Origin of the sequence: Pantoea sp. R102 (genome assembly GCF_004916815.1) — a bacterium.
In the GTDB taxonomy this organism is placed as follows: domain Bacteria; phylum Pseudomonadota; class Gammaproteobacteria; order Enterobacterales; family Enterobacteriaceae; genus Pantoea; species Pantoea dispersa.
Window position 1 is genome coordinate 1 of the sequence record NZ_SDFT01000095.1, and the last position, 55,061, is coordinate 55,061.

Annotated in this window: 48 protein-coding genes, 1 pseudogene and 1 other annotated feature; of the genes and pseudogenes, 29 read left to right on the forward strand and 20 right to left on the reverse strand. The window is 57.2% G+C overall.

From position 1 onward, the window contains the following. Positions 1-177 precede the first annotated feature (177 nt). Positions 178-282: a sequence feature (Trp leader region), on the reverse strand. 155 nt (positions 283-437) lie between these two features. Both ERD80_RS11030 and ERD80_RS11035 read left to right on the forward strand, forming a co-directional pair. Next, positions 438-1,322, forward strand: a complete 885-nt coding sequence (locus ERD80_RS11030; protein WP_088517175.1) for a PHP domain-containing protein — start codon at positions 438-440, stop codon at positions 1,320-1,322. Positions 1,323-1,334: 12 nt separating this feature from the next. Then, a complete protein-coding gene (locus ERD80_RS11035; RefSeq protein WP_021510107.1) occupies positions 1,335-1,955 on the forward strand; it encodes an L-threonylcarbamoyladenylate synthase in 621 nt (206 codons plus the stop codon). Here the strand turns inward: ERD80_RS11035 and ERD80_RS11040 are convergent, their stop codons facing one another. Beyond that, positions 1,956-2,612, reverse strand: coding sequence for a serine protease (locus tag ERD80_RS11040; protein ID WP_211145584.1), 657 nt, complete (start codon positions 2,610-2,612; stop codon positions 1,956-1,958). It abuts the gene before it with no gap. 818 nt (positions 2,613-3,430) lie between these two features. Here ERD80_RS11040 and rluB point away from each other — a divergent pair. Further along, entirely contained in the window at positions 3,431-4,309 is an 879-nt protein-coding gene (gene rluB / locus ERD80_RS11045; RefSeq protein WP_021510110.1) for a 23S rRNA pseudouridine(2605) synthase RluB, read from the forward strand. 33 nt (positions 4,310-4,342) lie between these two features. Here the strand turns inward: rluB and cobO are convergent, their stop codons facing one another. After that, positions 4,343-4,930: a cob(I)yrinic acid a,c-diamide adenosyltransferase gene (gene cobO, locus ERD80_RS11050; RefSeq protein ID WP_136546921.1), complete on the reverse strand. Its 588-nt coding sequence runs from the start codon at positions 4,928-4,930 to the stop codon at positions 4,343-4,345. Continuing rightward, complete coding sequence (locus tag ERD80_RS11055) at positions 4,927-5,691, reverse strand: YciK family oxidoreductase (protein ID WP_136546923.1); 765 nt, start codon at positions 5,689-5,691, stop codon at positions 4,927-4,929. The genes cobO and ERD80_RS11055 overlap by 4 nt, the downstream gene beginning before the upstream one ends. A 174-nt stretch (positions 5,692-5,865) precedes the next feature. On the opposite strand from ERD80_RS11055, the gene sohB reads away from it, so the two are divergent. Further along, a complete protein-coding gene (sohB, locus tag ERD80_RS11060; RefSeq protein ID WP_058758624.1) occupies positions 5,866-6,912 on the forward strand; it encodes a protease SohB in 1,047 nt (348 codons plus the stop codon). A 27-nt stretch (positions 6,913-6,939) separates the two neighbouring features. Here sohB and ERD80_RS11065 read toward each other — a convergent pair whose 3' ends face one another. Continuing rightward, positions 6,940-7,188, reverse strand: coding sequence for a YciN family protein (locus tag ERD80_RS11065; RefSeq protein WP_136546925.1), 249 nt, complete (start codon positions 7,186-7,188; stop codon positions 6,940-6,942). Positions 7,189-7,558: 370 nt separating this feature from the next. On the opposite strand from ERD80_RS11065, the gene topA reads away from it, so the two are divergent. The 5 genes from topA (at position 7,559) to acnA (ending at position 15,272) form a co-directional block, all read left to right on the forward strand. Then, positions 7,559-10,156 (forward strand): type I DNA topoisomerase, encoded by a 2,598-nt coding sequence (gene topA, locus ERD80_RS11070; RefSeq protein ID WP_136546927.1) that lies wholly within the window; start codon positions 7,559-7,561, stop codon positions 10,154-10,156. A 192-nt stretch (positions 10,157-10,348) separates the two neighbouring features. Continuing rightward, positions 10,349-11,323 (forward strand): HTH-type transcriptional regulator CysB, encoded by a 975-nt coding sequence (gene cysB / locus ERD80_RS11075; RefSeq protein WP_021510116.1) that lies wholly within the window; start codon positions 10,349-10,351, stop codon positions 11,321-11,323. 492 nt (positions 11,324-11,815) lie between these two features. After that, complete coding sequence (locus ERD80_RS11080; RefSeq protein ID WP_136546929.1) at positions 11,816-11,974, forward strand: YmiA family putative membrane protein; 159 nt, start codon at positions 11,816-11,818, stop codon at positions 11,972-11,974. A 3-nt stretch (positions 11,975-11,977) separates the two neighbouring features. Continuing rightward, on the forward strand, positions 11,978-12,154 hold the full coding sequence (locus ERD80_RS22480; protein WP_021314644.1) for a hypothetical protein: 177 nt from the start codon (positions 11,978-11,980) through the stop codon (positions 12,152-12,154). 436 nt (positions 12,155-12,590) lie between these two features. Further along, entirely contained in the window at positions 12,591-15,272 is a 2,682-nt protein-coding gene (gene acnA / locus ERD80_RS11085) for an aconitate hydratase AcnA (RefSeq protein WP_058774628.1), read from the forward strand. A gap of 71 nt (positions 15,273-15,343) precedes the next feature. Here acnA and ribA read toward each other — a convergent pair whose 3' ends face one another. Then, positions 15,344-15,937: a GTP cyclohydrolase II gene (gene ribA / locus ERD80_RS11090; protein ID WP_136546931.1), complete on the reverse strand. Its 594-nt coding sequence runs from the start codon at positions 15,935-15,937 to the stop codon at positions 15,344-15,346. A 230-nt stretch (positions 15,938-16,167) separates the two neighbouring features. On the opposite strand from ribA, the gene pgpB reads away from it, so the two are divergent. The 5 genes from pgpB (at position 16,168) to yciH (ending at position 19,776) form a co-directional block, all read left to right on the forward strand. After that, the gene (gene pgpB / locus ERD80_RS11095; RefSeq protein WP_021505947.1) at positions 16,168-16,932 is read left to right on the forward strand and encodes a phosphatidylglycerophosphatase B; all 765 of its coding nucleotides are present in this window, start codon (positions 16,168-16,170) and stop codon (positions 16,930-16,932) included. Positions 16,933-17,058: 126 nt separating this feature from the next. After that, the gene (locus tag ERD80_RS11100; protein WP_136546933.1) at positions 17,059-17,364 is read left to right on the forward strand and encodes a LapA family protein; all 306 of its coding nucleotides are present in this window, start codon (positions 17,059-17,061) and stop codon (positions 17,362-17,364) included. Positions 17,365-17,370: 6 nt separating this feature from the next. Next, positions 17,371-18,540: a lipopolysaccharide assembly protein LapB gene (gene lapB / locus ERD80_RS11105; RefSeq protein ID WP_058758617.1), complete on the forward strand. Its 1,170-nt coding sequence runs from the start codon at positions 17,371-17,373 to the stop codon at positions 18,538-18,540. Positions 18,541-18,745: 205 nt separating this feature from the next. After that, positions 18,746-19,453 (forward strand): orotidine-5'-phosphate decarboxylase, encoded by a 708-nt coding sequence (gene pyrF, locus ERD80_RS11110; protein WP_136546934.1) that lies wholly within the window; start codon positions 18,746-18,748, stop codon positions 19,451-19,453. Then, positions 19,453-19,776: a stress response translation initiation inhibitor YciH gene (gene yciH, locus ERD80_RS11115; RefSeq protein WP_104092986.1), complete on the forward strand. Its 324-nt coding sequence runs from the start codon at positions 19,453-19,455 to the stop codon at positions 19,774-19,776. Before pyrF ends, yciH begins: the two co-directional genes overlap by 1 nt. A gap of 69 nt (positions 19,777-19,845) precedes the next feature. Here yciH and osmB read toward each other — a convergent pair whose 3' ends face one another. Then, positions 19,846-20,061, reverse strand: coding sequence for an osmotically-inducible lipoprotein OsmB (gene osmB / locus ERD80_RS11120; protein WP_031279061.1), 216 nt, complete (start codon positions 20,059-20,061; stop codon positions 19,846-19,848). A 383-nt stretch (positions 20,062-20,444) separates the two neighbouring features. Between osmB and araD the strand changes: the two genes are divergently transcribed. Then, the gene (gene araD / locus ERD80_RS11125) at positions 20,445-21,143 is read left to right on the forward strand and encodes an L-ribulose-5-phosphate 4-epimerase (RefSeq protein WP_021505953.1); all 699 of its coding nucleotides are present in this window, start codon (positions 20,445-20,447) and stop codon (positions 21,141-21,143) included. Between the two features lie 293 nt (positions 21,144-21,436). Further along, positions 21,437-22,303, forward strand: a complete 867-nt coding sequence (locus tag ERD80_RS11130) for a crotonase/enoyl-CoA hydratase family protein (RefSeq protein WP_021505954.1) — start codon at positions 21,437-21,439, stop codon at positions 22,301-22,303. Between the two features lie 15 nt (positions 22,304-22,318). Here the strand turns inward: ERD80_RS11130 and pdeR are convergent, their stop codons facing one another. From pdeR to ERD80_RS11155, 5 genes are all read right to left on the reverse strand, one after another. Then, positions 22,319-24,304, reverse strand: a complete 1,986-nt coding sequence (pdeR, locus tag ERD80_RS11135) for a cyclic di-GMP phosphodiesterase (RefSeq protein ID WP_058758614.1) — start codon at positions 24,302-24,304, stop codon at positions 22,319-22,321. Between the two features lie 153 nt (positions 24,305-24,457). Next, positions 24,458-24,754, reverse strand: coding sequence for a CstA-like transporter-associated (seleno)protein (locus tag ERD80_RS11140; protein WP_021505956.1), 297 nt, complete (start codon positions 24,752-24,754; stop codon positions 24,458-24,460). Then, the gene (locus ERD80_RS11145) at positions 24,747-26,813 is read right to left on the reverse strand and encodes a carbon starvation CstA family protein (RefSeq protein WP_136546936.1); all 2,067 of its coding nucleotides are present in this window, start codon (positions 26,811-26,813) and stop codon (positions 24,747-24,749) included. The genes ERD80_RS11140 and ERD80_RS11145 overlap by 8 nt, the downstream gene beginning before the upstream one ends. Before the next feature lie 184 nt (positions 26,814-26,997). Beyond that, a complete protein-coding gene (locus ERD80_RS11150; protein ID WP_136546938.1) occupies positions 26,998-28,932 on the reverse strand; it encodes an exoribonuclease II in 1,935 nt (644 codons plus the stop codon). Between the two features lie 126 nt (positions 28,933-29,058). Further along, positions 29,059-31,368, reverse strand: a complete 2,310-nt coding sequence (locus ERD80_RS11155) for an FdhF/YdeP family oxidoreductase (protein WP_136546940.1) — start codon at positions 31,366-31,368, stop codon at positions 29,059-29,061. Between the two features lie 247 nt (positions 31,369-31,615). Here ERD80_RS11155 and ERD80_RS11160 point away from each other — a divergent pair, with 247 nt between their 5' ends. Further along, positions 31,616-33,205: a PTS transporter subunit EIIC gene (locus ERD80_RS11160; protein ID WP_021505960.1), complete on the forward strand. Its 1,590-nt coding sequence runs from the start codon at positions 31,616-31,618 to the stop codon at positions 33,203-33,205. A gap of 188 nt (positions 33,206-33,393) precedes the next feature. Next, positions 33,394-34,290, forward strand: a complete 897-nt coding sequence (locus ERD80_RS11165; RefSeq protein WP_136546955.1) for a LysR family transcriptional regulator — start codon at positions 33,394-33,396, stop codon at positions 34,288-34,290. On the opposite strand, the gene ERD80_RS11170 is transcribed toward ERD80_RS11165, so the two are convergent. The 5 genes from ERD80_RS11170 to sapC form a co-directional block, all read right to left on the reverse strand. Continuing rightward, on the reverse strand, positions 34,287-35,417 hold the full coding sequence (locus ERD80_RS11170) for an oxidoreductase (RefSeq protein WP_136546942.1): 1,131 nt from the start codon (positions 35,415-35,417) through the stop codon (positions 34,287-34,289). The genes ERD80_RS11165 and ERD80_RS11170 overlap by 4 nt on opposite strands. 195 nt (positions 35,418-35,612) lie before the next feature. Next, entirely contained in the window at positions 35,613-36,401 is a 789-nt protein-coding gene (fabI, locus tag ERD80_RS11175; RefSeq protein WP_021505963.1) for an enoyl-ACP reductase FabI, read from the reverse strand. Between the two features lie 141 nt (positions 36,402-36,542). Then, positions 36,543-37,346 (reverse strand): putrescine export ABC transporter ATP-binding protein SapF, encoded by an 804-nt coding sequence (gene sapF / locus ERD80_RS11180; RefSeq protein ID WP_058758607.1) that lies wholly within the window; start codon positions 37,344-37,346, stop codon positions 36,543-36,545. Further along, positions 37,346-38,341 (reverse strand): putrescine export ABC transporter ATP-binding protein SapD, encoded by a 996-nt coding sequence (gene sapD / locus ERD80_RS11185; RefSeq protein WP_021505966.1) that lies wholly within the window; start codon positions 38,339-38,341, stop codon positions 37,346-37,348. Before sapD ends, sapF begins: the two co-directional genes overlap by 1 nt. Beyond that, entirely contained in the window at positions 38,341-39,231 is an 891-nt protein-coding gene (gene sapC / locus ERD80_RS11190) for a putrescine export ABC transporter permease SapC (RefSeq protein WP_021505967.1), read from the reverse strand. The genes sapD and sapC overlap by 1 nt, the downstream gene beginning before the upstream one ends. Before the next feature lie 65 nt (positions 39,232-39,296). On the opposite strand from sapC, the pseudogene ERD80_RS22995 reads away from it, so the two are divergent. Then, positions 39,297-39,446: pseudogene (locus ERD80_RS22995) on the forward strand (Arm DNA-binding domain-containing protein); the annotation flags it as partial. 276 nt (positions 39,447-39,722) lie between these two features. Here the strand turns inward: ERD80_RS22995 and ERD80_RS11205 are convergent. The 4 genes from ERD80_RS11205 to sapA all read right to left on the reverse strand — a co-directional run bounded on the left by ERD80_RS11205 (position 39,723) and on the right by sapA (position 44,960). Beyond that, positions 39,723-40,112: a hypothetical protein gene (locus tag ERD80_RS11205; RefSeq protein WP_136546944.1), complete on the reverse strand. Its 390-nt coding sequence runs from the start codon at positions 40,110-40,112 to the stop codon at positions 39,723-39,725. A gap of 836 nt (positions 40,113-40,948) precedes the next feature. Beyond that, positions 40,949-41,959, reverse strand: a complete 1,011-nt coding sequence (locus ERD80_RS11220) for a hypothetical protein (RefSeq protein ID WP_136546947.1) — start codon at positions 41,957-41,959, stop codon at positions 40,949-40,951. A 410-nt stretch (positions 41,960-42,369) separates the two neighbouring features. After that, on the reverse strand, positions 42,370-43,335 hold the full coding sequence (gene sapB / locus ERD80_RS11225; RefSeq protein ID WP_021505968.1) for a putrescine export ABC transporter permease SapB: 966 nt from the start codon (positions 43,333-43,335) through the stop codon (positions 42,370-42,372). A 2-nt stretch (positions 43,336-43,337) separates the two neighbouring features. After that, positions 43,338-44,960 (reverse strand): ABC transporter substrate-binding protein SapA, encoded by a 1,623-nt coding sequence (gene sapA, locus ERD80_RS11230; protein ID WP_058758605.1) that lies wholly within the window; start codon positions 44,958-44,960, stop codon positions 43,338-43,340. 399 nt (positions 44,961-45,359) lie between these two features. On the opposite strand from sapA, the gene ERD80_RS11235 reads away from it, so the two are divergent. The 10 genes from ERD80_RS11235 to ERD80_RS11280 form a co-directional block, all read left to right on the forward strand. Then, positions 45,360-46,289 carry an ABC transporter substrate-binding protein gene (locus ERD80_RS11235; RefSeq protein ID WP_136546948.1) on the forward strand — a complete coding sequence of 310 codons (930 nt, stop codon included), beginning with the start codon at positions 45,360-45,362 and terminating at the stop codon, positions 46,287-46,289. A gap of 83 nt (positions 46,290-46,372) precedes the next feature. Next, positions 46,373-47,392 carry a dipeptidase gene (locus ERD80_RS11240; RefSeq protein WP_248295854.1) on the forward strand — a complete coding sequence of 340 codons (1,020 nt, stop codon included), beginning with the start codon at positions 46,373-46,375 and terminating at the stop codon, positions 47,390-47,392. A 149-nt stretch (positions 47,393-47,541) separates the two neighbouring features. Further along, on the forward strand, positions 47,542-47,613 hold the full coding sequence (gene pqqA, locus ERD80_RS11245) for a pyrroloquinoline quinone precursor peptide PqqA (protein ID WP_010617686.1): 72 nt from the start codon (positions 47,542-47,544) through the stop codon (positions 47,611-47,613). Between the two features lie 55 nt (positions 47,614-47,668). Next, positions 47,669-48,595 carry a pyrroloquinoline quinone biosynthesis protein PqqB gene (gene pqqB / locus ERD80_RS11250; protein ID WP_059012290.1) on the forward strand — a complete coding sequence of 309 codons (927 nt, stop codon included), beginning with the start codon at positions 47,669-47,671 and terminating at the stop codon, positions 48,593-48,595. After that, positions 48,592-49,347, forward strand: coding sequence for a pyrroloquinoline-quinone synthase PqqC (pqqC, locus tag ERD80_RS11255; protein ID WP_058774642.1), 756 nt, complete (start codon positions 48,592-48,594; stop codon positions 49,345-49,347). Before pqqB ends, pqqC begins: the two co-directional genes overlap by 4 nt. A gap of 4 nt (positions 49,348-49,351) precedes the next feature. After that, on the forward strand, positions 49,352-49,630 hold the full coding sequence (pqqD, locus tag ERD80_RS11260) for a pyrroloquinoline quinone biosynthesis peptide chaperone PqqD (protein WP_021505975.1): 279 nt from the start codon (positions 49,352-49,354) through the stop codon (positions 49,628-49,630). After that, on the forward strand, positions 49,617-50,759 hold the full coding sequence (gene pqqE, locus ERD80_RS11265; protein WP_058758602.1) for a pyrroloquinoline quinone biosynthesis protein PqqE: 1,143 nt from the start codon (positions 49,617-49,619) through the stop codon (positions 50,757-50,759). The genes pqqD and pqqE overlap by 14 nt, the downstream gene beginning before the upstream one ends. Next, entirely contained in the window at positions 50,759-53,083 is a 2,325-nt protein-coding gene (gene pqqF / locus ERD80_RS11270) for a pyrroloquinoline quinone biosynthesis protein PqqF (RefSeq protein WP_136546952.1), read from the forward strand. Before pqqE ends, pqqF begins: the two co-directional genes overlap by 1 nt. Before the next feature lie 120 nt (positions 53,084-53,203). Beyond that, positions 53,204-53,554: a hypothetical protein gene (locus tag ERD80_RS11275; RefSeq protein ID WP_058758599.1), complete on the forward strand. Its 351-nt coding sequence runs from the start codon at positions 53,204-53,206 to the stop codon at positions 53,552-53,554. 49 nt (positions 53,555-53,603) lie between these two features. Next, positions 53,604-55,061 (forward strand): protein-disulfide reductase DsbD domain-containing protein (locus ERD80_RS11280; RefSeq protein WP_136546953.1); only part of this gene is annotated, 1,458 nt, incomplete at its 3' end.

Here is a 55,061-nt window from a genome sequence, read left to right on the forward strand (position 1 = left end):
GGCTTTTCAGGTTCTGCTTGCTGTCGATATCGGCAGATTCAAGCAGCAGAGTTGCCGGACGTGCGCCGCATAATTGATGAAACACTGCGGCCGGATCTTCGCGGTAGGGCGCGGTACCGGTAATCAACTTCAATGTAGGTTTCGCATTAGCCATAATGGATTCTCTGAATTTCGCTCAAAAAAAAGCCCGCTCGGTGGCGGGCTCAGGTATCTGCACTGCGGTTACGCAAAATGTGCATGACGACGTCGCCCGTGAAAGGGATCATCGCGCCACCAACCATTAACATGCGTACCGATAAGAGCCATGATTAAATACCCGTTACGTGTGAACTTGTGTACTAGTTAACTGGTTCGGGTGAAAAAAGTCAATACCCTTTTTCAGTTACGGGCAAAATCGTTATCATGCCAGCCGGTTTAATGCAGTCGCTGGAGTGACCTTGTCAGATATCGCCCGTTTTCCACTTTATGATTTACACAGCCATACCCAGGCTTCTGACGGTTTGCTGACGCCGACCGCGCTGGTGCAGCGCGCCGTTGAGATGCACGTCGGCGTGCTGGCGATTACCGATCACGACAGCGTGGCGGGCGTTGCTGAAGCGCAGGCGGCGGTGCAGCAGCTTCAGCTACCGCTACGGGTACTGGCCGGTGTGGAAGCGTCGACGCTGTGGGAAAACCACGAAATTCATATTGTCGGGCTCAACGTTGATACGCAGCATCCGGCGTTAACCGCTTTTCTGGCGCAGCAGCACCAGTGCCGTATGGCACGTGCAGAGTTGATTGCTGAACGGCTGGAGCGCGCGCGCATTCCTGACGCGCTGGCCGGCGCTCAGCGTCTGGCGCAGGGCGGGGTGATCACCCGCGGGCATTTTGCCCGCTATCTGGTAGAGCTGGGCAAAGCCGATAACATGGCGCAGGTATTTAAAAACTATCTGGCGCGCGGCAAAACCGGCTACGTGCCACCACAATGGTGTACAATTAAACAAGCCATTGATGCTATTCATCATTCTGGTGGCGTGGCGGTGCTGGCCCATCCTGCGCGCTACGGACTGTCGGCCAAATGGCTGAAGCGACTGATTGCGCATTTTGCCGCAGAAGGCGGCGATGCGATGGAAGTGGCGCAGTGTCAGCAGGCACCGAATGAACGTACCCAGCTGGCGAGCTATGCGCGCGATAATCAGCTGGCGGCTTCGCAGGGGTCCGATTTTCACCAACCCTGTCCGTGGATTGAACTGGGGCGCAAGCTATGGCTGCCGGGCGGCGTGGAGCCGGTCTGGGAGCGTTTTCCCGCTTTAGCGCCGGTCAGATCGCACGTTGATGGGTGATATGAGGTTTTTATGAGTCAACTTTTTCACATTCATCCGGAAAATCCGCAGCCGCGTCTGGTTAATCAGGCGGTGGATTATCTCAATAAAGGCAGCGTTATTGTCTATCCGACCGATTCCGGCTACGCGCTGGGATGCCGTCTGGAAGAGAAGAATGCCATGGAACGCATCTGCCGCATTCGTCAGCTCGATGGTAACCATAACTTTACCCTGATGTGCCGCGATCTTTCTGAGCTGTCGACCTATTCGCAGGTGGATAACAGCGCGTTTCGCATTCTGAAAAACAATACGCCAGGCAATTACACCTTCATTCTGAAGGCCACTAAAGAAGTGCCGCGTCGCCTGATGAACGATAAACGTAAAACCATCGGCCTGCGCGTCCCGTCAAACCCGGTGGCGCTGGCGCTGCTGGAACGCCTCAATGAGCCGATGATGTCGACCTCACTGATGCTGCCAGGCAATGATTTCACTGAATCCGATCCGGAAGAGATCCAGCACAGCATCGGCAAGCTGGTGGATTTAATTATCGATGGCGGCACGCTGGGCCAGCAGCCAACCACCGTGATCGATCTCACCAGCGATGCGCCCGTCATCGTGCGTGAAGGGGCAGGCGATACCCGCCCGTTCCTGTGATTACGCCGGGCCGGGCGCTGTTTGTGGCGTCTGGCCGATATTGGCTTCCAGCCAGCGTTTGAAATCGCCGTACGGAATGTACAGTGAGACATCTTTTAAGATGACTTTTTTGCTGCGTACGTTAGCAATTTCATGGCTGTAACCCACAATCACTCCGCTGATTGTCTGGTCGGCATTATAGACAGCTCCACCCGACATCCCCTGAACGACACCGGCATCGGAAGCCATTGCCATGCAGGGCTTTTTATTCCAGCGATTATTAATGGCGGTGCGCGCCAGATTAACGCCGCTCGACTCCACCGGCATCGCGGAAATAAAACTGTAGCCATACATTTTAATTGGCTCGCCCACCGCGCTGCTGCGGAATTTCGCCAGCGTACCCGGGCTGTTTTTATGATAAATAATCGCGACGTCGCAATAGGGATGATAAGCCTTCACGCGCTGCACGGCGGTTTTGGCGACGTGCGCGGCAGTCAGACTGTATTCCGGCGTTAACGGAATGGTTGTACCGAGGATGCCCAGACCCAGTACCGTCGGGATGCCGGTCACGCTCATATCCACGTGCTGCAGCGCCGTACGACTGTACTCAGTATGGCCCACGGAACAGCCGCTCAGTGCCAGCGCTGCAAGCGCCGGCCAAAGCAGGGAGGTTCTCATGATGGCGGTCTTCATTTAATGTCTGTCAGCAAAATCCCTGGTGAAGACTTTCGACAGACAAATTAAATTCAATCCGTGAAACGATTAGCGCGCCATTTCCCGAGCGCGCCGGATTATATTATCAGGCCAGCTGTACCATTATTTGTTAATGGCTTGTTGTTTGAAAGCTTATAAAAAGTAATTAAAATAATTTCTGATACTGCTTAGCCGAATTCAGGATTAAATTTTACACAGTTTTCGCGGCAGAACAATTCATCATATTTAATCTTTATCAAATAAAAACGAAAATACAGACTTAATCCAACCTGCAGCGCCAATCCGCTGTAGGGCTGGTGCTGCTGGCTGTAATTAGCTTTACTAACACCATTATTAAGTTCTTTGTGCTGATTTTGGTGTTTTGTGCCGATTTTCTGTTTGCACAACTGCAGCCTGGCCGGGAACGCTGCGGGTAACAGACTGGTGAGCCTCTTTAATCTATTGCGGCACTAATCAGCGCAACATTAAATAAATATACGGCCTCAGGCAAAACGACGTAATTTCAGCGGGTTGCGCAGGCTATCCTGACGCTCGTTACGCAAATCAATCAGAAATCTGAATCAATGACCTTACTGCCCGCTTCAGCCTCCGGATCACAGGCGCTTTATTATCGGCAGAAAAGGAAAAGGTGTTAACGAAACTGTAGCTGGTGTAAAATCTCCGGCCGTCCGCGCTGGCACCTGGCGCGAAGCGGTCACAGATTCTGATACGGGACCTGGTAACGCCGGTATCTTACCTCTTCATTACCACGACGCCTGGGAAGGCGACAACGAGGCAGCTCCATGAGCGAGAAATTACAAAAAGTATTAGCGCGCGCCGGACACGGTTCGCGCCGTGAAATCGAAGCAATGATTTCAGCCGGACGCATCAGCGTCGATGGCAAACTGGCGACGCTGGGCGATCGCATCGAAAATGACAAAACCCTGAAAATCCGTATTGATGGCCATCTGGTATCGATTGCTGAATCGGCCACCGAGGTGTGTCGCGTACTGGCGTATTACAAACCGGAAGGTGAGCTGTGCACGCGCAACGATCCGGAAGGGCGCCCAACAGTATTTGATCGTCTGCCGCGCCTGCGCGGTTCACGCTGGATTGCCGTCGGCCGTCTGGACGTGAACACCTGCGGTCTGATGTTGTTCACCACTGACGGTGAGCTGGCCAACCGCCTGATGCACCCAAGCCGCGAAGTTGAGCGTGAATACGCGGTGCGCGTATTTGGTGAAGTGGATGACGAAAAAGTGCGTCAGCTGAGCAAGGGCGTGCAGCTGGAAGACGGTCCGGCAGCGTTCAAAACCATCAAATTCGCCGGCGGCGAAGGCATTAACCAGTGGTACAACGTCACCCTGACGGAAGGGCGTAACCGTGAGGTGCGTCGTCTGTGGGAAGCGGTTGGCGTGCAGGTTAGCCGTCTGATGCGCGTGCGCTACGGCGATATTCAGCTGCCAAAAGGTCTGCCGCGCGGCGGCTGGATGGAGATGGAACTGCCGGCGGTCAACTACCTGCGTAAGCTGGTGGGACTGCCGGAAGAGACCGTGACCAAAGTGGCGGTCGAGAAAGATCGTCGCCGCACCAAAGCGAACCAAATCCGCCGGGCGGTGAAACGCCATAGCGCGGTAAGCAATAACAGCCCGCGTCGCAACAACACCAAACGCGGTGCCTGATGCTCCCCGACGCCGCGCCTGCGGCGTCAGTTTTTACCAGTCGATTCCCTGCTGTGCCTGAATGCCGGCATCAAACGCGTGTTTGACCGGACGCATCTCGCTGACGGTATCCGCCAGTTCCAGTAGCGTGCGGTGACAGCCGCGCCCGGTAATGATCACACTTTGCTGCGGCGGACGCTGCTTCAATGCAGCAATCAGCTCATCCAGATCGAGATAATCCATACTCACCATGTAGGTGATTTCATCGAGGATCACCAGATCCAGCGACGCGTCTTGCAGCATGCGTCTGGCGTGTTGCCACACCTGCTGGCAGGCGGCCGTATCGCTGGCACGGTTTTGCGTCTCCCAGGTAAAACCGGTGGCCATCACCTGAAACTCCACGCCGTGCTGCGCCAGCAGATTACGTTCACCATTGGGCCATTCGCCCTTAATAAACTGCACGGCAGCCACGTTTTTACCGTGGCCGCAGGCGCGCAGCGCGGTGCCAAAAGCGGCGGTGGTTTTACCTTTGCCGTTGCCGGTGAACACCATCAGGATGCCGCGCGTTTCGGTGGCGGCGGCGATGCGGGCGTCAACCTGCTCTTTCAGCCGCTGCTGGCGTTGCTGGTGACGATCGCTCATGCGCTGGCCGGTCCCGGCTTGCGCCCCGGTTGTGCGTCGTAGCTGATGCCGGTTTTACGGCGGCTGTCATCGCCCATCAGATAGAGGTAGAGCGGCATCAGGTCGGCCGGGGTTTTCAGCAGGCTGGCATTCTCTTCCGGGAAGGCGCTGGCGCGCATTTTGGTGCGCGTGCCGCCGGGATTGATGCAGTTCACCCGCAGATGGCGGTTTTTATACTCATCGGCCAGCACCTGCATCATGCCCTCGGTGGCGAATTTCGACACGGCATAGGCGCCCCAGCCCGCGCGGCCGATGCGGCCCACGCTGGAAGTGGTGAACACCAGCGAACCGGCGTCGGATTTCAGCAGCAGCGGCAGCAGCGCCTGCGTTAAATAGAAGGTGGCGTCGAGGTTGATTTGCATCACCTGCTGCCAGACCGCCGGATCGAGTTCCGCCAGCGGCACGATCTCACCGAGAATGCCAGCGTTATGCAGCACGCCATCCAGCCGCGGCACCAGCGCGGCAACCTGTTGCGCCAGCTGCTGGCAGCTTTCCGGTGTGGCGTGCGCCAGATCCAGCAGCAGCGTAGCGGCGGGCTGTTTATTGAGCTGATTAATCGCCTCAGCGGTTTGCTGCAGCGTGGTGGCGTTGCGGCCGAGCAGAATCACGCGCGCACCGTAGCGCGCATAGGTCAGGGCGGCTTCGCGGCCGATGCCGTCGGAAGCGCCGGTCACGAGAATGATGCGATTGTCCAGCAGGTCGCTTTTCGGTTGATAATGCACAGCGATGTCCTTTGCAGGTCAGAGGGTTTTTGGGCTTTATGCCTCAATTTGGCGCAAGGTGCAATCGCCGCAACGCGCATTCTGTGCCGCCTGCCGGCATTTCAGGCGACGAACGGCATCAAAGCGGGTAAACTCAGGGTTTGACTGTAATTCACTGTTTAATAAGGCGGCAGAATGGATTTACTCTCCAGCTATGGATTATTTCTGGCCAAGGCCGTCACCGTCGTGGTGGCGATCGCAGCTATTGTACTGATTGTGCTCAATGCCGCGCTGCGTAAACGTCACAGCGGCGGTCAGCTGCGCTTAACCCACCTCGACGAAGCCTATCGCGAGATGAAAGAGGACCTGCAGCTGGCGAAGATGAAGCCGCAGGCGCAAAAAGTGTGGCTGAAGCAGCATAAGAAAGAAGAGAAACAGAAAGCTAAAGCCGAAAAGCGCAATGCCAAAGCCGGTGTGACTGAAGCGGCGAAGCCGACTCTCTATGTGCTGGAGTTCAAAGGCAGTATGGACGCCGGTGAAGTCAGCTCGCTGCGCGAAGAGATCTCCGCCGTGCTGGCGGTGGCGCAGCCGGGTGATGAAGTGCTGCTGCGGCTGGAAAGCCCCGGTGGCGTGGTGCACGGTTATGGCCTGGCCGCGTCGCAGCTACAACGTCTGCGTGATGCGGGGCTGCAGCTGACCGCGGTAGTGGATAAAGTTGCCGCCAGCGGTGGCTACATGATGGCCTGCGTTGCGGATCGCATCGTGGCGGCGCCGTTCTCCATCATTGGTTCCATCGGCGTGGTGGCGCAAATCCCTAACTTTAACCGGCTGCTGAAGCGTAACGACATTGATGTGGAGCTGCACACTGCCGGCCAGTACAAGCGTACGCTGACGCTGTTTGGTGAGAATACCGAGGAAGGGCGGGAGAAGTTTCAGGAGGACCTGAATGAAACCCATCAGCTGTTTAAAGATTTTGTGCATCAGATGCGTCCGGCGCTGGATCTGGACAAAGTGGCGACGGGCGAACACTGGTATGGCCGTCAGGCGCTGGATCTGGGGCTGATTGATGAGATTGGTACCAGCGATGCGCTGATCATTGCGCGCATGGACCGTTTTAGCGTGCTGGGCGTGCACTTCGCGCGCAAGAAAAAAATGATTGATCGCGTGACCCACAGTGCCAGCGTGGCAGCCGAGCGGCTGATTCTGAAAATCTGGCAGCGCGGTGATAAACCGCTGTTGTGAACCAACCCGGCGCAGGCCGGGTTTTTTTTATGCCAGGTGATACTGCGCGGAGAGCACCACGGCAAGGTGCTTAAACACGTTAAACACCGCCGTTGTTTTGGCGGTCGGCAACCCTTCATCGTCGAGGAACCACGGGCCGCGAAACACCAGAACCTCGCCCTGCTGAATCACCTCAGTGGCTTCCATCCCGGCAAAATATTCATCGTGCTGCTGAATGAGCTGATTAGCGATTTCCAGTAGCGCCTGGTGTGAAATGGATTCCGTTTCTGCTGACATTTTTCACCTCTTTTTTGACAGCGAATTTTCTCCTTCTATATTACTTGCCTGTCGGTGCGTTCAGCAAATCAGCGTTCGGTCAGAAAACTGGCGAGAAATTAAACAGAATGCTAATTAAGTTGCGTAACAGATTTTATCAGGTAGAGTGTGGGCGATTCAGCTTTCAGGGAGATCACACCAGGATGTGTGATACCGTCAGACGGAAAACTCGCTCTTAATCATCAAGTTGCAAATGCCGATGCAATCTGACCAGAGATTGTCCCCGCTGGCTTGAAAAGCAAAAAGTCAGCAGCAATATTGAACCCATTGGGTTTTGGGGCTGCCAATCCTCTCCCGTTTATCAGGACGTTTCAATTAGGTAAAGGTACATATGGGTAAAGCACTCGTCATCGTTGAGTCCCCGGCAAAGGCCAAAACAATCAATAAATACCTCGGTAATGACTACGTGGTGAAATCCAGCGTCGGTCATATCCGTGATTTGCCGACCAGTGGTTCAACGGCCCGTAAAAGTGCCGACGGGGAAAAGGCGAAAACCGGCAAGAAAGTAAAGAAAGATGAAAAGGCTGCGCTGGTTAATCGCATGGGCGTTGACCCGTGGCACGGCTGGGAAGCGGACTATCAGATTCTGCCCGGCAAGGAAAAAGTCGTCTCCGAACTGAAGAACCTGGCTGCCGATGCCGACCACATCTATCTCGCAACCGACCTTGACCGCGAAGGGGAAGCCATTGCCTGGCACCTGCGGGAAGTGATCGGTGGCGATGACAAACGCTTCAGCCGCGTGGTGTTTAACGAAATCACCAAAAATGCGATTCGTCAGGCGTTCGAGAAGCCGGGCGAACTGAATATTGAGCGCGTCAATGCGCAGCAGGCGCGTCGTTTTATGGACCGCGTGGTGGGCTATATGGTGTCGCCGCTGCTGTGGAAAAAAATTGCCCGTGGCCTGTCGGCCGGACGCGTACAGTCGGTTGCCGTGCGCCTGGTGGTGGAGCGCGAGCGAGAAATCAAAGCCTTCGTACCGGAAGAGTACTGGGAAATTGACGCCGATCTGTCGACGCCGAAAGGCGATGCGCTGGCGGTCAGGGTGACGCATCAGGGCGACAAAGCGTTCCGCCCGGTGAACCGCGAGCAAACCGAAGCGGCCGTGGCCATCTTGGAAAAGGCGCGTTACGCCGTTCTGGATCGTGAAGACAAGCCGACCAGCAGCAAACCGTCGGCGCCGTTTATTACCTCGACGCTGCAGCAGGCGGCGAGCACCCGCCTTGGTTTTGGCGTGAAGAAAACCATGATGATGGCGCAGCGTCTGTATGAAGCCGGTCACATCACCTATATGCGTACCGATTCCACCAACCTGAGTCAGGATGCGGTGGCGATGGCGCGTGGCTACGTGGAGAAAAAATTCGGTAAGAACTACCTGCCGGATGCGCCCAACACCTACGCCAGCAAAGAGAATTCACAGGAAGCGCACGAAGCGATTCGTCCTTCTGATGTCAACGTTGCCGCCGAGCAGCTGAAGGATATGGAAGCGGATGCGCAGAAGCTGTATCAGCTGATCTGGCGCCAGTTCGTGGCCTGCCAGATGGTGCCCGCGCAATATGATTCCACCACGCTGACCGTCGGCGCGGCAGATTTCAAACTGAAAGCGAAAGGGCGTACGCTGCGTTTCGACGGCTGGACCAAAGTGATGCCGGCGCTGCGTAAAAATGATGAAGATTTGACGCTGCCGCCAGTGAACGTGGGCGACACGCTGGATCTGCAATCCCTGCTGCCGGGCCAGCACTTTACCAAGCCGCCGGCGCGCTTCAGCGAAGCTTCGCTGGTACGCGAGCTGGAGAAGCGTGGCATTGGCCGTCCGTCTACCTATGCTTCGATCATTTCCACCATTCAGGATCGTGGTTACGTGCGGGTGGAAAACCGCCGTTTCTACGCCGAGAAGATGGGTGAGATTGTTACCGATCGTCTGGAAGAGAACTTCCGTGAGCTGATGAATTATGATTTCACCGCGCACATGGAAGACAGTCTCGACCAGGTCGCGAATAACGAAGCGCAATGGAAAGCGGTGCTGGATTCATTCTTCAGTGATTTCAGCCAGCAGCTGGAGCAGGCGGAGAAAGATCCGGAAGAGGGCGGCATGCAGCCGAACCAGATGGTGCTGACCTCCATCGACTGCCCAACCTGCGGACGCAAAATGGGGATTCGCACCGCCAGTACCGGCGTGTTCCTGGGCTGTTCCGGTTATGCACTGCCGCCGAAAGAGCGCTGCAAGCAGACCATTAACCTGATCCCGGAAAACGAAGTGCTTAACGTGCTGGAAGGCGATGATGCCGAAACCAACGCGCTGCGCGCCCGTCGTCGCTGCCAGAAGTGCGGCACCGCGATGGACAGCTACCTGATCGACAACGGCCGTAAACTGCACGTCTGTGGTAATAACCCGGAGTGTGACGGTTATGAAATCGAGCAGGGTGAATTCCGTATTAAAGGTTATGACGGTCCGATTGTTGAGTGCGAAAAATGTGGCTCTGAAATGCACCTGAAGATGGGGCGTTTTGGTAAGTACATGGCCTGTACCAACGACGAGTGTAAAAATACCCGTAAGATTCTGCGTAACGGCGAAGTCGCGCCGCCGAAAGAAGATCCGGTACCGCTGCCGGAGCTGCCGTGCGAGAAATCGGATGCGTATTTTGTGCTGCGTGACGGAGCTGCGGGCGTGTTCCTGGCCGCTAACACCTTCCCAAAATCGCGTGAAACCCGTGCGCCGCTGGTGGAAGAGCTGCAGCGCTTTGCTGACCGTCTGCCGGAGAAACTGAAATATCTGGCCGAAGCGCCGGCAGTGGATCCGGAAGGCAATAAAACGCTGGTGCGTTTTAGCCGTAAGACTAAACAGCAGTATGTTGCCTCAGAAAAAGAGGGCAAAGCGACCGGCTGGTCAGTTTTCTATATCGACGGTAAGTGGCAGGAAGCGAAGAAGTAATCCCCCTGGAGGCCAGCGTTCGCTGGCCTTTTTCCCATCCTTATAGCTAATCGTTCTACATTCTTACGTTAACTGATATAGTAGTTATAGCTTATTGCTTTTTGCTGACTCGCTTTCCCTCATTATTACGCCATCAGGGCGGATACACGCCTGCAGGGAATGCACCTCTGTCGCTATCGGGAAGATATAACTATGAAATTGCAGCAGTTGCGTTACATCGTTGAAGTCGTTAACCACAACCTCAATGTCTCCTCCACGGCAGAGGGGCTGTATACCTCGCAACCGGGCATCAGTAAGCAGGTGCGCATGCTGGAAGATGAGCTGGGCGTGCAGATTTTTGCCCGCAGCGGCAAACATCTGACGCAGGTGACGCCAGCGGGTGAAGAGATTATCCGTATTGCCCGCGAAGTTTTGTCCAAAGTGGATGCGATCAAATCGGTTGCCGGTGAACACACCTGGCCAGATAAAGGATCGCTGTACGTGGCCACGACCCACACTCAGGCGCGTTATGCACTGCCTGGCGTAATCAAAGGTTTTATCGAACGCTATCCGCGCGTTTCCCTGCATATGCATCAGGGCTCGCCCACACAAATTGCTGAGGCGGTCTCCAAAGGCAACGCCGATTTCGCCATTGCCACCGAAGCGCTGCACCTGTACGACGACTTAATTATGCTGCCGTGCTATCACTGGAACCGCGCCATTGTGGTCACACCGGATCATCCGCTGGCGGGGAAATCCAATGTGTCGATTGAGGAGCTGGCTGATTTCCCGCTGGTAACTTACACCTTCGGTTTTACCGGCCGCTCAGAACTGGATACTGCCTTTAACCGTGCCGGTTTAACGCCGCGTATTGTTTTTACCGCAACCGATGCCGACGTTATCAAAACCTATGTGCGTTTAGGCCTGGGGGTTGGGGTGATTGCCAGCATGGCGGTGGACCCGGTTTCCGATCCGGATTTGGTGCGCATCGAAGCTTCAGAAATCTTCACCAATAGCACTACCAAGATTGGTTTCCGGCGCAGCACCTTCCTGCGCAGCTATATGTATGATTTCATTCAGCGCTTCGCACCGCATCTGACGCGAGACGTGGTGGACGCCGCTGTGGCGCTGCGCTCAAACGAAGATATCGAAGCGATGTTCCGCGATATCAAGCTTCCTTTCAGGTAATCACCTAACTCATTATTTTTGCGGGAAGTCCAGCGACTTCCCGCACACTTCCCGCCGCTTAGCACCAGCAGAACCTCAAAAAATTCCATTATTTTTTTGTAAATGAAACATGCGTCACATGTTTTTTCATTGTTATTTATTAAATGCGAATCAGTACACAATTTTTACTTTGCCGCTTTGCGGACGGCCAGGAATATTCCCATACTCCAGTTAAGAGCTGATGAGAAAGGGCTTTTTAACTGGCTCGTTAAATTAAACTCAAATTTAGAGTGGATCTAATTTTGGTTTAAGCCAAATTTACAATGTAACTATTAAATTAATAGTTTGCAGCGTGCTTAAATTTATCTCATCAATTTTGGCGGTTTTGATAAATAGCGTTAATCGTTGTGCTCAATAAAAATAACTGGATTTTTGGACTTAACAAGTTTAGGATTCGTCCTAAATCTTCATCGTTGTTATCAATCGTTTTATTGAGAGTGATTATCAAAAACTATGACTACGAGATTAACTGTACAACCGGACTTCCGGGCTAAAAGCACCAAGGTAGAGCGTTCAGGTAACATCCGTCGCAAAGCCTGGTTGACTGTCTTCGCTGCTTCAGCACTGTTCTGGGTAGTGGTGGCGTTAATGGTTTGGCGTATGTGGGGTTAAGCCATGTGGGCAAATACACTCAGTCGTAAATATCCGGTCGCTGCACGTCAGCCTAAAGCACCGGTGTGCAAAGCCAAAGAAGCGCCTGCTGAACCGCAAGTGGCAATCCCGGCTTCCTGGGAACTGAGTGAGCAGCAGCGCAGCTTTATTGAATCATTCATGGATCCGAAGTCTAAATAACGCAGTCTGCGTCCAATTCTTATTAAGACATACTGTCGCGCATTTTACCGGACTCTCCGGTGGGCACGTTAAAAGCCCGTCCTTTAACACTCAGCATCTAAAAAAACGGTGTCATCAGTACAACGCTGAAGACGATGGCTTTTTGTTGCCCGCGATCCGGGAGGAGTGACAGATGAATACCACAACTTTTTCATGGCTCAGCGTTTATGCCTTCTCAATGGCCTTTTGGGCTGCGGCCGTCTGGGCCGTCCTGTAATTCGCTAATCCTGCCAGTTAACGCTTTCTGAATGCCCTGACATTAGTCAGGGCATTTTTCGTTGCGGTTTTGTGTGTCAATTCGTGTTGTTATCAAAACGTTAACGAAAATGTGGTCTATCTTTAAGCTAAACCTTGCACTCTCTGAGGTTTAGCAGAAGAGCCCATAAAAGGAGGAGTTATGTCGTTAACGTTACGTGAGCAGAGTCAGGATGCGCTGGAAGTAGGGGCAAAAAAATATCATTACTACAGCTTGCCGAAAGCCGCTCAGCAGGTCGGTGACATCGATCGCTTACCAAAATCCCTCAAGGTTCTGCTGGAAAACCTGCTGCGCTGGCAGGATGAAGATTCCGTAACGGCAGCAGATATTCAGGCGCTGGTGGCGTGGCAGCAAACTGCACATGCCGATCGCGAAATTGCTTATCGTCCGGCGCGCGTATTAATGCAGGATTTCACCGGTGTACCGGCCGTGGTTGACCTTGCGGCGATGCGTGAAGCCGTTAAGCGGCTGGGCGGTGATGTGGCGAAAGTTAACCCGCTGTCACCGGTCGATCTGGTGATTGACCACTCGGTCACGGTCGACCATTTTGGCGATGACGATGCATTTGAAGAAAACGTGCGCCTGGAGATGGAACGCAACCACGAACGCTATGTTTTCCTGCGCTGGGGGCAAAAAGCCTTTAACCGTTTCCGCGTCGTGCCGCCGGGCACCGGTATCTGTCATCAGGTCAATCTGGAGTACCTTGGTAAAGCCATCTGGCATGAAACGCTGGACGGCAAAGAAGTGGCTTATCCGGATACGCTGGTCGGCACCGATTCCCATACCACCATGATCAACGCCCTGGGTGTGCTTGGCTGGGGCGTAGGCGGCATTGAAGCTGAAGCCGCCATGCTGGGCCAGCCGGTTTCAATGCTGATTCCCGATGTGGTGGGTTTCAAGCTGACCGGCAAACTGCGCCCCGGTATCACCGCCACCGACCTGGTATTAACTGTGACGCAGATGCTGCGCAAGCACGGAGTGGTCGGTAAGTTTGTCGAATTCTACGGTGATGGACTGGCCGATCTGCCGCTGGCGGATCGCGCAACCATCGCCAACATGGCGCCGGAATATGGTGCAACCTGCGGTTTCTTCCCGATTGATGAAGTAACGCTCAGCTACATGACGCTCACCGGGCGCGATGCGCAGCAGGTTGAGCTGGTGGAAGCCTATGCAAAACAGCAGGGGCTGTGGCGTAAACCGGGCGATGAGCCCATCTTCACCAGCACGCTGGCGCTGGATATGGCCGAGGTCGAATCCAGCCTGGCCGGTCCGAAACGTCCGCAGGACCGCGTATCACTTGGTGATGTGCCGGCGGCGTTTGATGCCAGCAACGAGCTGGAAGTGAATCACGCGCAGAAGCCGCACAAAACCGTCAGCTATCGGGACAGCGAAACCGGCGACTCAATTCAGCTGGATGATGGGGCAGTAGTGATTTCGGCGATTACGTCCTGTACCAACACCTCCAACCCCAGCGTGCTGATGGCGGCTGGCCTGCTGGCGAAAAAAGCCGTTGAGCGTGGATTGATGCGCAAGCCCTGGGTTAAAGCCTCGCTGGCACCAGGATCAAAAGTGGTGTCAGATTATCTCGCCGTGGCGCAGCTGACACCGTACCTCGATGAGCTGGGCTTTAACCTCGTGGGTTACGGCTGCACCACCTGCATCGGTAACTCCGGCCCGCTGCCGGATGAGATCGAAAGCGCGATCAAAGAGGGCGATCTGACGGTGGGTGCCGTGTTGTCCGGCAACCGTAACTTTGAAGGGCGCATCCATCCGCTGGTGAAAACCAACTGGCTGGCGTCTCCGCCGCTGGTGGTGGCGTATGCGCTGGCGGGTAATATGAAGATCAACCTGCAGACTGACCCGATCGGTCAGGATCAGCAGGGCAATGACGTCTATCTGAAGGACATCTGGCCATCGCCGGAAGAGATTGCCGCATCGGTGCAGAAAGTTACCAGCGACATGTTCCATAAAGAGTATGCCGAGGTGTTCGACGGCACGCCCGAGTGGCAGCAGATCAAAGTCAGCGAAGCTGCCACCTATGACTGGGACGAAGGCTCTACCTATATTCGTCTGTCACCGTTCTTTGACGATATGGAAAAAACGCCGCAGCCGGTGCAGGACATTCACGGCGCGCGCATCCTGGCGATGCTCGGTGATTCGGTGACGACCGACCATATCTCCCCGGCTGGCAGCATTAAAGCGGAGAGTCCGGCGGGGCGTTATCTGCTGGCGCACGGCGTTGAGCGTAACGACTTCAACTCGTATGGTTCACGACGCGGCAACCACGAAGTCATGATGCGCGGTACGTTTGCCAACATCCGTATTCGCAACGAAATGGTGCCTGGCGTCGAGGGCGGTTATACCCGGCACTATCCGAGCCAGGAACAGCTGGCTATCTACGATGCGGCGATGAAGTATCAGGAGGAGGGCGTGCCGCTGGCAGTGATCGCCGGGAAAGAGTACGGCTCCGGATCCAGCCGCGATTGGGCGGCGAAAGGTCCGCGTCTGCAGGGCGTGCGCGTGGTGATTGCCGAATCGTTCGAGCGTATTCACCGCTCTAACCTGATCGGCATGGGCATTTTACCGCTGGAGTTCCCGGCGGGCGTGACGCGTAAGACGCTGCAGCTGACCGGGGAAGAGCGTATCGACGTGGCGAATCTGGCGCAGCTGCAGCCCGGTTGCAGCGTCCCGGTGACGCTGACGCGGGCTGACGGCAGTCAGCAGACGCTGGATACTCGTTGTCGTATCGATACCGGTAATGAGCTGACCTATTACCAGAACGACGGCATCCTGCATTATGTGATACGCAATATGCTCAACTAAAAAACAAAGCCGGGCATGCCCGGCTTTATTATTGACGCAGAAAGTGCATGACGCGAGAGCGCACCGCCGCGTTACGATTTCGGCAGCAGATGTCCCATCTTCTGGGCTTTCGTATCGAGATAGTGCGCATTTTTCGGGTTACGGCCAACGATCAGCGGCACGCGCTCAACAATATTGATGCCCGCTTCTGACAAAATCTCCACTTTGCGCGGATTGTTGGTCAGCAAACGCACTTCATTGATGCCCAGCAGTTTAAACATGTCGGCGCACAGGGTGAAGTCACGCTCATCGGCGGCAAACCCCAGCTGATGGTTCGCTTCCACCGTGTCGTAGCCTTTGTCCTGCAACGCATAGGCGCGAATTTTGTTCAGCAGCCCGATGTTACGGCCTTCCTGACGATGGTACAGCAGCACGCCGCGTCCTTCTTCCGCAATGGCGGTCAGCGCCGCTTCCAGCTGGAAGCCGCAGTCGCAGCGCAGGCTGAACAGCGCATCGCCGGTGAGACATTCGGAGTGGACGCGCGCCAGCACCGGATTGTGATCGCTAATATCACCATAAACCAGCGCGACGTGGTCGTGGCCGGTTGCCAGTTCTTCAAAACCAACCATCAGGAAATCTCCCCATGGCGTGGGCAGTTTGGCTTCTGCTACCCGTTTCAGCTGCATGTGACTCTCCAGAACCTTCAGAGGATGCGCTATCATCATGATAACGCACGGGCCCGACTGGCCCGATGAAACTGCCGATATTGTGCCACAACCTGAACCAGGGCCGCTAATCAGTCAGAGTGATTGTAGTGATAAAGCACAATTATCTAAGCCGCAACGGGTATGTTATTCTTTTTTCAACTAAAGTTATGCAATACGCCTGTCAGGTCGTGAAACAATAAAGGGACGAGATGTTAAAAATTGTGCAACGCACCACGCTGGGTGCGTTTTTATTACTGCTGATGCCGCTGGGCGTATGGCTTTCCGGCTGGCAGTGGCAACCGGGGGAGAGCGGGCATCTGTTGCGCGTGCTGTTCTGGATCACCGAAACCGTCACCAGTCCGTGGGGCACGCTGACCAGCCTGATTCTGAGCGGCTGGGTATTGTGGTGCCTGCGCTTTCGCCTCCGGCCGGCCATTCTGTTGTTGATTATCATGAACGGCGCGATTCTCGCCGGTCAGTCGACCAAGACCTTTATTAAAGAGCAGGTGCAGGAGCCGCGGCCGTATGTGGTCTGGCTTGAGCACAGCCACGGCGTCAACGAACAGCAGTTTTATCAGCTGAAACGGCAGCAGCGCGGCGAAATGGTATCCGCCTTGCTCGCCAATGACACAAAGCTGCCCGCCTGGTTAAAAAATCACTGGGCGTTTGAGACGGGCTTTGCTTTTCCGTCTGGCCACACCATGTTTGCCGCCAGCTGGGCGCTGCTGGTGATTGGCCTGTTATGGCCGCGCCGGCATGTTGTCACGGTGGTAGTGCTGTTTGTCTGGGCTACGCTGGTCATGGGCAGCCGGCTGGTACTGGGCATGCACTGGCCGCGCGATCTGGTGGTCGCGACGCTGATCTCGTGGCTGCTGGTGACGCTGGCAACCTGGCTGGCGCAGCGCTTTTGTGGCCCGCTCAGCGTGCCGCCGGAAGAGCAGCGTGAGATTGCCGGGCGCGATGACGGATTGTAATTTCTCCCTTTGCCCCCATATGATTGATTGTACTTGCAGAAAGGGCACTAACTGCTGCGCGGATAAGCAGCAACGGCGGCACTTTTTTGGCATACTCTACCGGATAACCTCACGACAGGACGCATTGTGAAATATTTGCTGATTTTTCTCGTGGTTTTGGTCATTTTCATCATCTCCGTCACGCTCGGAGCGCATAATGACCAGATTGTCACCTTCAACTATCTGCTGGCGCAGGGCGAATTCCGCATTTCAACCTTGCTGGCCTGCCTGTTTGGTGCCGGATTTTTGCTGGGCTGGGCGATCTGTGGCCTGTTCTGGCTGCGCATTCGTGTTTCGCTGGCGCATGCACAGCGCAAACTGAAACGTATGCAGGCGCAAAATGAACAATCTGCTGCGGCAAATAGCACCTCCACTGCAGTGCGTCGGGATTAATGTTCGATGCTTGAATTGCTGTTTCTGCTTCTTCCTGTCGCGGCGGCGTACGGCTGGTATATGGGCCGCCGCAGTGCGCAGCAGGATAAGCAACAGGAAGCTAACCGTCTGTCACGCGAATACGTGGCAGGGGTTAACTTTCTTCTTTCTAATCAGCAGGATAAAGCGGTCGATCTGTTCCTCGATATGTTGAAAGAGGACAGCGGTACCGTTGAAGCCCACCTGACGCTCGGTAACCTGTTCCGTTCGCGCGGCGAAGTCGACCGCGCCATCCGCATCCACCAGTCGTTAATGGAAAGCGCGTCGCTTACCTACGATCAGCGTTTGCTGGCCATTCAGCAGCTGGGACGCGATTATATGGCTGCCGGCTTGTACGATCGCGCCGAAGACATGTTCAGTCAGCTGATCGATGAAACCGATTTTCGCATCAGCGCGCTGCAGCAACTACTGCTGATTCATCAGGCGACCAGCGACTGGCAGAAAGCCATCGAGGTGGCGGAGCGGCTGGTAAAACTCGGCAAAGATAAGCAAAAGGGCGAAATCGCCCACTTCTACTGCGAGCTGGCGCTACAGGCGCTGAGCAGTGATGACCTCGATCGTGCCATGAGCCTGTTGAAAAAGGGTGAAGCGGCCGACCACCAAAGCGCGCGCGTTTCCATCATGATGGGACGTATTCTGATGGAGCAGGGCGAATACGCGAAAGCGGCGCAGCGGCTGCAGCGCGTGCTGGAGCAGGACAAAGAACTGGTGAGCGAAACGCTGCCGATGCTGGAAACCTGCTATCAGCGACTGGAGCAGCCTGACAGCTGGGCGCAGTTCCTGCAACGCTGCGTTGAAGAGAACACCGGTGCCGCGGCGGAACTCTATCTGGCGGACATTCTGGAGCAGCAGCAGGGGCCGGAAGCGGCTCAGCTTTACATTAACCGTCAGCTGCAGCGTCATCCCACCATGCGCGTGTTCCATCGTCTGATGGATTTCCACCTGCATGAGGCAGAAGATGGCCGCGCCAAAGAGAGTCTGATGGTGCTGCGCGACATGGTTGGCGAACAGATTCGTACTAAACCGCGCTACCGCTGCCAGAAGTGCGGCTTCACCGCGCACGCCCTCTACTGGCACTGCCCATCGTGCCGTGCCTGGTCTTCCGTTAAACCGATTCGCGGACTCGACGGCCAGTAAGCTGGCCGCGTTCGGTGATTATTCATAACGCATAGTAGTTACAACATACTTATAGAGAAATTATCATCCACGCTTCAGCACTGTGCATCGCCTCGTCAAACAGCAAGGCAATCGCCGTCGCAACGTTGTCGTGGCCGGGTTGCACGGGTAGAATGCTTGCCGTTTGTCCATCGCGCCTGCGGGTGCCAGCCTCTGAGGAAACGTTATGCCTGTTACTCACTCACCGATTCTGGTGGCACTCGACTATCATGATCTCAATAGCGCACTGCAGTTCGTTGACCGTATCGATCCGGGCCAGTGCCGTCTGAAAGTGGGTAAAGAGATGTTTACCCTGTTTGGACCATCGCTGGTGAAGACGTTGCAGGCGCGCGGTTTCGAGATATTCCTCGATCTCAAATTTCATGACATCCCGAACACGACGGCTCATGCGGTCGCGGCGGCAGCAGATCTCGGCGTGTGGATGGTCAACGTGCATGCCAGCGGCGGGGCGCGGATGATGAATGCGGCGCGCGAAGCGCTGCTGCCGTTTGGCAGTGATGCGCCCTTGCTGATTGCGGTAACGGTGCTGACCAGCATGGACGAAGACGATCTCAAAGGCCTTGGCATCACCCTATCGCCGGCGCAGCAGGCTGAGCGTCTGGCACGGCTGACGCGCGAATGTGGCCTTGATGGTGTGGTGTGCTCGGCGCAGGAAGCCGCGCACTTTAAACAGGTTATCGGGCAGGATTTCGCGCTGGTCACGCCGGGTATTCGCCCGGCGGGTAGCGAGGCCGGCGATCAGCGCCGCATCATGACGCCGCAGCAGGCACAACAGGCCGGTGTGGATTACATGGTGATTGGGCGACCTATCACTCAATCTGCCGACCCGGCGCAGACGCTGCAGCAAATCCTGCACAGTTTACAGGAGGGCTAATGGCTCAGGACAATCCGCTGGTTTACTCCACCGAAACCGGCCGTATTACACATACTGAAGAGAAACCGCAGCGACCGAAAGGCGATGGTATCGTGCGCATTCAGCGCCAGACCAGCGGGCGTAAAGGTAAAGGCGTGTGCCTGATTACCGGCATCGATCTCGATGATGACGCGCTGGCAAAGCTGGCGGCCGAGCTTAAGAAGAAGTGCGGCTGCGGCGGGGCGCTGAAAGAGGGCGTGATTGAGATTCAGGGCGATAAGCGCGATTTGCTTAAAACGCTGCTGGAAGCCAAAGGCATGAAGGTTAAACTGGCGGGCGGTTAATGAAAGCGGGCCACGCAAGGTGGCCCGATGTGACGTAGATGCGCTGCGTAGCCTACTACAATATTATTATTAATCAACCTGATGGCCAATAATGCCGCCCACCGCAGCGCCACCGACGGTACCCAGCGCGCTGCCGTTGGTGAGCACCGATCCACCAATAGCACCGGCACCGGCGCCAATCGCCGTGTTGCGGTCACGTTTTGACCAGTTGGAACAGCCGCTCAGGGCCACCACTAACGTCGTTGCCAGCACGGCAACCGTCACGCGTTTCATTGTTGTAGTCATGGACATCTCCTTGATGGTTTGCTCAGAGGCAACTCGTTAAGTATAGATGTTACGCCCTGAAGTTGTTCGCCCGATGCACTCAGGCGGTGCTTTTCCTTCAGCCTGCACGCTGGCGCGCAGCCCTTTGCGCGCGTTGTTCACGCTGCTGGCAAAGACCATTTTGGTACCGCCGCAGGCTTGAGATAATTCTAGGCGTAAGCGGATGTGTATGCAGAAAGAAAACTCTGAAATCCCGACGTGGTGTCCGCATCCGGATCCCGTATCAAACCCCACACTTTGCCCGCTTTAGCCACTTTCCGCTGCTAATCCAGCCATTCCCTCCATAACGTTTTTACCGGTGGCTCCGCACAATTCAGTGATGACTGTATGGCGGAGAAAACACAATGCTGGAAGCGCTGAAACAGCAGGTTCTGGAGGCCAATCTCGACCTGCCGCGTTACAACCTGGTGACCTTTACGTGGGGCAATGTCAGCGCGGTAGACCGCGAGCGCGGGCTGCTGGTGATCAAACCCTCGGGCGTTAAATATGAGCAGATGCAGCGCGACGACATGGTGGTGGTCGAACTGGAAAGCGGCAATGTCGTGGAGGGCCAGTTGCGGCCATCCTCGGATACCGCGACACACCGCGCACTGTATCTGGCGTGGCCGGAGATTGGCGGCATCGTGCATACCCATTCGCGCCACGCCACCATCTGGGCGCAGGCGGGCAGGGACATTCCGGCGTGGGGCACCACGCACGCTGATGATTTTTATGGCACCATTCCCTGCACCCGTGCCATGCAGCGGGCAGAGATTGAGCAGGAATATGAATGGCACACCGGCCAGGTCATCATTGAAACCTTTGCGCAGCGCGGCATTGAGCCCGGCGCGATTCCTGCTGCGCTGGTGAACTCCCACGGGCCGTTTGCCTGGGGTAAAGATGCACATAGCGCGGTGCACAGTGCGGTGGTGCTGGAAGAGGTGGCCTACATGGCGCTGCACACCGAGCAGCTGCGTGCCGAGCTGCCGCCTATCGCCCAGACCCTGCTTGACCTGCACTATCTGCGCAAGCACGGGAAGAACGCCTGGTACGGGCAAGGCTGAGCGCGTGATGTTTTCTCAAGGCACCGGCGGGTGCCTTTTTTATTTAAGGGGATTGCGTGCCCGGACGAGACGGGGACTGTGGATGCTGTCGTTTATTCACCATGCGTTAAGCGTTTTTATGCGCTTGCTGGCTGTTGCGCCGTCATTAAGTAAGCCCGCTAATCTTTCCTCAGGCAGTGGCTCGGGGATCTCTCTGGATTTTACGTTATAAATCAAACTCTCATTTGGTCTGGCCTCACTCTGCATTACGCTGATGTGGCGTTTAACGCATCACATAAATAGAGGATGAGACGATGACAGTAATTAACCAACCAACCTGCCGCCTGTTTACCGAAGTCGGCCAAACCACACAGCTCGCCGCCTATTATGAGGAAGGCCGACACACCATGTGGATGATGCTGCGCGCTCAGCCGCGCCCCAGTTTCAACCACGAATTAATCGAGGAGATCATGAACCTGAGCTACGCCGCCCAGCGATCCGGTCTGCCGATTGATTTCTGGGTGACCGGATCGCTGGTGCCGCAGATGTTTAACGCCGGGGGCGATTTGCGTTTCTTTGTCGAATGCATTCGCAACAACCGCCGTGAAGCACTGCGCGCCTACGCCCGCGCCTGTGTTGATTGCATCCATTCGGCGGCCCGCGGGTTTGACACCGGCGCAGTGACGCTGGCGATGATTGAGGGCAGTGCCTTGGGCGGCGGTTTTGAAGCAGCGCTGGCGCACCACTTCATTCTGGCGCAGAACAGTGCGCGTATGGGCTTCCCGGAAATTGCCTTCAACCTGTTCCCCGGCATGGGCGGCTACTCACTGGTGGCCCGCCGCTCCGGGATGAAGCTGGCCGAAGAGCTGATCTGTGAAGGGGAGTCGCACAGCGCAGAGTGGTATGAAACCCGTGGTCTGGTCGACAAAGTGTTCCAGCCCGGTGACAGCTACCGCACCACGCGCACCTTCATCGATACGCTGCGGCCAAAACTGAATGGAGTCCGTGCCATGCTGAAAGCGCGACAGCGCGTGCTGCAGCTGTCACGGGCAGAACTGATGGATATTACTGAGGATTGGGTCGACTATGCTTTCACGCTGGAACCGAAAGATATTGCCTACATGGAACGTCTGGTACAGCTGCAAAATCGTCACAGCGCATCACTGCGCAAAGCCGGTTAGCAGTACGCTAAGACGTTAAACGCGGGCAGGATGCTTAGCCAGCCAATGCCCGAGCTGCTCTGCGGGCATTGGTTTCGCATAATAATAACCCTGACGCCCATCGACACCGTTGGTCAGCACAAACTTCTCTTCGGCTTTGGTTTCGATGCCTTCGGCAATGACCTGTAAATCCAGGGCTTTCGCCACGGCAACGATCGCGCGCACCAGCGACTGCGATACCGGTTGCTTGTTGATATTGCGCACAAAACTTTGATCCAGCTTAATCGCATCGATCGGCACGCGCGCCAGCTGGGAAAGCGAAGAGTAGCCCGTGCCGAAATCATCCAGATGCACCTGTGCGCCTAACTCCTGAAACTGTTTCATCAGCTTCAGCGCACCGGCCTCGTTCTCGATCAGGCAGCTTTCCGTCAGCTCGATGTCTATCGGACACTCGCTGATGCCCGCTTCGCTCAGCGCCTGTTTCAGGTCGCTGTAGATGCTCTGGTCGATCAGCTGTTTGGCGGAAACGTTCACTGCGACGCGCAGGTAAATGCCTTCGCTGCGCCATTTAACGATTTGCTGCAGCACGTTCAGCATCACCCAGCGCCCGAGCGGCACAATCAGTCCGGACTCTTCCGCGTAAGAGATGAAATCGCCAGGCGGCACCAGGCCGCGTTCAGGTGAATTCCAGCGCACCAGCGCCTCGGCACTGCGCACTTCGCCGTCGCGATCGATTTTCGGCTGATAGTGCACCACCAGATGATCCTGCTCCAGCGCTTTGCGCAGATTGGTATCCAGCCACAGATATTCAAATACGCGCTGGTTCATCTCGCTGGCGAACACGCAGAATTTGCCGCGCCCGTTCTCTTTAGCGTGGTACATCGCGGTATCGGCGTTACGAATCAGACTTTCGCGATCTTCACCATGCAGCGGGGCGAGGGCGATACCAATCGAGCAGCCGCTGTAGACTTCGATCAGCCCGATACGGAACGGCTGACGCAGCCGCTCCAGAATGCGTGAGGCCATCGCCTCCAGCGCCGCCTGACTGGTGTGCTCAGCCAGCACCACAAATTCATCACCGCCGAGGCGCGCCAGCGTCTGGTCCTTGCCGAGACAGCTAAGGATCGCCAGCGACACCGCCTGCAGCAGCTGGTCGCCAAACATATGGCCGTAGGCATCGTTTACCTTCTTGAAATTGTCGAGATCGAGGTAAACCACGCCGGTCTGGCTGCCGTTAGCCAGCTCCAGTGCCAGGCTAATTTGCTGATGGATAGCGTTGCGATTCGGCAGGCCCGTCACCGTGTCGGTATTGGCCATAACGCGTAAGCGCTCCTGCGCCCGACGCTCTTCTGTGATGTCGGTTCCGGAACAGATGAGGAAAATTTCATTTTTTCCGCTACCGCTGTGGACGAACTTATTACGAAACAGAAACAGTCGCTGACCTTTTCGGGTTTTAACCCAGCGCTCCACTTCGTAGGAGTTACCGTCGCGAAAGAAGCCGGCGATATTGCGGCGCGACGCCTGCGCTTCCTGTTTGGTCATAAACAGCTGAAACACATTGCGGCCAATTACTTCCTGCTCTTTCAGGCCGGTGTACTCTTCGCTCAGGCGGTTAAAACGCTGAATGTTGCCGCGCTGATCGAGGATGACGATCACCGAATTCGCTTCTGACACCACCTGTTCGGCGAAGGAGAGGCCAAGGGTTAAATCGCGCGCCACCGACGAGGTATCGCCCCAGGCGGATGCGGTACCGGCCCAGGTGGACTGATTCACTTTACGGCCGACAAAGTGCATCGGCACCGGCGAGCCATGCAGTGAAAGGGTCAGGTTGATGCTGGAAGTAATTACCGTCATGGCACGCAGCAGACTGGCCTGAGCCGGCGTCAGGGGCACCGCCATATTGGTATTGGCATTTTCATCTTCGGCAAAATGCAGCGCATCGCTATCTGAAGTTAAACGCCAATGAGGGCTGGTTGTGCCAAACAAGGTATATAGCAACGTTTGCCCTTGTTCATCGGTCATGGAAACTTCCTCCGGAGGAATGCGCAGCAGGGGTATCTCATTATTTTAGCAACAGTATTCAACCTCCTGCGCCAGCACAAGATGCAAACTGAATATATTTTTGTTTTTATTAAAGAATGGCACGAAAAAGCCCCGGATTCCGGGGCTGAAAGGTTAGCACGGGCACTTGCCGAGTTTGCCCGCCTGGCTGGGAAAACGCGCCTCCAGGCAGTAACGATGGAAGGCGCGCTCATCCATCGGGGGCTGTTCCGGATGTTTTTCGCGCATATGCTTCAGATAAGTTTGATAGTCGTGCACGCCCACCATTAACCGGAAGCTCTGCTGTAATCCCTGCCACAGACGCTGCCAGCGTGAGCACGGCGCGGCAGGGGCGCGTGCAGCGAGCGGTAAGCACTGCTGAATTTGCCAGCCCGCGTGCGGCTTTTTCCAGCGTAAAATGGCCTCAGACATTTCGCACCTCCTGACGCAGTGACACGTCCGACTCATGGGTGGTCGGCACTGAACTGCGCAGCGCGCGCCGGATCACGAAGAACGCCGCAATCAGCATGGTAACTGCGACCAGCATGAAAAAGCCGCACAGCGCCGCGTTGATCTGGTTGCTGAACACGATGGTTTGCATGTCGGCCACGGTTTTCGCCGGTGCGATAATCACGCCCTCATCGAGACCTTTACGGAACTTACTGGCCTGCGCGAGGAAACCAATTGACGGTTTTTCATGGAAAATTTTCTGCCAGCCGGCGGTCATGGAGGTGATAAACAGCCAGGCGGTGGGCACAATCGTCACCCAGGCATAACGCTGCTTTTTCATTTTGAACAGCACCACGGTACCGAGAATCAGCGCCATCGACGCCAGCATCTGGTTACCGATGCCAAACAGTGGCCACAGGGTGTTGATGCCGCCGAGCGGATCGACCACGCCCTGGTACACGAAGAACCCCCAGCCGGCCACTGCCACGGTGGTACCGGCCATGTTTCCGAGCCACGAGCGATTGTTAGCCAGCGAAGGCACCACGGTCCCGACCAGATCCTGCACCATAAAACGGCAGGCGCGGGTACCGGCATCCACGGCGGTGAGGATAAACAGCGCCTCAAACAGAATGGCGAAGTGATACCAGAACGCCATCATTGCACGGCTGTTAAACACCTCGGTGATGATATGCGCCATCCCGACGGCAAACGTCGGTGCACCACCGGCGCGGGAGAGAATGGTGCTTTCGCCCACTTCGCCGGCGATACCGCTCAGCATCTCCGGCGTCACCACAAAGCCCCAGCCGTTAATTACCTGAGACGCATTCTCCACCGTGGTGCCAATCAGCGCCGCCGGTGAGTTCATGGCAAAGTAGACGCCCGGTTCGAGCACCGAGGCACAAATCAGCGCCATGATCGCCACAAAGGACTCCATCAGCATGGCGCCATAGCCGATAAAGCGAATATGGCTTTCGCGCTCCACCAGTTTTGGCGTCGTACCGCTCGACACCAGCGCGTGGAAGCCGGAGATCGCGCCGCAGGCAATGGTGATAAACAGGAACGGGAACAGCGCGCCGGAGAACACCGGCCCCGTGCCGTCGATAAAGCGCGTCACCGCCGGCATCTTCAGTTCCGGCATGGCGAACAGAATGCCCACCGCCAGCCCAATGATCACGCCGATTTTCAGGAAAGTGGAAAGGTAATCACGCGGCGCCAGCAGCAGCCACACCGGCAGCGACGAGGCAACAAAACCGTAGATCACCAGCACCCACGTCAGCTCGGTGCCTTTCAGGGTAAAAATCGGTCCCCAGTACGGATCGGCCGCCACGTCACCGCCGTAAATGATCGCCGCCATCATCAGCACAAAGCCGATGATCGACACTTCGGCGATTTTACCCGGACGCAGAAAGCGCATATACACGCCCATGAACAGGGCAATCGGAATGGTGGCGGCGATGGTAAATAGCCCCCACGGACTGTTAGCCAGCGCTTTCACCACCACCAGCGCCAGCGCGGAGAGGATAATGATCATCACACCGAGCGCACCGAGCATGGTAACCACGCCGGCGAACGAGCCCAGTTCCTGGCGCGCCATCTCACCCAGCGAACGACCGTCGCGGCGCGTGGAGATAAACAGCACCAGAAAATCCTGCACCGCGCCGGCCAGCATCACGCCGACCAGAATCCAGATGGTGCCGGGCAGAAAACCCATCTGCGCCGCCAGGATCGGCCCGACCAGCGGACCGGCACCGGCGATGGCGGCAAAGTGGTGACCAAACAGCACCCATTTGTTGGTGGGAACATAGTCCAGCCCGTCATTGAAGCGCTCTGCCGGCGTGCGGCGCCGGTCGTCCAGCTCAAAAATGCGCCTGGCGATAAACAGGCTGTAGAAGCGATACGCGATGCTATAGCAGGCGACGGAGGCGATCACCAGCCAGACGGCATTAACGTGCTCGCCGCGACTGAGCGCCAGCATGGCGAACGCAGCCGCACCAATTAACGCCACCGCTAACCAGATCAATCCGGTTCTGACGTTGTTCATGAGTTAACTCCTTGTAGGGACCGGGAAAAAGGCGATCGGAATACAACAAGTTAAAAGTAATGTAATGAATTGTTAACGACAGGGGATTGGATCAGAAGTGTGAAGCGGGAAACAAATTTAACAACTGCTCAGGCGGGCGGGGAAAAATGCGGGATAACGGCTGTTATCCCGCACGATTTCATGCTCAGGCGGCCGGACGGGCCACCACGCTGCGTGTTTCCATGCGCACTTCGGCGATGGTCACATCAATCACATCGGTCACGCGGTAGGCCACTTCACCTTTGATCTGCACGGTGCCGCTCTCCTGCGAGCACACCAGTTCGTCACGTACGGCGTGAATGAACGGGGCAGGGATAAAGGCGACCGCACCGTTCTCCAGCAGGCGCACGCGCATGCCGCCGCGCGAAACGTCGATGATCTCCGCGCTGAATTTGCGGTCAGTGCCGGCAAACGGCGCGAGGAAGCGCGCGTACAGCCAGTCACCGACATCGCGCTCGGCCATGCGGTTGAGACGGCGACGCTCACTCATGATCAGGGTCACATCATCATGTGGCCGCGCAATGCTTTCGCCGCGCACGATAGCCTTCAGCAGACGATGGTTGATCATATCGCCGAATTTACGAATCGGTGACGTCCAGGTCGCGTAGGCGTCGAGGCCGAGGCCAAAGTGCGGGCCCGGTTCGGTGCTGATTTCGGCGAAACTCTGGAAACGACGAATGCGGCTGTCGAGATACTGGGTTGGCTGCGCATCAAGCTGACGACGCAGCTGACGGAAGCCTTCCAGCGTAGTAATCGCCTGCGGATCAACCGTGATACCGTGACCAGCCAGCACGCCAGCCGCCTGTTCCGCGTTCGCCTGGTCGAAACCGGTGTGCAGGTTGTAGATACCGAAGCCAAGCTTCTCCTGCAGCACTTTAGCGGCGCAGACGTTAGCGAGGATCATCGCTTCTTCCACGATGCGGTTAGCGATGCGGCGCGGTTCCGCAATAATATCCAGCACTTCGCCTTTCACACCCAGCACGAAGCGGTAGTCAGGGCGATCTTTAAACACCAGCGCGTGCGTCTGACGCCACTCGCCGCGCGCCAGGCACAGGCGATGCAGCAGGCGAATCTGCTGCGCGATGGTGTCATTTTCCGGCTGCCAGCTGCCGCTGTTCTCCAGCCAGTCCGACACTTCGTCGTACACCAGCTTGGCTTTGGATTCGATCCACGCGGCAAAGAAGTGGGCATCGTCAGCCAGGCTGCCATCCGGCAGCACAGTAACGCGACACACCAGCGCCGGACGCCTGACGTTAGGGCGCAGCGAGCAGACATCATCTGACAGTTCGCGCGGCAGCATCGGGATATTAAAGCCCGGCAGATAATTGGTGAAGGCGCGTCTGGAGGCCAGTTGGTCGAGTTCGCTGCCGGCAGCAACGTAAGCGGTCGGGTCGGCAATAGCGATGGTCAGCGCCAGCTTACCTTCTGCCAGCTCTTCAACATACAGCGCATCGTCCATATCTTCGGTGCTGGCGCTGTCGATGGTGACAAAGTTCAGCGCGGTGAGATCTTCACGCTGCAGCTGTTCGTCCAGCATCTCGCCAAAGCCCACTTCCGGCGCTTCGCGCTCCAGATTGTGGCGCGACAGCGTGACCCACCACGGTGCGAGGTGATCGTCCGCGGTGACAACAAATTCGGTCAGTTCGGCATAGAAACCGCGATCGCCTTTCAGCGGATGGCGGCGCATCTCTGCCACGGCCCAGTCACCGTTCTGGAAATCGTGGGTCAGGCCACGCACCGCACGGCACTGAATCGCGTCTTTCAGCAGCGGATGATCCGGCACGATAGACAGGCGGTCATCTTTTTTCTGCACGCGGCCGACAAAGCGCGTCAGGAACGGCTCAATCAGGGTTTCCGGCTCCGCGCTCTCGCGGTCTTTATCAGTGTGGATCACGGCGGAAATGCGGTCGCCGTGCATCACTTTCTTCATCTGCGGAGGGGGAATGAAGTAGCTTTTCTGAGCGTCAACTTCGAGGAAGCCAAAGCCTTTTTCCGTGCCTTTCACAACACCTTCGGCGCGCGGGGTCTGCGCGTGAAGCTTCTCTTTCAGCTGCGCGAGCAGCGGGTTATCCTGGAACATAATATATTTAGTTTCGTGGCCTAAGAGCGGTGGACAGTTTTACGCGAATCAGGTCCGCGCGGCAAGGCTAAAACAGGCGAAAAAGCCGCTTTACGCGGCTTTTTACTTTCTGGTAACGCACAGAACTCAGGCGATACGCTGGGTGGGCGCGGCGGCGGTCAGCGCCAGCTTCACCGGTACCGATTTGGAGGTGGGCGTACCGCTGCCGTCACCGTAGCTGGAGAGCGGTACCAGCGGATTGGTCTCCGGATAGTAGGCGGCGAGGTTACCGCGCGGAATATTATACGGCACCAGCTTAAAGCCGCTGACGCGACGCGTCAGACCGTCATTCCACAGGGTTTCAATGTCAACCAGCTGCCCTTCGCTGAAACCGAGGGACACCATGTCGTCCGGGTGGATAAACACCACTTCACGCTGACCGTACACGCCGCGATAGCGGTCATCCAGGCCGTAAATGGTGGTGTTGTACTGGTCATGCGAGCGCAGCGTCTGCAACGTGAATGGCACTTCAACGTCATTGCCCAGCTGCGGGAACAGCGAGGTCGGCAGTGCCGCCGCGCTGAATTCTGCCTGACGCGATGGCGTATTGAAACGCAGTTCCGCGGCAGCGTTACCGAGGTAAAAGCCGCCGGGAATATCACACTGACGGTTAAAATCAGCGAAGCCGGGGATGGTCGCCGCAATGTGATCGCGAATGACGTTATAGTCAGCGGCCATGCCGAGCCAGTCGATGTGGTCACTGCCCAGCGTGGCGTGCGCGATACCGGCCACAATGGCTGTTTCCGAACGCTGCGTTTCCGCCAGCGGAATGCCGACACCTTCTGAGGCATGCACCATGCTAAACGAATCTTCTACGGTGATGAACTGGTTGCCGCTGGCCTGGCGATCGCGCTCGGTACGGCCCAGCGTCGGCAGAATCAGGCCTTCGTGGCCCGGTACCAGATGGCTGCGGTTCAGCTTGGTGCTGATGTGTACCGTCAGACCACAGTGCTGCAGCGCTTCTTCGGTAACCGGTGAGTCCGGCGCCGCCGCGGCGAGGTTACCGCCCAGCGCAATCAGCACTTTGACTTCATCACGCAGCATGGCGTTGAGCGCTTCAACCGTGTTATGACCGTGCTCGCGCGGCGGTTCAAAAGCAAAATGCGCGCCCAGCGCATCGAGGAACGCTTTCGACGGTTTCTCGTCGATGCCCATGGTGCGGTTGCCCTGCACGTTACTGTGGCCGCGCACCGGACACAGGCCCGCGCCCTGTTTGCCGAGCTGGCCAAACAGCAGCTGCAGGTTAACGATTTCCCGAACCGTATCGACCGAGTGTTTGTGCTGAGTGATGCCCATCGCCCAGGTGATGATCACCCGTTCGGCGCTCTGGTAAATGGCGGCGGCTTCGCGAATCTGCGCTTCGCTCAGGCCCGACTGCTGCACGATCTGCTCCCAGCGGGTCTCGTCGACAGCCGACAGATACTGCTCAACGCCCTGGGTGTTGGCGTCAATAAAGGCCTGATCGAAAATGCCTTTTTCACCGGCGGCCAGCCGTTTACGCTGCTCTTCCAGTAGCGCTTTAACCATGCCGCGCACCGCCGCCATATCGCCGCCGAGGTTGGGCTGATAATAGGCGGAGCTGATGTTGCCGGCCATCGACGTCACCACTTCCAGCGGCTTCTGCGGATCGGCAAAACGTTCCAGGCCGCGCTCACGCAGGGTATTAAAGGTGACGATTCTGGCGCCGTGATCGGCGGCGTGACGCAGGCTGTGCAGCATGCGCGGATGGTTGGTGCCGGGGTTCTGGCCAAAGACAAAAATCGCATCAGCGTGGTCGAAATCGTCCAGACGAATGGTGCCTTTACCGACGCCAATGCTGCGTTTCAGTCCGGTGCCGCTGGCTTCGTGGCACATGTTGGAGCAGTCAGGGAAATTGTTGGTGCCCAGCACGCGGCCAAACAGCTGGTACAGCCACGAGGCTTCATTGCTGGCGCGACCGGAAGTGTACAGCTCCAGCTGATCCGGATGATCCATCGCCTGCAAATGCTGCGCGATCAGCGCAAAGGCGTCATCCCAGCTAATCGGTTCATAGTGATCGGTCGCGCTGTTGTAGCGCATCGGGTGGGTCAGACGGCCCTGATACTCAAGGAAATAGTCGCTCTGCTGATACAGGGTGCTGACGCTGTGCTGGGCAAAAAATTCTGGCTCGACGACGCGGCGTGTCGCTTCCCAGGTCACGGCTTTCGCGCCGTTTTCGCAGAAGCTGAAGGTGCTTTTGTTATCATCGCCCCAGGCACAGCCCGGGCAGTCAAAGCCGCGCGCTTTGTTCATGCGCATTAGGTTACGCATGTTTTTCAGGGCGGCTTTACTGTCAAGGACAAAACGGGTGGTGGCTTCCAGCGAGCCCCAGCCGCCCGCAGCGGCGCGATAGGGCTGAATCTTACGTTTAAATTTCATGATAGTCGCAGGCTTATTGTTTATGAATTGTTATCAGAATATGACTTCTGTTGGTGAGAAGTGTGCGACTGACGGCAAAAGTTGTCTAATTGATTGACTTAATGGTGCGATAGTTACCGTTTATCGCGCGGCAGGGGTGAAAGCGTGATCGGCATCATAAATTATCGGCTGCCGCGCGCCGGCGGGTAAGTGTACGGCCAAATAGTGGCTAATAATTGCTCTTTCCGTTAGCAAAAGGGCGCGCTCCATGAAGCAACTTGCCAGTCAGGTTCACGCATTCGGCAAAGCCTTAATGATGCCGATCTCCGTCATTGCTGCCGCCGGTATTTTTCTCGGTCTGGCCGCCGCGTTGCAGAATCCGGCGATCACCGGTGAAGCATTTGCCAGTTTGCAGGTGCCGCAGTTGATCATCGGTTTTATTCGTAAAGTGGCAGGCGCGCTGTTTGCCAACCTGCCGGTATTTTTTGCCGTCGCCAGCGCGATTGGGCTGGCCAAAGCGGAGAAACCCACCGCCGCGTTTGCGGCAGTGATTGGCTATATCGCCATGAATGTGGGGATCAGCGCCACGCTGGCGGCGAAAGGGCTGACGGCGGCCACCACCACGCCCGAGGCGCTGCAGCAGGCGGGCATGGACCAGACCAGCGCCATGATGACGTCAGCCGAGTACATCGACATGCTCGGCATTTTTACCTACAACATGAGCGTGCTCGGTGGGGTGATTGCCGGCCTGCTCACTGTGATGCTGCACAACCGCTTCTATACCCAGCAGTTGCCCACGGCGATCAGCTTTTTTGGCGGGCGTCGCTTTGTGCCCATCGTGACGGTGGTGGTGCTGCCGCTGACGGGCGTGCTGCTGGCGCTTATCTGGCCAACCATCGGCCAGGGCATTGCGTGGGTCGGTCAGATGATCGGTAAAAGCGGTCAATACGGTGCCTTTTTGCTCGGTGCCTGCGAGCGCCTGCTGATCCCGACCGGTCTGCATCACATCCTCAATGAAACCGTGCGCTTTACGCCGATTGGCGGCATGGCGACGGTGGACGGCCAGACCATCGTCGGCGCGCTGAATATTTTCAACACCTCGCTGACCCATCCCGGCGCGATTCCGGACGACACCGTGCGTACCGCCACGCAGTTTCTCGCCCAGGGCAAAATCCCGGTGATGATGTTCGGTCTGCCCGCCGCCGCGCTGGCCATCTATCACACTGCCAAACCTGAACATAAACAGCGGGTCAAAGCGCTGGTGCTGGCCGGCGCGCTGACCTCGTTTACCACCGGCATCACTGAACCGCTGGAGTTCTGCTTCATTTTCGTCTCACCGGTGCTGTACGTGATGCACGCGCTGCTGACCGGCCTGTCATTTATGCTGATGTCGATGCTGCACCTGATGATCGGTAACGTGCAGGGCGGCGCGATTGATCTGCTGGTGTTTGGCATTCTCGGCGGCAGCAAAACCCACTGGTGGTGGACGCTGGTGCTGGGCGCCATTTACGCGCCGGTTTATTACTGGGGCTTTCGCCTGGTGATTACCCGGATGCAGGTGGAAACGCCGGGGCGCGAATCCGAAGAGGAAGCCAAACCGCAGCAGGTGGCGGCGGATGAACGCACCCGTGTGATCATCAGCGGGCTGGGCGGAGAGGCCAATATAGAGGACGTCGATTGCTGCTTCACTCGCCTGCGCGTGCGGGTCAAAGAGATGAAAGAAGTGGTGGATCAAACGCTGCTGTCGACCGGCGCTAACGGGGTTAATCGCGTCAGCGAGCACGATGTGCAGGTGATCTACGGGCCGCAGGTCGAGAAGATCGCTAACGAGGTGAAAAGTGCGCTCGGCGTCGCCTGATGCCGGGCGGTATCGTTAATCATGCGGGTCGCGGCCGGTGGCGACCCGCCGCGTCTCCTTGTATATATCACCCGCTATCCGCCTGAGCAATCCGCCTGACAACGCAGAAATTTCTTCGCTGAGTGCGCGTTGGGGCGCGACGAGTTTTGCTACCATAACGCGATAAAAATTCGACGGTGGATAAGAAAATCGACATCAAGCAATTGATTTACCTTTGCAATCTGGAGCGCGAACGCCATTTTGGCCGCGCGGCGGAGGCCAGCTTCGTCAGCCAGCCCACGCTCTCGATGCGGCTTAAAAACCTTGAGCGCGAGCTGGGGCTGTCGCTGATCAATCGCAGCAACAACTTCGACGGCTTCACGCCAGAAGGGGAACGCGTGCTGACGTGGGCGCGCGAAATTGTTTCGGTGTATCAGGGACTGAAGCTGGAAGTGGAGTCGCTTAAGCACGGCGTCAACGGCACGCTGCGGCTTGGCGTGATGCCACAGTGCAGCGTGGCGCTGCCAGCATTACTGAAAGCGGTGGAAGCGCGCTATCCGCAACTCGACTATCGCGTTTCCGCCATGAGCGCCGATCAACTGCTGGAAGCGCTTAACAGCCACACCGTGGACGGCGGTATCGGCTTTTTTGAGCTGACGTCACTGCGTGAACTGCATTTCCAGACCGCGCTGCTCAACGATCGCGGCGTGGAAGCCATTTTCCATCCCGATCATTTCCCGACGCTGCTGCAGCATGAGCGGCTGTCGCTGCACACGCTGGCGAGCCAGCCGCTGTGTCTCGCCGAGCCCACGCGCTATTTCCGGCGTTACCTCGACGGACAGCTGCGTGAAACCGGCGTGCTGCCGCGGGTGATTGTGGAAAGCGCCTCGGTGATGCAGCTGATTCAGAGTGCGCTGGTGGGCCTGGGCGTCATGGTGTCGCCCTGCGGCCATCTGCTACCGGAAATGCTGCACCATCTGGCGCGCCGGCCGATTGATATCGCGCCGATGGGACGTCAGGCGGCGCTGGTGATTGCCGAGCCGGGCAGGGCGTCGCCGCTGTCGCAGCACTTCTTTGACGAAGCACGACGCCACCTGGCGGATTAGCGCGCTTCGCCCAGCGCCATCAGCAGTCGATCCTGCCAGCTGGCAAATGCCACCGCCTGCATCAACGTGAACAGGCGCTCGCTGCCCCAGCCCGCGTTTAACAGCGGCTGCAGATGGGCGGCACTGAAGCGCTCCGGCAGCCGGGTAAGCTGGGCGCTCAGCGCGATTACCTGCTGCGTCAGGCTGTCATCGCTGGCCTGATCCACATCGTGCAGCAAACGCGGGCGCCAGCCGTTCGCCAGCTGCGCGAACTGGCGTCGGCAGCCCAGCACGCGCGCGCTGACTGCCTGCGCCAGCTGTTCCTCTTCCCCACCATAAGCCTCAAGCCGCTGACGCAGCGTCGCCCAGCCATACAGCGCCTGGGCATCGTGCACCAGCAGCCAGACAGCGTCGTCGAGTCCGGGCATACCCTGACAAAAGGTCACCGCCGCCAGCTGGTCAGCGCTGGCATAGCGCAGCTCAACCGGCTTGATGGCGTGCTGCCAGGCAACGGCCTGACTGAACAGCGCCGCATCGGCGTCGGCGGGCGGCGTGACGCCAGGGATCCAGCGCACCGGCAGGCCCATCATCGCCTGAAGCGCGGCGACCACGCGCGCCTGATAGCTGACGTAGCCTACTACCTGGTTGAGCGTAACGATATCGGGTTCAGTCAGGCCTACCGCATCCAGCGCGCTGATGCTGCTGGCGGTAATCAGCTCCGGCTGCATCGCCAGCTGGCGCGCATACTGCGTGATTTGCGTCAGGCGATTATTGCTTTCGCGCGAAGAATCCGGTCCCGGCAGCGGATTAAGCCGCGCCGAGTAGTGATTGCACAGCCGCTGCACGCCAGCCACCTGTGCCACCGTGAGTGCGGTGCTGAGACGATCGTACAGCGTTAGCGTGTGGGTCAGCGAGGTGCTGACCACATCAGGCAGCAGGGTATGGCTCAGGTCGCGTGCCGCCTGCAGCACTGACTGAAAGCGCTGCAGCAGCGGCTGCAGTGCGCTGGCTTCCTGCTGCAGGCCGAGCAGAAAACGGTCATCAATATGAGCGGCTTCGGGAACCAGGGGAGCAGCAGCGGACGTATGCGGGCGAGTCTGGCTTTCATAAAACCAGTGGTCATGGCCGGGAGAACGGCGGTGTTCCATGGTCATTCCTTTCGCAAAAAACGGACTGAGTGCACAACGGGCAAATCTGAAAAGCGCATCGCCACTCAAGGGCTAGCTTATCGTCGCTGAACGGCTGTCCAGGGCAAAAGAATGATGGGGAATAATTAATAGCGTGTGGCTATAAGGCGGGGGAGAGAAAAGAAAAAGGGCGAGCACCTGGCTCGCCCGCAGAACTTATTTCAGTTCCAGCTCGTTCATTGCGGCAATGCTGAAGCCGCCATCGACGTGCACCACTTCACCGGTAATACCACCCGCCAGGTCTGAGCACAGGAAGGCCGCAGAGTTACCCACGTCTTCGATGGTGACGGTACGGCGAATCGGGGTAACCGCTTCGCAGTGTGCCAGCATCTTACGGAAATCTTTGATGCCTGATGCAGCCAGGGTACGGATTGGACCGGCAGACACGGCGTTAACACGCACGCCTTCCGGACCCATCGCGTTCGCCATGTAACGCACGTTGGCTTCCAGCGAAGCTTTCGCCAGACCCATCACGTTGTAGTTCGGGATAGCGCGCTCTGCACCCAGGTAAGAGAGGGTCAGCAGTGCTGCGTTCGGGTTCAGCATCGCGCGGCACTCTTTGGCCATCGCCACAAAGCTGTAGGCGCTGATGTCGTGCGCAATTTTGAAGCCTTCACGGGTAACGGCGTTCACGTAGTCGCCATCCAGCTGGTCGCCCGGGGCGAAGCCGATGGAGTGAACAAAGCCGTCAAATTTCGGCCAGGTTTTTGCCAGTTCAGTGAACAGGGCAGTGATGCTCTCGTCTTCTGCCACATCGCACGGCAGAACAATGTCTGAACCCAGTTCTTTAGCGAACTCTTCCACGCGACCTTTCAGTTTGTCGTTCTGGTAGGTGAAAGCCAGTTCTGCGCCCTGTTTGTGCATCGCCTGCGCAATACCGTAGGCGATGGAAAGTTTACTGGCAACGCCAGTAATCAGAATGCGCTTACCGGAAAGAAAACCCATAGCTGTAATCCTTATGGTCATTGTTGTTGGCGGTCGCGATGATTAAAAATTGTGCGACCGACGTTAATCGACGTGCGGATTCTAGCACGTCTGTATCAAATGGGGTAAATCGCACCGCGTTTTCCGCTACGGCTGTAGCACTCAACGCTCGCGGCGCCACGCCTCGGCGGTTAACGCTTCGCCAAAATGGCTGGCAATCAGCCGTTTGGTTAAGTCGTGCAGCGGCGAGGCCAGCACGTCAGCGGTGCCGCCGCGCTCCACCACTTCGCCCTGATGCATCACCAGCACCTGATCGCTGATGTGCTTCATCATGCCAAGATGCTGAGTGACATAAATATAGGCGATGCCGTGTTTCTCCTGCAGCTCCAGCATCAGGTTCACCAGCTGCGAACGCATGGTCATGTCCAGCGAGGCGAGGGCTTCATCGGCGACAATCACCTTCGGCTGCAGAATCAGCGCGCGCGCCAGCGCCAGACGCTGCTTCTGTCCGGGGGCCAGCATGTGCGGATAGTAGCCGGCGTGGTCGCGCAGCAGCCCGACCTGACGCAGCGTGGCAATGATGCGCTTTTCGCGTGCTTCATCATCAAGATCGGTATTCAGCCGCAGCGGAAAATCGAGGATCTGGCTGACACGCTGGCGCGGATTGAGCGACGTCGACGGATCCTGAAAAATCATGCGAATCCGCTGGCTGCGGTAGCCGTAATCGCCGTAGCTAAGCGGGTGATCGTCAATCAGCATCTCACCTTCGCTTGGTGCCACCATGCCGCTCAGCATCTTCGCCAGCGTGGATTTGCCCGAACCGTTCTCGCCGATAATGGCCAGCGTCTGCTTTTCGCGCAGGGTAAAACTGACGTTTTTCACCGCTTCAACATGCTGGCGCCGGAACAGCCCGGTGCGGTAGCGGTAGGTTTTGCTCAGGTTGCGCACTTCCAGCAGGGTTTCCATTATTGGCTCTCCATATTCAGCGGGAAGTGACAGGCATAAAGATGCGCTTTAGTGCCGCTCAGGCGCGGCGTTTCGATGCATTTACGCTGCGCGTAAGGGCAGCGCGGACCAAGACGGCAGCCAATCGGCAGATGTTCCAGCGACGGTATCGCGCCGGACAGCGTATTCAGGCGGCTTTTATGCGGCAGCGCGCGGCCAAAGTCGGGCATGGCGCGGATCAGCGCCTGCGTATACGGATGGTGCGGCGTTTCCATCAGATCGTCACTCTGCGCGGTTTCCACCGTTTGTCCGCAGTACATCACGTTGATGCGGTCCGCCCACTGACTCATGGTGCGCAGGTCATGGCTGATCAGCAAAATCGTGGTGTTGTTATTCTGATTGAGGCGGCTCAGCAGACGGAAAATCTGCGCCTGGGTGGTGGGCTCCATGGCATTGGTCGGCTCATCGGCAATCAGCAGGCGCGGCTGATTAGCCAGTGCGATGGCGATCATCACCTTCTGACATTCGCCCTCGGTCAGCTCATACGGGAAGCTGCGCATAATGTCTTTGTGATCTTTAATGCCAACGCGGTGCAGCAGCTCAATGGCGCGCTCTTTGCGCCAGAACCACAGGCGCTGATACCAGCGGCCTTTAAAGGTCCAGCGTGGAATGGCCTGCATCAGCTGGCGGCCGACACTTTCAGAAGGATCGAGACAGGATTGCGGCTCCTGAAAAATCATCGACACGTTATGGCCAACGATGCGCCGCCGTTCGCGCGGCGACAGGCGCAACAGATCGATATCATCGAACACCATGCGATCGGCGGTGACACGCCAGTTATCTTTGGTCACGCCGCAGATGGCTTTCGCCACCAGACTTTTCCCCGAGCCGGATTCGCCCACCAGGCCACGCACTTCGCCCTCGTTTAGCGTCAGATTGATGCGATCGACCGCTTTCACCGGACCTTCAGCGGTCATGAATTCAATGGTCAGATTTCGGATGTCCAGTAACGGCATTATTCCACTCCCGCAGCGACGGCGCGACGGATGCCATCGCCCAGCAGGTTAACAATCAATACGCTTACCATCAGCGCGGCACCCGGCAGCATTACCGTCCACGGCGCCACGTAAATCAGTTCCAGCGCGTCACCCAGCATCGCACCCCATTCGGGCGAGGGCAGCTGCGCGCCGAGGTCAAGAAAGCCGAGCGCGGCGATGTCGAGGATCGCCATTGACAGCGAGCGGGTAAATTCACTGACCAGCAGCGGCAGAACGTTTGGCAGCACCGCATTCCACAGAATATTCAGGTTGCGCGCACCATCCAGCCGCAGCGCCACCACATACTCTTTTTCCATCTCGTCATGCACTGCCGTGTAGATTTCGCGCACCAGACGCGGGATCAGCGCCAGCAGTACCGCCAGCATCGCATGCTCCAGCCGCGGGCCAAGAAAGGCCACCACGATAATCGCCAGCAGCAGAGAGGGAATCGACAGCAGCGTATCCAGCACGTGATTCATCACCGCCGAGCGCAAACCGTGGGTAATTCCCGCCAGCACGCCCAGCAGCAGCGCGCAGATTGCTGCCAGCACCGTTACCAGCAACGCAGAGCCAACCGTCGGCGCCACGCCGCTCAGTAAACGGCTTAGCACATCGCGCCCGAGATCGTCAGTGCCGAGAAAGAAGGAGACATCGCCGTAGCGCGACCACGACGGCGGCAACAGCTGATAGCCGAGAAACTGCTGGTCGATACCGTAGGGGGACAGCAGCCCGCCGAACAGGCAGAGAAACAGCAGGATGCCGAAGCCGTACAGGCCAATCATGGCGCTGGTATCGCGATAAAAGCGCTGCCAGCTGAGGCGAAACGCACTCGGCAGCCGCTTCTCGGCGTAGATGTTATCTGAGGGCATACGTATCCGTTTTACTATGGTTTAATTCGCGCAATTTTTATTCAAAAAATTCATATCAGGCGGTTATCTCGATTTCGTTTTTTTCGGTATCGGTGGAGGGCAAGCCCATCCAGCTAACTATAGGGGATTATCCGTCGATACCCCTGTCGCAGGCAAGGGAAGGGCGTCAGCAATATAGACTGTTAATCACCGAGGGGCTAGATCCTCGCCAGCAGGTAGCTCCAGACCGCATAAAAAATTGAAAGCGACATTGGCTGTCCATCAACAGTGGCTGGTTTTAGAAGTGTGCTTCCGGAAAGCGCTCCCGGTATTAGTTGCTAAGAAAATGATGCTCTTATAATTGATTCCTTTATGAGCCGGCGGAAGCAAATGTGCCCGTGTAAATTTTCAGATTGCAAAGAGTTCAAGGAATGCTGCGAGGCGATGCTGGATGTCAGGCTGAAGATGGATAGCTGGGACTGAGAAAAGGTCCTGAGGTGGGCCTTTAATTATTATGGTAACAGGAGACCGATAAAAGCGAAAACGATGAAACATGTCGTAGCTGCAAACCACAGTGCAGAAAAAAGCTTCATCCAGCGGGATATTTTGATGTTTTTATCATCAAAGAAGGCGTATGCCGGGTCATTAATGTCCATAAGAAATATTTTCTTCCTCTGGCTCAGTTTTATAAAAAACCGTATAACCGGAAATGCACCAAAAAAAACCACCATGTAATAGAAAGAACAAGGGGAGGGGAATTTATATTTCATGCTGTAAGAAGAGATTAATTTATAATAGCCTTTTCTTTTTGCCACATAGACAAGAAATGAAAAAAATATCAGCCCACTACCCAATAAGCCAAAAAATAATGATGTGCTCGCTAATAATTTATCAGTTATCATAGTAGCTCTGTTACTTTATTGACGATCGCTTCTGCACCAGTGCTGCCAAGGTAACCACCTGCTACAGATCCTACAACAGCACATGCCACCCCACATACACCCACGGTAGCAATACCTACAGCAGCACAAACACCGGCCATTGCAGCACCGCCATATGCCCCTCCAACTACCCCTCCGGCAGTGCCAACTATAAATTTTGAGTAGTACCTTACAGCAATTTTCCCACATTCCCCTTACTGGGGCATCCACCACATCTTTCGTGGTTCCAGCAAAAGAAAGGCCAGCACAACTGCCATGTGATCCTGGATACGCACATCTGTAACACCAACGAAATCGTGTCAACCGGCAAGATGGATGTAAAGGGCATCGGCGCGCTCACCGACATGCCGGATGAAGTGATGTCAGTCTGGAGGTGGACTGATTCTATACTTTGGCTCTTATAGGGACCATTGAAGTATCATGGCAAAAGCAGGCCAAAAATAGCAAATAACACATAACATGCGGTAGCAGTGAACCAAAGAAAAGAATAAAGCCTCATCCACTTACGTATTTTCATTTTTTCGTCATCAAAAAAAGAATAAGCGGGATCGTTTAAGTTAATGTAGCTCATTTTTTTCTTTTTGCTTAATTTTATAAAAAACCTAATGACGGGGAATGCCCCAAAAAATCCAGTCATATAATAGAATGTGCAAGGGGCAGGTAATTTATACCTTTCTTGATAAGAGGATACTAAATTAGTGTAATCCTGTCTTTTAAAGATGTAAACGACAAGTGACACGATTAGAAGGACGCAGCCTAAAGCCCCAAAAAACAGTGATGAGCCAGCCAATATTTTATTAGTTATCATAATGGTCTATTACTTTGTTGAGTATTGTCTCTGCCCCTGTGCTTCCTACATAACCACCGGCGACTGAACCAACAACTGCGCATGCAACCCCTCCAGCACCCGCTGTTACAATTCCTATAGCAGCACAACCAGCTAATGCGGCAGAACTACCCCATACGCCACCCAGCATGCCCCCACCTGTTGTAAACGCAAATTTTGAATAGTCTTTAACCGCAATTTTCCCACATTCACCTTCCCGGCCTTTACTGCAAGCATCCACCACATCATTCGTGGTCCCAGCAAATGAAAATCCAATGCCAATAAAACCTCCCATTTTCATGAATCTGGCGGCTTTAGCTGCATTGCCTACATAGTAGGAATATCCTGGTATAGCGCCTATACCCACCGTCGACCACTCGTGAACTATCGAACGACTGGACAAGTTCAGCGCACGTTTCATACTCTCGTACTGCTGGAATTTTATGGAGTATCGGGCCAGATTTTTGAGTAAGGGCTTATTTACTAATTCCTTTAACTGATTCAGCAACTGATTTCGCTCGACAAAAAACTGCTGCCCAATCAGCGTTCCCTGAGTGCGAAACTGATTCTGATAACTTGCCTCAATTTTCTTTAGCGTCTGCTCAATGGCATTGAAATATTTTTCACCGGCATCTCCGGCGGTTCCGAAAATTTTATCTCCGGCACTGGTTAGCGCCGCAATCATGCCGTAGTGCTTTTGCATAAAACCGGCTTCTTCGACATTAACGCCGATTAATGCGTTATTAGTGCGTGATTTTGCCTGTTTTAATGTTGTGAGTGCCTGCATAGTTAAAGGAGCGGGTGTATCCGGGTCAGCTACAATCAGTATCTGTCCCGGCCTTAACCAGGGCGTATCGGCATTTAGTTGCATAAACATGCTTACGGCTGGGCTGCGAATGTCCCTGAAGATCTCCCTTGCCTGATAATCCAGAGATCCGGCGCGTTCTACTACACAATATCCGGGGGCGATGTTACGTGCCATGATTCCATTCTCCAACTATTGGTGTAAAAAGCTTAAGTGAGGCGCGTCCAATAAAGCTCTCAATAATATAAATAATTCTACTGCGTTACGCAAAAAGAGTTGTAATCTGCTATGTGTCGTCACCACGCACTGAAACATAACATTCGAAATCTCGCAAATCCGCTTCATCCATAATCTGAAGCCTATGTTTTGAAAGTTTTACTCCAGCCTGTGACCTTTAACTTTTCACCGAATATTATACTCTGCACAGCTTATTGTGCAGAGCTGGTTATTTACCAGGGGGTTAGTCACTCATCGCCGCAGCTGCCAAAGCATAATAATGTATCCATTACAGAGTGCTTTAATTATAATTTTGCTGAGTCATTTCATGCATTATATTGATATGTAATGATTTTATCTAAAATAAAACCCTATCTGAGGGCATACCACTCCTTGTGTTTCAGCGGATTGAGCGCCGCACCGATAATATCCGACAGTACGCTGACCAGAATCACCAGCCCGCCAACCACCATCACGCCTGCGGAGATCGCCGCGTAATCCTGCTGACGGATGGCGTTAATCAGCCAGCGCCCCAGGCCGGGCCAGTTGAACACCACTTCGGTGATCATCGCCAGCGTCAGCATGGTGGAGAATTGCAGGCCAAGACGCGGGATCACCGGCGGCAGTGCGTTGTGCAACACGTGACGGCGAATCACGGTGAAGCGCGACAAGCCGCGCGTTGCCGCTGCCTTGACGTAATTCTTATCCATCACGTCGCTGGTGCTGTTGCGCAGCAGGCGAATCACTTCGGTGGTCGGTGCCACGGCCAGCACGATCACCGGCAGAATCAGATGCGTCAGCGCGCTGACCAGCATCTCATGCCGCCACGGTGAGGGGCTAAGCCAGGCGTCAATCAGGGCAAAACCAGTAATGTTCTGCACCGGATAGAGCAGGTCGAAACGACCGGAAACCGGCAGCCAGCCCAGCGTCAGCGAAAACAGTAGGGTAAACAGCAGCGCCAGCCAGAACACTGGCATTGAGAAGCCGAGCAGCGCCAGCGCGCTGATGGCTTTATCCTGCCATTTATTGCGCATTACGCCGGCGCAGATGCCGAGCGGAATACCAACCAGCAGCGCCAGCATAAACGCCAGCACGCACAGTTCCAGCGTGGCGGGAAACACCTCGCGCAGCTGTATATCAATTGCCTGACCGTTGGTGCTGGAAACACCGAAATCAAACTGCAGCAGCCCTTTAAACCAGAACCACCAGGCATCGAACAGCGAGGCGCCTTCCAGCGGCGCGTTGGGCGTGAAATAGCTCAGACTGAAACTCACCAGCGAGAGTAAGAACAGGGTGATGATCAGCAGCAGCAGGCGACGCAACAGATAGATGATCATGATTACTCCTCGCCGTGCTCATCGCGGTAAACCCCGGCGAACGAGGCATTACCGAAGGGACTCAGCACCAGGCCTTTAATATCGTGCCGGTAAGCCTGCAGGCGCAGCGACGACGCCAGCGGCAGCACCGGCAGCGCCTGCGCCAGCATCTGCTGGGCGCGATCGTAGCTATCGATACGCGCCGACAGCTGCTGCGACAGCAGCGCGCGCTGCAGCGCCTCATCAAACGCCGGCGAACACCAGTGCGCGTAGTTGGTCTGCGAACGAATCGCCGCGCAGCTCAGCAACGGGCGGAAGAAACTGTCCGGATCGTTACTGTCGGTGGCCCAGCCGGTCAGGGTTAAATCATGATTCATGGCCATCAGCTGTGCTTCCTGAAAACGCCCCTCGACCGGCGCGATGGTGACGCGCACGCCCACCTGCGCCAGATCCGCCTGCAACAGCTCGGCGGTTTTGAGCGGGCTGGGGTTCCACGACATCGAGGTGGTCGGCACCACCAGACGCAGATGCAAATCCTCAATGCCCAGCGCTTTTAGTGCCTCACGCGCTTTTGCCGGATTGTATTCCGTCACGCGCGCATCATTATCGTAAGCCCACGAGGCGCGCGGCAGAATCGAGGCTGCGGTTTCCGCCGTGCCGTAATAAATCGACTCCATCAGCCGCTCGTTGTTGATCGCCAGCGCCAGCGCATGGCGCACTTCCGGACGGTCGAGCGGCGGTTTGCGGGTGTTAAACGCCAGATAGGCGATGTTCATGCCAGGACGCAGCGTCATGCGCAGGCGCGGATCGTCGCGCAGAATCGACAGCTGGCTGGCGGCCGGGTAGGCCAGTACGTCACACTCGCCGGTCAGCAATTTCGACAGGCGGCCAGTGCCGCCTACGCCGAGGTCGATCACCACCTGTTGCAGACGCGGCACGCCTTTCCAGTAGTGCGGATTGCGCGCCAGACGCAGATATTGCCCGGTGCGGTACTCACTCAGCTGGAACGGGCCGGTGCCCACCGGCTGGCGATCCAGCTGTTCCTGCTGGCCTGCCGCGCTCAGCTGGCTGGCGTACTCCTGCGACAGCACCGGCGCGTAATGGGTGGCGATATGCCACAGGAACGAGGCGTCCGGGCTGTTGAGGCGGATCTCTACCGTATCGTTATCCAGCTTCTTCACGCTCTGCACCGAGTCGGCAAACTGCAGGCTGTCGAAGTAGGGATAACTGCCGCCGTTGACGTTATGCCACGGATGCTGGCGATCAAACATGCGGGCAAAGCTGAACACCACATCGTCGGCGTTCATTTTGCGCGTCGGCGTAAACCAGTTGGTGTGCTGGAACGAAACATCTTTGCGCAAGTGGAAGCGGTAAGTCGCGCCGTTATCGCGCACTTCCCAGCTCTGCGCCAGATCGGGGATCAGGCGATAGGTATAAGGGTCGACGTCGAGCAGGCGGTCATACAACTGTGCCGCCAGCGTATCGACCACCAGCCCGCTGCTGACCATCTGCGGGTTGAAGGTGTTAACCGTGCCGTTGACGCAATAGACAAAGCCGCTGTGGCGGATAGAGTCCGCGGGCGCGGCGAGCGCAGAGGCACTCAGGACGCTGAGACCAAGCAGCAGCGCGGGGAATAATTTTGGCATAGAACTCAACGATTCTCGGGCAATAGCGAGAGTGTATCGCAAAGCAAGCGTACTCCCCAAATCCGCCGCGTATCTGCGCTTTTTTTACCCAGCGGGCAACGGTGGTAAGCACAACCTTAGTGTGGAAATGAGAAAAATTCTCAATTAGAGCTTTACAGATGATAATAGGAATGATTATTATTCTTCTGCGCTTCGACGGTGGCTCTACCGAAGAAGAGCACGACATTGCTCACATTGCTTCCAGTATTACCTTGCCCGCACCTCGTGTTGCGGGCTTTTTTTTGCGCCCTCATCAGCCGCGCATCGTTATGTTCCTTCCGGCAATCCTCATGCGAAATCGGCATCGGTCATTTGTTACGCGCAGGGTAGTCTGGGCTTTTCATCTGCAGAGAAATGATAATGAAAAGAGTGACTTTAACGATGCTGTTACTGGCCAGCGGCAGCGTCGCGGCGCACGGCGTTACCCTGCGCATTGCCGATCAAAAGGGCAACATGCGCGCCGAGCTGGAAGCAGCGCAGCAGCTCAACGATCTCTCCTACCGTATCGAATGGGCTGAATTTCCGGCCGCCGCTCCGCTGGCCGAAGCCCTGAATGCCGGGGCGGTTGATGCCGGAATTATTGGTGATGCGCCGCTGCTGTTCTCGCTGGCCGCGGGTTCGCAGGTTAAAGCGGTGGCCGTCAGCAAATCCACCCCGGCCGGGCTGGCGGTGCTGGTTGCGCCGGACTCACCCATCAAAACGCCGCGGGATCTGCGCGGTAAACGCATCGCCACCGGGCGCGGGTCGATCGGTCATTTTATCGCGCTGAAAGCGCTGGAAAGTGCCGGGCTGAGCGATAAAGCCGTCAGCTGGCGCTTTCTCACGCCTGCCGATGCGCGCATTGCGCTGGCGAGTGGTTCCGTCGATGCGTGGGCAACCTGGGATCCTTACACCGCGCTGGCAGAAATAACGCATACCGGCCGCATGTTGATCAACGGCGTGGGGCTCTCCAGCGGCAACAGCTTCCTCGCCGCCACCGATGCGGCACTGAGTGACGCCAGTAAACGTGCCGCGCTGCAGGATTATATTAACCGGCTGGCGGCCGCTGACCGCTGGGCCAATCGCCACGTTGAGGCGTATTCCGCCAGGCTGGCGAAGATCATCGGCTTTCCTCAGGAGGCTGCCGCCAAATCTTTTGCCCGACGTCAGTCACACTGGCAGAGCATTGACGACCACACCGTACAACAGCAGCAGGAAACCGCCGACTTTTATCAAAAGTACGGCCTGATTGCTCAGCCACTCGATGTCAAGCCGACCTTTTATCGCGGTCTGCAGGTGGCACAACAGTAACCCTTTGTGCGCCGGTATTTGGCGAACAGGCGGGATGCGCGTAGCATGGCGGCATCAAATCCGTGGCGGATAACCCAATGTTAATCAAAACCTTTGATGGTCATAATGACCTGTTGCTCAACCTGTGGTTGCATCATCGCGACGATCCGGCCACTGCCTTCTTTACCGGTATCGAAAAAGGACACCTCGATTTTCCGCGCATGCAGCAGGGCGGCTTTTCCGGCGGATTGTTTGCGCTGTTTGTGCCGCCGCAGCGCTACGTCAGCGAAGTAGCACCTCAGCTGGCCGGTGAAGCGTGGCAGCCGCTGGAGATCCTGTGGCAGCAACTGGAGATTCTGAAAACGCTGGTTGCCCGTTCTGATGGCCGGGCGCGCCTGTGTCTCAGCACCGCCGATATCGCCGCCTGCCGGCGCGACGGCGTGCTGGCGATGGTGGCGCACATTGAGGGCGCGGACGGTTTTGACGGCGACGGCGCCGATCTTGCCGCCTTCTGGCAGGCGGGTGTGCGCAGCATCGGTCCGTTCTGGAATCTGGAAAATCGCTTTGGCGCTGGCGTTACTGGCGCATTTCCCGGTTCGCCGGATAGCGGTCCGGGACTAACCGCCGACGGCGAGCGGCTGATCGCGCTGGCGAATCAGCAGCGCATGATGATCGACGTGTCGCACATGAATGAAAAAGCGTTCTGGGACACGGCCCGGCTCTCATCAGCGCCGCTGGTCGCCAGCCACTCGAATGCGCACGCGCTGTGCGCGCAGCCGCGCAACCTTACCGACGACCAGCTGCGGGCGATTCGCGATAGCGGTGGCGTGGTCGGCATTAATTTCGGCAACGCCTTTCTGCGCGCCGACGGTAAGCGCGACGATGATGGCGGCTTGAGCGAAATTGTTAAACACTGTGAGCACCTGATGACTATTATGGGAAGCGATCACGTCGCGCTGGGGTCGGATTTTGACGGCATCAGCGTGCCCGCAGAGCTTAAAGATGTCACCGGTTTGCCGCGGCTGTATGCGCTGATGCGCAGTCTCAACTATGATCAGGCATTGCTGGAACAACTTGCCTGGGGCAACTGGCAGCGGGTATTACACCAAATCTGGCAGGCGTAAGTGTATTTCCTTACGCAATCAGGGTTGATCTGCTCGCTACATTGGCGCAACATCGCCCCGCGTTATCCATTGCTGGCGGAAGCTTTGTTTCTGTCGCAATGTTTTTAGCAGAGCCTGCTCTGCGTTTTAAGACTATGAGGAAGAATATTATGTGGAAAAAACCTGAGTTTGTTGACCTGCGTCTGGGCCTGGAAGTAACGCTGTACATCTCCAACCGCTAAGACGTCCTGCCCGCCGTTCGTGCGGGCATTTTCTTTTCCTGCTTCGGTCCTTCACATGTTTATTAAAGTCCTCGGTTCGGCGGCTGGCGGTGGCTTTCCGCAGTGGAACTGTAACTGCGCCAACTGCAGCGGGCTGCGTAACGACACGCTCCAGGCGCAGGCGCGCACCCAATCCTCAATCATTGTCAGCGATAACGGTACCGACTGGGTGCTGTGCAACGCTTCGCCGGACATCAGCCAGCAAATCGCCCGGACACCGGAACTGGTGAAACACGGCGTGCTGCGCGGAACGGCGATTGGCAGCATTATTTTGACCGACAGCCAGATCGATCACACCACCGGTCTGCTGAGCCTGCGTGAGGGCTGCCCGCATCAGGTATGGTGCACGCCGGAAGTGCATGCCGACCTCACCAGCGGCTTCCCGATTTTTACCATGCTGCAGCACTGGAACGGTGGCCTGCAACATCGTGCGCTTACGCCGCTTGAGCCGTTTCGCGTTGATGTCTGCGCCAGTCTGCAATTCACCGCCATTCCAATTCTCAGCAATGCGCCACCGTATTCGCCGTATCGCGATCGTCCGCTGCCGGGACATAACGTGGCGCTGTTTATCGAAAACACCGCCAGCGGGCAGACGCTGCTGTATGCGCCGGGCCTCGGCGAACCGGATGCGGTGATTATGCCGTGGCTGCAAAAAGCCGACTGCCTGCTGATCGACGGCACTGTGTGGCAGGATGATGAGCTGCTGACCACCGGCGTCGGCAAAAATACCGGCAAAGCCATGGGCCATCTGGCGCTGGCGGAAGAGCAGGGGCTGATGGCGCTGCTGGCCGCGCTGCCGGCCAGACGCAAAATTCTGATTCACATTAACAACACCAATCCGATTCTCAACGAGCATTCGCCGCAGCGCCAGTTCCTGACGCAGCAGGGCATTGAAGTGAGCTGGGACGGCATGGCGATCCATTTGCAGGAGTCCGCATCGTGATCATTACCGAGGCGTTGTCACCCGAAGCCTTTGAACAGGCGCTGCGTGCCAAAGGCGCGTATTACCATATTCATCATCCTTACCATATCGCGATGCACAACGGTACCGCGACGCGCGAGCAGATTCAGGGCTGGGTGGCGAACCGTTTTTACTATCAGACCAATATTCCGCTGAAAGATGCGGCGATCATGGCCAACTGTCCGGATCCGGCAACGCGCCGTAAATGGGTACAGCGTATCCTCGATCACGACGGTCGTAACGGTGAGGAAGGCGGCATTGAAGCCTGGCTGCAGCTGGGAGAAGCGGTTGGTCTCGATCGCAAAGTCTTGCTGTCAGAGAAGCTGGTGTTGCCGGGCGTACGGTTTGCCGTTGATGCCTATGTCAACTTTGCGCGTCGCGCCAACTGGCAGGAAGCGGCGTGCAGTTCACTCACCGAGCTGTTTGCCCCGCAGATTCATCAGTCGCGCCTCGACAGCTGGCCACAGCACTATCCGTGGATCAAAGAGGAAGGCTATTTCTACTTCCGCAGCCGCCTGAGCCAGGCGAACCGCGATGTGGAACATGGCCTGGCGCTGGCACTGGAAGTCTTTACCAGCGCTGAGCAGCAGAACCGTATGCTGGAGATCCTGCAGTTTAAACTCGACATTCTCTGGACCATGCTGGATGCCATGACCATGGCATACGCGCTGCAGCGTCCGCCGTACCACACGGTGACCGATCAGGTCGCCTGGCACAGTACAAGACTGGTGTAATCACATGAAAGAGACTCTGATTCCGGCGTTTCGCCGCGGCTATCGTCTGCAGTGGGAAGCCGCGCAGGACAGCCACGTGGTGCTTTACCCGGAAGGGATGGCGAAGCTGAATGAAACCGCTGCCGCCATTCTGGAACTGGTGACCGGCAAGCAGGATGTGGCGGCCATTATCGCCACGCTCAATGCGCGTTTTCCGGAGGCGGGCGGCGTCGATGATGACGTCAAAGACTTCCTGCAATCGGCCATTGAACAGAAGTGGATCCAGTGTCGTGAACCCGAATAAACCTGGCGTGAATGCGCCGCTGTGGCTGCTGGCGGAGCTGACTTATCGCTGCCCGCTGCAGTGTCCTTACTGCTCGAACCCGCTGGATTTTTCGCAGCAGGAACAAGAGCTGAGCACCGAACAGTGGATCGAGGTGTTCCGCCAGGCACGCGCCATGGGCAGCGTGCAGCTGGGCTTTTCCGGTGGTGAACCGCTGACGCGCAAAGATCTGCCGGAGCTGATTCGCGCCGCACGCGATCTGGGCTTTTACACCAACCTGATCACCTCCGGCATTGGCCTGACGGAGAAAAAGCTTGATGCCTTCGCCGACGCCGGGCTGGATCACATCCAGATCAGTTTCCAGGCGAGCGATGAAACACTGAACGCCGCGCTGGCCGGTTCGCAGAAGGCGTTTCAGCAGAAGCTGGCGATGGCAAAAGCGGTGAAAAAGCACGGCTATCCGATGGTGCTGAACTTCGTGCTGCACCGCCATAATATCGACCAGATCGATAAAATCATCGATCTGTGTATCGAGCTGGAGGCGGATGATGTCGAACTGGCCACCTGTCAGTTCTACGGCTGGGCGCATCTTAATCGTCAGGGATTACTGCCAACGCGCGAGCAGATTGCCCGCGCCGAAGCGGTGGTTGCGCGCTACCGTGAGCGCATGGGCAGCAGCGGCAATCTCACCAATCTGCTGTTCGTCACGCCGGATTACTACGAAGAGCGGCCCAAACCCTGTATGGGCGGCTGGGGATCGATATTTCTCAGCGTGACGCCGGAAGGTACGGCGTTACCCTGTCACAGCGCGCGCCAGTTGCCGGTGCAGTTCCCCTCAGTGCTGGAGCAGAGCCTGGAGGATATCTGGTACAACTCGTTTGGCTTCAATCGCTATCGCGGCTTCGACTGGATGCCGGAACCGTGCCGCTCATGCGATGAGAAAGAGAAAGATTTCGGCGGTTGCCGCTGCCAGGCATACATGCTGACCGGCGATGCCGACAACACCGACCCGGTGTGCAGCAAGTCGCCGCATCACGGAAAAATTCTTGAGGCTCGCCGCGAAGCCAGCTGCAGCGATATCAAAATCGCCCAGCTGCAGTTCCGCAACCGCAGCAACTCTGAGCTGATTTTCAAACAGCGGGTCACCTGATGTGCGAACGCAGCCTGACGCTGGCTAACGGTCTGCGCTGTCATCTGTCGCACCAGCCCGACGCGCGGGAAAGCGCGGCGCTGGTGCGCGTCGGCGCGGGCAGCCTGCACGAACCCGATCGCTGGCCCGGCCTGGCGCATCTGCTGGAACATCTGCTGTTTTGCGGCAGCGCGGGCTTTACCGGCGATGAGCGCCTGATGCCGTGGCTGCAGCAACAGGGTGGTCAGGTGAATGCCACCACGCAACTCAGCCGCAGTGCCTGGTTCTTCCAGCTGCCGGCGCAGGCGCTGGCGGCGGGCGTGGCAAGGCTGGCAGATATGCTGGCTCCGCCACTGCTGACCGGTACGGCGATTACACGGGAAGCGGCGGTCATTGAGGCAGAATATCAGCTGCTGCGGCATCATGCCGAAACGCTGAGTGAAGCAGCGCTGCTCGACGCGGCCGGTGGCGCACTGCGCCGCTTTCGCGTCGGGAGTGCGGCGACTTTTGGTGACAACGTAACGGAGCTGCAGCAGGCGCTACGGTTGTTTCATCAGCAGCATTTTGTCGCCGCCAACCAGCAGCTGTGGCTGAGCGGACCGCAATCGCTGGGTGAATTACAGCAGCTGGCTGAGGCGTTTGCTGTTCGCCAGTCAGGCGGTGCGGCGCACTCCTTATTGCCAGCCATTTCCGCGCCGGAGCCAGTTGAAACGCTCATCCAGCTTGCCGGTGAAGAGTCATTCTGGCTTAGCCTGTTTATCACCGGCGAAGAAAACGCTTTGCGTGACAACGTCACATTGCTGGAGGCTTTCTGGCAGGATGAAGCCCCTGGCAGCCTGATGGCGCAGCTGCGCAGCGAGCAACTGTGCGCTTCGCTGCAGTGTGAATGGCTGTGGCAGAGTGCCGATCATAGCTGGCTGGCGTTGCGCTTCAGTGCGCCAGCGCTGTCAGCGTCGGCGGCAAGACGCATTGAACAGCTCTTCTGGCAGCATCTGCGTGCGGTGCGCGCCGCCACGCCAGCGCAGCATCGCCACTATTTGCAACTGGCACAGCAGGATTTCGCTGCGCTGTCGCCGCTGACGCAGCTGCGCGGACGGGCGCTGGGATCGGCGCCGTCAGCTGACATTCCCGCAGATTTCACCGGTTTCATCGCCGCGCTGCCACAGGCCTCTTGCACGCGGCTGCTGACGCAGCGACAGCTGTCCGCCGTGCCTTATACCACGCAGGGATTCTGTCTGCAGCGCGCGCCATGGCCACCGACCGCGGCTGGCCCGGTCGCGCCGGTTAACTGGTCATTTTATCCTTGCGCTGACGTCCGGCATTCGCCGGAACTCCCGGCAAATTGCCCGCCGTTGCTGCGCGCAAGCCCGGTGCAGCCGAGGGAAACGCTGCTGGTGCGCCCGGCGTTTTATCACACCCTGAGTGACGAGGCGGCGCTAAGCTGGCAGCAGCAGCTGCGCCCACGGCTGGCCGCACTGCGCCATGCCGGTGGCAGCGGACGCTGGCAACAGCACCAGGGCGTCTGGCAACTGGTGATTAATCTGCCTGACGATGCAATGCCCGCGCTGCAGCAGCTGCCTGGCGTGCTGGCGGCGCTGAATGCGCCGGTGCTGCCGCAACCGCACCGTGCTGCACAAAGTATTGTGATTCGTCAGTTGCTGGAAGCGCTACCGCAGCAGTTGCTGGCCCCGGCTGCGCATCCTGCATGGCAGGCCGCCTGGTGCGGCCACAGCGAAAGCGTCAGTCAGCATGCCGCGCACGGGTTGAGCGAGGTGGTGCAGCCTCAGCCTGCGCCGGCGCGCGCGGCTGCGCTACAGCACGGCGTCAGCGCGCTGCGTTGTGCGGCGAACGATCAGGCCTTGTTGCTGTTTATTCCGCTGCCCGCTGCTGATGATGCCAGCCTCGCGGCGCTGCGTGCGCTGGCGCTGATGTTTGAACCACGCTTCTTTCAGCGCCTGCGGGTCGGGCAACAGATTGGCTACGTGGTGTCAGCGCGCTACCAGCGCGTGGCGGATGTGGATGGACTCCAGCTGGCGCTGCAATCCCCGTCCATTGGCTGGCGCACGCTGCTGCAACACTGCAAAGCATTTTTGCGCGACATGGTGAGTGAACTCGCCGCCATCAACGATGAAACGCTGCAGGGCTGGCAGGCGACGTTACTGGCGCAGTGCCAGCCACACCAGAACGCCGACGCCGCCAGTGAGGCACTGCGGAAACAGCAGGGACTGCCGGTGCTTACGCCAGAAGCGATCGCCGCGCTCACGTTACCCCAGCTGCAGCGGCTGCATCAGCGCCTGCTGCGCGAACGCCGCCGCTGGCGCTTGCTGATCAATCAACGTAAATAATTTCTCCCTCTCTGCAGTCAGCACGATCCCGCTGGCATAAAGACAAAAGTTTACACAGCAGGGGTTGGTGTTTCTGCTGCTTTTGCATAAACTGGCGGCACTTTTCTCTGAGGCTGTGGCATGACGATATCGCCCCAACGCGCAAAATGGATTCTGGCACTGGTTTGTCTGGTGCTGGCATTTTGTCTCGTCCAGCGCAGCTTCAATCTCCCGACTCAGCCTGTCGTTAGCATTACTGCTCACAGCGCCGCCGTTGATGACGGTGCCAGCAGTGATAAACCCTGTGCGCTGGGCGCTAAGTCACTCAGCGGCAGCGCGCCGCTGCTCGATACCGCGCTGCCATTCCTCGTACTGCTGCTGGCGTTGATCGCCACGCTCTTCCAGACCTCGTCTGCCACTGTCTGGCGGCGTGAACCGCTGTTTGTGCCGCTGCGACGGCGCCATCTCACGCTCTGCGTCTTCCGGGAATAACACTACGCGATACACCGCGTAAACCCTGTTATTCACCGGAGAAACGATTATGACATTCCTGATCAGGAGCCTGCTGCTCCTCGTGGCGAGCTGCGCGCTGAGCGTGCAAGCCGCCGATACCGGCTGGCTGCGCAATGCGCAAAACAGCCACGCCGAAGTGCGCCTGCGCGCCGCGCCGCAGGGCGATCACCTGCAACTGCTGCTGGATATTCGCCTGCAGCCGGGCTGGAAAACCTACTGGCGCTCGCCGGGCGAAGGCGGCGTCGCGCCGGAAATCCGCTGGCAAACGCCGGATGTCAACGCCCGCTGGTCGTGGCCAGTGCCAGCGCGCTTTGACGTCAGCGGCCTCACCACGCAGGGCTACAAAGGCGACGTTACGCTGCCCATCGTGCTCGAATCTGCCCCGCAGGGCACGCTGGCCGGCACGCTGACGCTGTCCACCTGTAGCGACGTCTGCATCCTGACGGATTTTCCGTTCCAGCTCGATCTCTCGCAGCCCGCCAGTCCGGATTTTGCACGTGATTTCGCCCAGGCGATGGGGCAGATCCCGGCTGACAGCGGGCTGACCGATCAGCTTGATGCCAGCTTCGTTGATGGCACGCTGCAAATCCGGGCGCAGCGTCAGCAGGGCTGGCAGCAGCCGGAACTGTTCTTTGATTATCCGCAGGGCAGCATGCTGGCGGCGCCGCAAATCAACGTGCAGGGCGAGACGCTGACTGCCCGCGTGGCGGTGACCGACGAATGGGGCGAGGCCGCGCCGGACCTGCGCGGTAAAGCGCTGTCGCTGGTTATCGCTGACGCCGGTATCGCTCAGCAAAGCCAGCTGACCCTTGGTCATCAGCCGCTGTTTTCTCCCTCTGCCGGAAACGCCACGCTGTGGTCGGTAGTGCTGCTGGCGCTGCTCGGCGGGCTGATTCTCAACCTGATGCCCTGCGTGCTGCCGGTGCTGGCGATCAAACTGAGCAGTCTGGTGCAGCAGCAGGGACAGACGCAACGCCAGACGCGTCAGCAGTTTCTCGCGTCCAGCGCCGGTATTCTGTTCTCTTTCCTGCTGCTGGCGCTGCTGATGACCGTGCTACGGCTCAGCGGTCAGGCGCTGGGCTGGGGCATTCAGTTTCAGAGCAGCGGCTTTCTGCTGGTGATGGTGCTGGTGATGTTCCTGTTCAGCGCCAGTCTGTTCGATCTGCTGCATTTTCGACTGCCTTCCGGCCTGACTACCCGGCTGGCGACGCACGGCGGTGCCGGTCTGGCAGGACATTTTGGCCAGGGGGCCTTTGCCACGCTGCTGGCGACGCCGTGCAGCGCACCGTTTCTTGGCACCGCCGTCGCCTATGCGCTGACCGCGCCGCTGCCGCAGCTGTGGCTGCTGTTTGTCGCGCTCGGAGTCGGCATGAGTCTGCCGTGGCTGCTGGTTGCGGCGCTGCCGGGCATGGCGCGCTGCCTGCCGCGTCCGGGGCGCTGGATGCTGCATCTGCGCACGCTGCTGGGGCTGCTGATGCTGCTGGCA

Coding starts and splice junctions, on each gene's coding strand:
- ERD80_RS11035 (WP_021510107.1), top strand. CDS start 1,335: ATGAGTCAACTTTTTCACATTCATCCGGAAAATCCGCAGCCGCGTCTG.
- ERD80_RS11040 (WP_211145584.1), bottom strand. CDS start 2,612: ATGAGAACCTCCCTGCTTTGGCCGGCGCTTGCAGCGCTGGCACTGAGC.
- rluB (WP_021510110.1), top strand. CDS start 3,431: ATGAGCGAGAAATTACAAAAAGTATTAGCGCGCGCCGGACACGGTTCG.
- cobO (WP_136546921.1), bottom strand. CDS start 4,930: ATGAGCGATCGTCACCAGCAACGCCAGCAGCGGCTGAAAGAGCAGGTT.
- sohB (WP_058758624.1), top strand. CDS start 5,866: ATGGATTTACTCTCCAGCTATGGATTATTTCTGGCCAAGGCCGTCACC.
- ERD80_RS11065 (WP_136546925.1), bottom strand. CDS start 7,188: ATGTCAGCAGAAACGGAATCCATTTCACACCAGGCGCTACTGGAAATC.
- topA (WP_136546927.1), top strand. CDS start 7,559: ATGGGTAAAGCACTCGTCATCGTTGAGTCCCCGGCAAAGGCCAAAACA.
- cysB (WP_021510116.1), top strand. CDS start 10,349: ATGAAATTGCAGCAGTTGCGTTACATCGTTGAAGTCGTTAACCACAAC.
- ERD80_RS11080 (WP_136546929.1), top strand. CDS start 11,816: ATGACTACGAGATTAACTGTACAACCGGACTTCCGGGCTAAAAGCACC.
- ERD80_RS22480 (WP_021314644.1), top strand. CDS start 11,978: ATGTGGGCAAATACACTCAGTCGTAAATATCCGGTCGCTGCACGTCAG.
- acnA (WP_058774628.1), top strand. CDS start 12,591: ATGTCGTTAACGTTACGTGAGCAGAGTCAGGATGCGCTGGAAGTAGGG.
- ribA (WP_136546931.1), bottom strand. CDS start 15,937: ATGCAGCTGAAACGGGTAGCAGAAGCCAAACTGCCCACGCCATGGGGA.
- pgpB (WP_021505947.1), top strand. CDS start 16,168: ATGTTAAAAATTGTGCAACGCACCACGCTGGGTGCGTTTTTATTACTG.
- lapB (WP_058758617.1), top strand. CDS start 17,371: ATGCTTGAATTGCTGTTTCTGCTTCTTCCTGTCGCGGCGGCGTACGGC.
- pyrF (WP_136546934.1), top strand. CDS start 18,746: ATGCCTGTTACTCACTCACCGATTCTGGTGGCACTCGACTATCATGAT.
- yciH (WP_104092986.1), top strand. CDS start 19,453: ATGGCTCAGGACAATCCGCTGGTTTACTCCACCGAAACCGGCCGTATT.
- osmB (WP_031279061.1), bottom strand. CDS start 20,061: ATGACTACAACAATGAAACGCGTGACGGTTGCCGTGCTGGCAACGACG.
- araD (WP_021505953.1), top strand. CDS start 20,445: ATGCTGGAAGCGCTGAAACAGCAGGTTCTGGAGGCCAATCTCGACCTG.
- ERD80_RS11130 (WP_021505954.1), top strand. CDS start 21,437: ATGACAGTAATTAACCAACCAACCTGCCGCCTGTTTACCGAAGTCGGC.
- pdeR (WP_058758614.1), bottom strand. CDS start 24,304: ATGACCGATGAACAAGGGCAAACGTTGCTATATACCTTGTTTGGCACA.
- ERD80_RS11140 (WP_021505956.1), bottom strand. CDS start 24,754: ATGTCTGAGGCCATTTTACGCTGGAAAAAGCCGCACGCGGGCTGGCAA.
- ERD80_RS11145 (WP_136546936.1), bottom strand. CDS start 26,813: ATGAACAACGTCAGAACCGGATTGATCTGGTTAGCGGTGGCGTTAATT.
- ERD80_RS11150 (WP_136546938.1), bottom strand. CDS start 28,932: ATGTTCCAGGATAACCCGCTGCTCGCGCAGCTGAAAGAGAAGCTTCAC.
- ERD80_RS11155 (WP_136546940.1), bottom strand. CDS start 31,368: ATGAAATTTAAACGTAAGATTCAGCCCTATCGCGCCGCTGCGGGCGGC.
- ERD80_RS11160 (WP_021505960.1), top strand. CDS start 31,616: ATGAAGCAACTTGCCAGTCAGGTTCACGCATTCGGCAAAGCCTTAATG.
- ERD80_RS11170 (WP_136546942.1), bottom strand. CDS start 35,417: ATGGAACACCGCCGTTCTCCCGGCCATGACCACTGGTTTTATGAAAGC.
- fabI (WP_021505963.1), bottom strand. CDS start 36,401: ATGGGTTTTCTTTCCGGTAAGCGCATTCTGATTACTGGCGTTGCCAGT.
- sapF (WP_058758607.1), bottom strand. CDS start 37,346: ATGGAAACCCTGCTGGAAGTGCGCAACCTGAGCAAAACCTACCGCTAC.
- sapD (WP_021505966.1), bottom strand. CDS start 38,341: ATGCCGTTACTGGACATCCGAAATCTGACCATTGAATTCATGACCGCT.
- sapC (WP_021505967.1), bottom strand. CDS start 39,231: ATGCCCTCAGATAACATCTACGCCGAGAAGCGGCTGCCGAGTGCGTTT.
- ERD80_RS11205 (WP_136546944.1), bottom strand. CDS start 40,112: ATGATAACTGATAAATTATTAGCGAGCACATCATTATTTTTTGGCTTA.
- ERD80_RS11220 (WP_136546947.1), bottom strand. CDS start 41,959: ATGGCACGTAACATCGCCCCCGGATATTGTGTAGTAGAACGCGCCGGA.
- sapB (WP_021505968.1), bottom strand. CDS start 43,335: ATGATCATCTATCTGTTGCGTCGCCTGCTGCTGCTGATCATCACCCTG.
- sapA (WP_058758605.1), bottom strand. CDS start 44,960: ATGCCAAAATTATTCCCCGCGCTGCTGCTTGGTCTCAGCGTCCTGAGT.
- ERD80_RS11235 (WP_136546948.1), top strand. CDS start 45,360: ATGAAAAGAGTGACTTTAACGATGCTGTTACTGGCCAGCGGCAGCGTC.
- pqqB (WP_059012290.1), top strand. CDS start 47,669: ATGTTTATTAAAGTCCTCGGTTCGGCGGCTGGCGGTGGCTTTCCGCAG.
- pqqD (WP_021505975.1), top strand. CDS start 49,352: ATGAAAGAGACTCTGATTCCGGCGTTTCGCCGCGGCTATCGTCTGCAG.
- pqqF (WP_136546952.1), top strand. CDS start 50,759: ATGTGCGAACGCAGCCTGACGCTGGCTAACGGTCTGCGCTGTCATCTG.
- ERD80_RS11275 (WP_058758599.1), top strand. CDS start 53,204: ATGACGATATCGCCCCAACGCGCAAAATGGATTCTGGCACTGGTTTGT.